The organism is Treponema sp. R8-4-B8, from assembly GCF_054786175.1.
On record NZ_BDHE01000487.1, the window covers coordinates 111171 to 168841 of the forward strand.

A 57671-nucleotide genomic window follows, 5' to 3' on the forward strand; every position below is an offset into this window, starting at 1 on the left:
ACAAGCCAGTACGCCAAATCGTAACCTGGCGTCGAAGTTGCCGTAATTGTAACCGGACCTGAAGCAACAAGGCCATCTGGATCAGGCGCTGGTGACGCGCTAATGCTTCCTTTGGCGCTGTTATCTACCGATAGTTCAAGATAATACCCAGTATCGCTTGCACTGCCCTGTACCGCTCCGGCGGCGGCAGGTACGTTGATAGAATTGCCGTAAAAATCCGTTGTTGGATAATCTGCTGGCAAAGCGGTGGTAATAACGTTTTCCGTCCCACCGCCGGGAATAAACCTAAATGTTTTTCCTGATACGGGGAAGGTGGTAATATATTTGTTTCCATCAAAAGTTGAAAAGCCGATCTCACTAAGGGGAACGTTAACCACGTTGTAACTGGTTGATGTTATAGTTATATCAGGATTCAACACCGGATATGAAGAGGCAGTGTTCAGGTAGAACAAGTTCCCTGTAAGGGCCAAAGTGCCGTTGCCATAAATCGCCCCGCCGCAAATAACAGCACTGTTACCGTAGAAGGTGCAGCCTTTAACATTCATGCTTCCGTAACGGTTGTATATAGCGCCACCATTATTACTCTGGTTCCCACTGAATATGCAGGATTCCAGCGTTACATTTCCGTTGTCATTACTGACAGCCGCTCCATTAGCTGTTGTCCTGCCATCCTTGAACCAGACGTGGCTGATGGTTACTGTACTACCTCTGATAGACAGAAATCTATCATCATTCGAAGTCCATGAGTTCCCCCGCGTTATGGTTACGCCATTCCCTTCTATGGTAATACTCTTGCTTACGCTAAGACCTCTTGTTAGCACGAGGCTTGTCATTTCTACCAATGTTTTTGACATGATAATTTTATCCCCGTCAATCGCGTTGGTCAGCGCGTGGCGCAATGTTCCGGAATCTGACTCACTGTCAGAATTGTCTGAAAATTTAATTACGTTGAAATCTTTTCCAAATACCGCCTGTACTCTGGCATGATCTGACAGTGTCAACTGCGATAATGTGACTTCACTCTTTTTCCCATTTACCAGCCAGTAAACAAAATAGTACCCGCTTGCCGGATTTGCCGTAATCGCAACCGTAGTTGAATTAACAAGACCATCGGTTGTACTAGGTGTAGGTGATGCGCTAATGCTTCCCCTACCGCTTTCGTTCACCGACAGTTCGATGTAAATTCCGCTGTCGCTTATAATGCCCTGTACCGCTCCAGCGGCGGCAGGTAGTTCGATAAGATTGCCGTAAAAATCCGTTGTTGGATAATCTGTTAGCAGAGAGGTTATAACACCTGCCGCCTCACTGCTTGGAAGGAGCTTAAATGTTTTTCCGGATATGGGGAAGGTGGTAATATATATGTCTCCAGTTCCCGCTGTCCAACCGCTATTCGTTGAATCATTTCCCAGAGGAACGTCAACCAAGTTGTAACCTGCTGATGTTATGATATAATACCCAACCGCCGGATATGAATAGGCAGTGTTCCCGTAGAACAGGTTTCCTGTAAGAGTCAAAGTGCCGTTACTTGTATAAATTGCCCCACCGTTATTTTCAGCTCTGTTACCGTAGAAGGTGCAGCCCTTGACTTTCATGGTTCCGTAATTGTATATAGCGCCGCCATTATCAGAACTCTGGTTCCCGCTGAATATGCAGGATTCCAGTGTTACGTTTCCGTAGTAATTATAGACAGCCGCTCCGTGACCTGTTGTCCTGCCGTCCTTGAACCAAACACGGCTGATGGTTACCGTACTATCGCTGATATTCAGGAACCTGTCATTCTGCCATGAGCTTGCCCGCGTTATAATTACGCCGTTACCCTCTATATTAATACTTTTGCTTAAACTAAGACCTCTTGTCAGCGTGATGGTTGTCTGCCCTGCTGTTTCATTTATGATTACTTTGTCCCCATTAATTACGTTGGTCAGCGCGTGGCGCAATGTTCCCGACGTTGTCTCGCTATTCGAGGGATCGTCAAAATTAGTAACTAAAAAATTCTTTGAAAATACTGCCTGTACTCTGGTATGACTTGTCAGTGTTAATTCCAATGATTCGTCTTCTGTCTTCACCCCGTTTACCAACCAATATGCTAAATAGCAGTCAGTATTTACCGGATTTGCCGTAACAATAACAATATAAGGATATTGAACAAACCCTTCTGTATCCGGCGGGGGAGTTACATTGATCGTCCCTCTGCTGTCGTCATTCACCGACAATTCAAGGTAATACCCGCTGTTGTTCACCCTGTCCTGCACCGCTCCAGCGGCGGCAGGCAGGTTTATAGGATTGCCATAAAAATCCGTTGTTGGATACCAGTAGGGTAATTCTTCTATTATAATGTCTGCCGCCTGACTGTTGGGAAGGAGCTTAAAACTAGTCGGCGATACCATCGGAATATTGACGGTTATATCGCCGTTAGGAAACCACCCGCTCTGGTTTGGACTTTCTCCAAGCGCGATGTCAACCACATTATAGCCGGTTGAGCTAATGCTATTCCAAAATTGCAACACCGGATATGAAGAGGCGGTATTCTTATAGAACAAATTCCCTGTAAGGGTCAAAGAGTTGCCGCTATAAATTGCCCCGCCTTCATTATCAGCTCTGTTACCGTAGAAGGTACAGCCCTTGACGCTCATAATTCCATTATTCCTGATAGCTCCGCCGTTATTACTCCGGTTCCCGCTGAATATGCATGATTCCAATGTTACGTTTCCGCCGTAGGAATTATCGAAAGCTCCTCCTTCACCTGTTGTCCTGCCGTCCTTAAACCAGACGCGGCTAATGGTAACCTCAACTATTGAACTATAATAACTATTAACAGACAGAAACCTGTCATAGTTCGAAGTCCACGAGCTTGCCCACTTTATGGTTACGCCATTCCCTTCTATTGAAATGTTCTTGTCTATGCTAAGACCGTTTCCCAGCGCGATGGTTTTCACTTCTGGATCAATGATAATCGTGCTGTTAGCCGGAGCGGCACTAATGGCATTTCTAAGTGTTCCCGCGCCTGAGTCGGACCCGCTTGTTACAATAAGATATGTAAAGTGGTCATCGGTAAAAGTGTAAGTAAAAGAGCTGTCCATGTTTTTATATATGTGGAGAATTTCTCGCCGTTCAACACTGCGCATATTATTATTATTAAAAAGATAAAGAGTAACGCGGTAATAACCTGAGTTCAGAGTCAGAGAGCCATTTTTGTTGCCGACGGGCGTTCCGCCGATAAAGAACAAAGTTTGTTCTGGCGTTCCACTTCCATTTTCAAAGGGCGTAACAGTCATTCTGGCAATAGTAACGCCTGAAGGGTAGTTAATGTTCCACTTAAAGTCGCCCTGCCCTTCGCTAATAATCGCCGTAAGAGTAACGCTGCCGCTAAAGCTAGCGTTTAAAGTGATACTTATTCCAGCCAATTCCCCGCACGCCGCGGGTTTGGTTTTTTCCGCGTCCATGTAAGCGGTAACAGACAGCTTGTAGGTTCCCGGGTCAAGAAAAACAGGATCGCCTAAATTGCTGTTGGTCCGAGTCTCACTAACGATGAGATTACCTTCGGTGTCATAAAAATCCAGAGTGTATGCATTAAAATCACTCTGCGCGGTTGCCGGTAAAATTGTCCGCCCGGCTTGTAGCCCGTTAATGGAAAGTTGAAAACTGCCTTTTCCCGAGGCAGGTTTTTTAGTCAATTCGGGATTAAAGAGATTCGGGCAGGCGGAAAAAACAAACAAAGAGAAGATAAAAAGAAAGAGTGAAAGAGAGAAGTTTAAGGTTTTTATCGTTAATCGTTCGTTTTTCATTTTTATTCCTCTTTTCCTATTTTTTATTGTACCACCCTAAAAATAATGGTCTGATTGTACGATATGCCGTCCTTCATTACTTCAAGTGTTAAGTAGTGCTGCCCGCCGCTGTTATAAGCGGTATTTTTTGAGCTTAATGTAAAAGTCGGTCCGCTTCCGCTGATAACGCCTAAGTTATTGGGTAAGTATATGTACCAGTTTATAATATCGTACTGATCGGGATCTTCAACTGTCAGTATTGCCTCAACATTCCCATATTGCTCCGAACGGTGAATGGTTGGCCCTTCTGTAATAGGCGCTTCATCGGTAATTTGGGTAAAGGTAATTTCAAAGATTCCATATTCTTTTACCGTCAATGTCGCGACATTGCTTGTAATAGATGTTGTTTTTGTACCGTTCACCCTATCATTCGTATTAGTTAAAATTACGTAATAATAATAGACCCCTACTATATCTATTGTAAGGTTATAGGCTGAATTTACTTCACCGGATATGGGCGTACCTCCGCTGTTGGAATTACTTGTGTTCTCGTACCACTGATGCGAAAGCGTTCCGCCGTCTGTAACATTTGCCGTTACGGATAAAGTGTGTAATAAACTAAAACCGATAGTTTTGCTATTAGGTTGTACTGTTATGTTCGGCGTTTGCGCGTTTACCGTCAGCGTAATGGCATCGCTTGCCACGGTCGCAAATTTAATTCCTGTTACTTCATTATTCGTGTTTGTTATAACCACGTAGTAATGCCAAATTTCAGAATCTACCGTGAAATTGTAAATTGCCGATGTAGCTCCGGGGATGAGCGTGCCTTCGCTGTTGGATTCTGTCGTGTTACTGTACCATTGATACGAAAGAATTCCGCCGTCAATCGATACCGCCGTTACGCTCAAACTGTGCTGCGTACCAGCGCTTACTTCAGCGTTCTGTGGTTGTACGTTTATAACAGGCTCTTTCGCGTTCACAAGCACGTTTACCGTTAATGTGTATGTATTTGTAATACCGCTGTCTGCTGTAACGATTATCAGTATTGTATTTCTGCCGGGTTGTAGACCCTCTAAGGTGTATGTGTTTGTAAGGTCAGAATCGTCGTTATTGTTGTCCTCATAAGAATTATATTTTATCAAATCTGAAGAAAATACGCCGGAAACCCGACTGTATGTTATGGTTACGCTATACGTATCTTCGGGAAAATTAACCGTATAATCTGTATTATCAGGAACAAAAGACGGACTTAGCGTGAAGCCGTCAGAGATAAACTCTGAATTGAGCGTATAGCCATCTACAGAGAGCGTATGCAGATAATTGTTAAGGTAACGACATTCCATTTTTGGCAGTTTGTATGGCTCCATAGGCCTGCCATTAACTTCCATAGTTACAGTCAGATCGAAAACTTCAAAGCGTGACGGATTATCAACCGTAACAACGGCTGTCTGTCTGTTTTGTCCCAATACTACCGAGGCTTTTTCGGATGGGTTATCGCCAATTAACGCAAGTTTTAAATTAAAATTACGCGGGTTGTACAGGGTAATGGTTATTTTTGAAACCTCATCCGGCGGTATAAATACTTCTGTGACTGACTTGGCATGGAAAGGGGTATCGATAGAATAGTCCGTACACATCGCTATTTCGGAGGAGTCTGCAATAAACTCTTTCATAGGGATATTGAAATACTCGCATTTAAAAAGGAATAAACTTGAAATAATGGTAATAATTACGGTAAACCATTTTTTTTTCATCTTAATACCATTTAAATCTCATAATAGATTAATTATTGTTGCTTTTCTCTATCTTGCGATTTCTTAAAAATAATAACTCATCTATTGTTATCATTACAAAATTAAGAATATACAAGTATAAATTTATACTGATAGTCTCGTTCGGGTTTGTTTTCAAATTATCCCAGTATTCTGTAAATTTAAACAAACAACCTGCCACATAACCTATTTGCAATACTAATAAAAACAATAGGCTTTTACCCGCTGTTTTTTTGGATACAAATGATTTGTATATGGAGAGCGGCCATGCAAAACCAAAACAAACCAGCATTATTGATTCAAAAATATTCATATATTTACTCCTTATATACAGTAGCTAAGTTACATTTTTCCATGCCAATTTCTTAAAATACATAATTATTCATTATTATTTCAAAAAAAATCTTTTGTCAATATATTTCGCATGGTTTCAGAACCGCTTTCTGCCAATTTTTACATATTATATTTACTAGCCATTTTATTTCTCAAGTAAATATAAATACTCTTTTACATGAATGTCACGATTAGCTAAATTGCGACAACCGCGAAATGTATTATATGGAGTTTCTAATATTTCAATTTTACCAATATTTTTTAACATATTTTTCATTTCATCAAGAGTAATAAAACCTTCCGAATTGAAAGATATAAGCACATATTTTGCCTTTATTTTTGAGACAAGCTCAGTGAGAGAATTTAAAGCAAGTTGTTTTTTATTATATGAAGAACGATTCCAATTCTCCGGAATGCCTGATACCTTACTTATTTTTTCAGGATATTTATTTTCTAAAATTAAATTAAGCATAAAATAATTTGAACCGTAAGGATGTTGATTATAAGGCGGGTCTAAATAAGCTAAATCAACTTCTTGCGCTTCTTTTATAATTTCATTTGAATCGCCATTGTAAACAATACTGTCACAAGAAAAATCACTGAAAAGTGGAAACGGTAAAACAATTTCCCCCTTAATCCTAAAAAGCGCGTCACTGTTACTGCCGCCGAATTGTCCTATTCCTGTTTCTTTATTTTTATAAAACCCTTTAAAAACACCTGAAGTATTAGAATGAACTGACGCTTCAGAAAGCAGTGGAGCTAAAAAATATTTTTTATAATCATTATTAATACCTTCAATAAGATTTCTCATAGTGTCAATATACATAGCATTTCTACGAGTAAAAAAAACACGTTCGCCGATTTTTATATTATTATCATCTTCAGGCGAATATAATTTTGTTATAATCCCGCCAGTTAATGAAATATTTGTAATATTATTTATTAAATCATAATAGATTTTCTTTAAGTGAGAAATATTAATTTCATCTTTATTTGATAAATAACATTCATTTGTTATTTTTGAATATTTTTCCAAATCATTAACTAATAACAATTTAGAATATTGCTTAAAAAGGCGGGCGACAATTCCCGATCCGCTAAAAACATCAAAAGTAATTAATTTATTTTTATTTAAACGTTTTTGGACAATTTCTATTCCCTTGGTAATAAATTGTAAAAGAGAGCGTTTATTTCCAATATAAGTGATAATTTGCTCTGTAAGATACTTTTCATCAAAAATCACCAAACAAAAGACTCCAAAGGCTCCGTTAAAATCTCAGTCTTCCCGTTAAAAATCGCTATCGTGTGCTCCCAATGCGCTGAAATTTTTGAGTCTGCAGTGACAACAGTCCACTCGTCTTCAAGCACTTCTACGTCGCTTGTTCCCATGTTGATCATCGGTTCAATCGCGATAACCATGCCATTGCTAATCTTTGGATTCGCTCCGTGAGGAGTGTTCGGCACCGCAGGGTCTTCGTGAAGTGAAAGCCCCACTCCATGACCGCAGAATTCTTTAACTATTCCGTACCCAAAAGGTTTCACATAACTTTCTACGGCGCGGGAAATCTGCAATAGTCTTTCATTTGCTTTTGCCGCCGTTATGCCGCGATAAAGGGCTTCGTTTGTCGTCTTGTTGAGTTTTTTTACGGTGTCGCTTGTCTTTCCCGCTTCTATGCTGACAGCCTGATCGCTGATAAAGCCGCCAAGGTCAATGCCGCAATCAAGAGAAACCAAATCGCCCTCGCAAATGCGTCTTTTTGACGGAATGCCGTGGATTACTTCATCGTTAATTGAAATGCAAATTGCGGCGGGGTAGGGTTTTTTCTTTATGGTGTAACCTAAAAAGACAGCTTTGCCTCCTGATTTTTTTATCCAGTTCTGCACCCATTGATCAATTTCGATTGTTTGAACGCCGGGTTTTACAAGAGGGATCAATTCGCGGTACATGGCGGAAAGAAGTTTGCAGGATTTTCTTATGCCGTCAATCTGTTTTTCGTTTTTTAAGCGGATCAAGAGGGGAACCTCCTTTTAATTAGTTTCAACCGATTAGAAATTATCTTATAAAAATAAATTTTATTCAAGAGCATTTTATTAAAGATTATTTTATTTAAAATCATCTTTTTAAAACTCATTTTATTTAAGATTATTATATTAGTAATCATTCCATTTAGAAATAATATTTTAGTAATCATTTATAGTTCCGCCTTGATTTCGTTTTGCGCTTTATCGATATATTCATTAAATACGTTTTCTTCGTCATCGGAAAACCCAACGCCTATTAGCGACTTCATGCAGGTAATCCATGTTTCATTGTCTACCTGCTGTTTCAGTCTTTTATTAACGATGGCTTTAACATAATTTTTTATATCCTCAGTAAAATGATTAAAGTAAGGGCGGCGGTGTTCTTCGGCAAGAATGGCGGCAAGCAGTTTAAAGGCTTCAAAACTAAAGTGCCTCCTGTCCAGTTCTTCGGCAAGTATGTATTGGCAATCCATCCAATCTTCCCTTTCCATGTGCTTATCCAGTTGAAAATCAAGTCCGCCGTATTTTCTCCAAATCTCGATTGCTTTGTCTTCCTGAAGGTGTAAAAGCTCATAAAAAATCAATTTGGCTTTATATACGGGTTTTTCCTGCTCATTCAGCCATGTGCGATAATCAAATCCGGTCTTTTTGGCGTAGAAGGAATATGCCCTGTCGTAATTAAAACGCCTGTTTAAATCAGATAACGCCTCATAAGCCGCGATTAATTTCCGTATCGCCCCGGAATGGGACGCGCCCGCAATATCAGGATGAAGCTTTTTCGCCTTCTTACGGAAGGCTTTTTTAATTTCTGCCGCGCTCGCTCCCGGCTTTACGCCGAGCAGCTTGTAATAATCATCCAATTTTGTTATGCGCCAATTCTTTTGCCCATCGCTTCGGCGTGGGGAGCGTTAAGCAAAATATCGCTCCAATTAACCCTCATTCCCTCTTTTTCCATCGCCTTCATTAAATTGATAAGGGCGCGGTTGCTGAAAAGCCCCGTCTTTTTAATAAACGCCGCGCTTTTTTTCCCCATAAGAGAACTGCCCGCCGCAAGCGTCTTAGAAATAACATCCGGCAGCTTGCCGGAAAAAAACGAAACCGGCTCAGCCGCCACCGCTATATATTCGTACCCGGGAAGCCTCATGCCGTCGTCTTTCCACGCGTTGACTATATCCACGCGATGCCCCATAGACTCCATCCCTTTTGCAAGAGAGGCCACATAATCCGGCGTGTCTTTCTTTCTCGCCGCGCTGACAATCGCTATTCTCATAAATCACCCACCTTATTGTATATTAGCATGAAATAGGAATAAATTAAATAATATATAAAGCGTTTTTTCGTATTTTACCGCTATGTTTGCAATATTGCTAAAGGCTTTTTCTCTCTCCGCTACATGATGTATGCCCGGCTATTACCTAGCGTGGAATTTTTTTCAATATTTTGGGTTTGGGCATACATCTTCTAGCGGCGTATATGCGGAATTTCAGTATCATAGTTACCGGTACGTGTAATTTTCTAATTTATTATTATTCTTTTTGTGTGGTACGGAAATTTCTTAAATAACGACCTAGTAAAAACATGGAAACGCCGATAATAACCAATGCAATAGAAACAATTAATTGAAAAATCATATCACCCTCCTAATATCCAATTTCTTATTATATCAATAATACTCAGTATTCCAAGAATACCAACACCTGCGCCTCCGTATTCCAATATTCTATCAAGCATGGTTTTGGGGGCTTTTATGGTATTGCTTATTTCTTCAAGGATTTTGTTTGTTTTATTCCATTGTTCAAGTACTTTTTCGTCAATAATTCTCCCTACTTTGACTTATCTATAGTATACTACTTTTCAGGAATTTGGGAAAGTACGCTATTTTCTTTACCCTCTCCACTACATGATGTATGCCCGGCTATTACCTAGTGAGGATTTTTTCAATATTTTTGGTTTGGGCATACATATTCTAGCGGTAATAAGCACATCACAGTCTGGAGTTTTGCCAAACACAAAAAACATAAAAAAGCATAGAGCCTTATCAAAGGCAAAAAATCACAGTAAATACTGTAGTTCTCTCTTTGGCAAAACTCCCAAGCCTATACGCTACATATGGGGCTGGTCGGGAGTCAAGGTACACCATGAAAAAGTGGTGTCGGTTACCACTGCGCTTGCTTGGTCTCTACGATGCTCCGATTACTTTTGTAATTGCTTCTTGGGTATGGGCAATAATTTCTGATTCTACAGAACCTACAAGATTTATAAACCGCTCAACAGAAACGCTTCGTATCTGAAAACAGTCTATAGCGGATATTTTTGCAAGACAATTTTGTTTGGTTGGAGTAACTTTTACCATCCACGGATAATTATCATAATGGTCTTTCCAATCAGTAATTGGGGCTATAATTTTGAGGGGCAATTTTCCAAGACTGTCAGTGTTAATGATTAAGGCAGGACGTGATTTTTTCATCTCTGCGCCAACAGTCGGATCAAGATTTATTGACCAGATTTCACCTTGTTTCATAAAAATCTTCACCGTCTAGGGCGCAAAATGCCGTTAATTCTTTGTTAGTACGGTATTCTTCGGCTGCCATTTCAGCGGCTTTCTCCAATGAATTATTTTCTTTCGCCTTTTTTTCTTTTATATACCCGACAAAATCAACTATCTCGTTATAATAACGAGGGGAAAGGGAGTCTATCTCTTTTATTAAAACGGCTCGCTCAAGCATGGTTATATATATACTAACTTTAGAAAAATAACGATGTCAATAGGTTTTTCCAAGAATTCCCATTGACAAACTATTCCCTCTCCACACACGATGTATGCTCGGCTATTATCTAGTTAGGAATTTTTTCAGTATTTTGCGTTTACCTGTAATCAAGCCTCAACTTCACCGCAAAAAGGTACTCATTTTTACGCTTGTTAATTACGGGCAAAAGTGCCATTCTCCCTATTTAGCCCCCAAAAAAGACAATCTCAATTTTTTATGATTTTAATCTCGGTTATCTTTTTTTTAATGGATATACTAACCTCGTCTAAATCCGCTTGTACCTTGTCTTGGACGATTTTAATGGCTTCATCGGTAAAAACTTGGGTAGAAAACAGTTCAGGACTGTCCATTTCAAGGGCTTGCGCTATCCTTTGCAACATTTCTGATGAAGGGAATTTTTTACATTGTTCAATCTGTCCGATGTAATCGGTGGAAGTTTCTACCCTTTCAGCCAAAACAGCCTGTGAAATACCCAATGATTTACGTCTTTTTTTGATATTAATGGCAAGCAAGTCTCTCAAATCGGTCATAGCATAGTACAGATTTAACCTTATAAACCCTCTTGACAACCGCCTTTCGGCTCGGCAAAATAAAGAAAACAAGAGATATAAACCGTCTTAAAGTATGGTATATCAAAACACGAGAGGTAATTACCTCTTTTTTATCATTCTTGGGGTTTATTTTTGATTAAAAAGGAAAAACGCCTTTTAAGGCTTTTTCATATATCAGCATAAGGAGTTTTCTATGAAAAACGTATTAAAACTGTTCGTAGCTATGCGAAGCATAGCAATTATCGCACTTGTAGCGGTAATCGGGTTTTCAATGGCGGCTTGCAGTGACGGGAGCGACAGCACCCCCACTACCTACCCCGTAACCGTCTACGGCGGAAGCGGAAGCGGCAGTTATGCGGCAGGAGCAACCGTAAGCATTAGCGCAACAGCGCCATCGGGACAGACGTTTACAAACTGGACAGTCAATTCAGGCGGCGCAACATTGGCAAACGCAAACAGCGCAAGCACCACATTCACTATGCCGACAAACGCTGTAACCGTTACGGCAAACTTTACAGGCGGCGGCAGTCCCAACTACTCGATTGAAGGAGATTGGGAGCATAGTGTTAGTAATGGCGGTGATGGTGAACAAATAACTGTTAGCGGGAGTACAGGCGTTTGGAGGAAAATAGGCGCATATACTTCTCCTCTTGCATTAGATGGGATAAGCAAAGGATATTATTCAATTGGCGGAGAGTGGTGGCGTAATATAACAAGCACCGGTAATTTAACATGGTCTGGACAAACCAAGTCGCTTACTTATAATACGTCTAACCCTAATGTTACTACGGGTTGGACTTGGTACAATTGCACATTCACCATGAGTTCAGACGGACAAACCTTAAATATTACTTTGGGCACTTTTACTCACATTTATACAAGGATAACCGCTGATGACAGTGGTATAAACCCCGACGTAGGAACTGGAATAGGCACTGGAAATCTAGCAGACAGAAGGTATCGGGTGGAAGTGTATAATACCAGTTCTACAGATAACTGGGCAGGTAGTATTAATGATGCCATAAGAACCGATGTGATTTCCAGGGGGCATACTGCAGCTAACACCTATACTAATCAGACATTTTCAGATGTGCTTTTAAAATGGAACAGTGCGGCATCGGCTTTAACTAGCGGACAAATTACAGAGGGGACTACCCGCTTGACGGAATTACAGACAAATAACCGAAGCGGTCGTATTCTATGGTTTTTCTATGGCTCAAACTATCGGTTCTTTTATGTAAATCGGACTGGAACAAATCCGAATTATTATACGGTAGAAGTGTATAATACCAACTCTGATACTAATACCTACTTGACAAATACTTACAGCGGTAAAACTAATAATGAGCTCATAAGAGCCTATTTGATTTCCAGAGGTTATACTGCTAACACCTATACTAATCAGACATTTTCAGATGTACTTTCAAAATGGAGCAGTACGGCTTTTACTAGCGGGCAAATTACACAGGGGAATGGCTACTTGACGAGTGCATTACAGACAAATAACGAAAGCAATTATCTTCTATCGTATTTTCAAGGCTCAAACTATCGAGTTTTTTACGTAAAGCAAGAGTAACAGTGGGCGCACGAGTAACTGACACCCAAATTTCATAGTAGTCAGTAACATCTAAAACTTTACAAAACATTATTCTCAAATTTTCTCTCGCAAAGACGCAGAGGACGCAAAGGACGCGAAGTTCCTGTTCGATGCCTCATTATTGATCAATATATATAATTTTAACAACAAATCTTAAAGGAAAAACGACGATCCTACGAACAACAACCTTTGCGCCTCTGCGCCTCTGCGAGAGGTCTTTTTGTAAACATTTAGTTGTTACAGACTAATAGTGTCGTCAAAAAATTGGCGACACTAGATATGGTGTATAAAAACACTGTCCTGCGATCCCAGTAACAGCAGTAATTAGCGGCGGCCTGGTGTGGGCAGTGGTCAAATAATAGAACATTCCCCCAAATTTTCACACCAAGATCACAAAGGTACAAAGATCACGAAGAAATAAAATGCCCATTAGCCCTAGAAGATGTATACCCAAAACAAAAAATACTGAAAAAAATACCACTATATGTAAAAGCCGGGCATACGCAAAGCTCTGCCGGTGATCTTGGCGTGGATCGCCTACCAAGCCACGCCAAAGCGTGCACAGCCCACAAAAAGCACCGCGTAAGCGGTGTAAATTAATTAATGCCGCACGCTGAGAGCACCAAAAAATGCCGCAGTCCCCAATAAAAGCAAGGCCGCCTTTAGGTGGCCGCCAGTGCGATAAACGCCACGCCACTAATCACCGGAAGGGCTTTGCGTATGTCCGGCTTTTGTATAGAGTGATAATATTTTTCGCTATTAAATTCTTTGGGCATACATTGTGTAGTACTTCGTGATAAATTCTTCTTCTATAAAACCCCTTCAGTAATATTTACAAATTGCCGAAATTTATGATATAATATTAGTGATTTGGGAGATCAAAAATGTTTGGAAAGGCAATAATCTTATTGCTGCTCATTATTATTCTTTCTGCGGGCGGCATTATATGGTTCGATTATTTAAATCTAATTGACGCAAAAACCGTACTAGCGCCCTATTACAAATATATCCCGTTCTTGCCCGGAGAGGGCAGAAAACAGCCAAAAAAGACAGAAGAGGAATTTCTCAATCTTGACGCGGAACGGCTGGCGATTCGGCTTGAACAGATTGACTTGCTCCGCTTGGAAATAGACACCAAAAATAAGGATTTGGACAACCGCTACGGGGAAATCACGCAAATGGCGCAGGAATTGGAAGAACGACAAAATGCGCTTGACGAACGTGAAAAATCTCTCAGAGCGCAACAATTAGATGCCGAAAATAAGGATAGGAATGTCGAGCAGAATGCCCGGTATCTGACAGGCATGCCACCGCAAAACGCGGTGGGCATCATTGCCAAGCTGGATGACCAGGACGCTATCGACGTTCTCCGGAAGACTGAGGAAATAGCCAAAGCCGAGGGAACATCATCAATTGTTTCCTATTGGTTCTCCTTGATGGACCCGGTTCGGGCCGCCGAGCTGCAAAGAAAAATGGCAGGCAGACCCAACTTGTAATTCCATCACCTTCCGGTAAATATTTTAGGAGGCCGGTTGGTGATAGCCATTACCACCTACACAGAACCTGTTCCTGTAGACCCCGTTGTAAACGATTCGCTTAAAACCAATGAAAACGAAGAAACCGAAGAACGCCAAAATTTTTCAGAAATCCTTGCCGGGTTACTGCAAAAAACTCAGCCTGTAGAAGTGCTTGCATCCGATTCCGGATTTGACGCGTTGTCAGCCGGACAAATTAACGAGGGCGGCGAGATTGAATTGTCCGCGAATACGGAAGAAGTTGATCTTGAGGCTGACGATCTTGACGTTTCACAAGACTTTGAAAAAATGCTTTTAAGAGCCGATCAGTTTTTTACAAGCTCTCTGGAAACTGAAATTACAGGTGAAAACGAATTATCGTTACAAATCGATGGCGCGGAACAATTACTTCCCGCTGAGGAAATTCCCCTGCAACTGACGCCAATCATTGCGGAAACAGAGCAGGGCGATTCTGCCGCGCAGTTAGCCGCAGCGTTTGACGCCGCAAAACAAAATGTCGGCGAAACGACGGAATTATCTGATAATAGGAGAAAAACAAACGCGTCGTCAAAAACTGAAAACGATGAACTGGTGTCCGCCAAAAACAAGGCAGGTGAAGGCAAAGAAACTGTAATTGCCAAGCCCGATGAAAACCGCGAACAGCCTGGCCGTCTTGAAGAATTCCGCAATCGTTCCCGCAAAGATAAAGTAACCGTTGAAGTCCGTGATTACAGAACAAATACGGCTCCCGACGGAACGCAGACGAGGACAGTTTCAATTGTAGAAACAGCGGCAGGTCGCTCTCACGGACAAACTACGGTACATGAAGTGACTCTCGATCTGCGTCTGCCGGATCAGGGGAAGCAGTCTCAAAACACATGGGAAGTGAAATCCGCCAATATGCTTGAGAATATGTTTGCCAGAGAACTTCATCAGAACTTTAACGGCGATATTGTCCGCCACGCATCAATGGCGCTTAGGGACGGCGGGGAGGGAACAATCAAACTTGCCCTTCATCCTGAAACTCTGGGAAATGTAAAGATACACCTTGAAATGACCGAAAACAAGATAACGGGGCGAATCGTTGTTGAAAGCGAAGAAGCCCTGAACGCTTTCCGTAAAGAGCTTACCTCTCTGGAGCAGGCTTTTAAAGATTCAGGTTACGATAACGCCGACTTGAATTTGTCTTTGACGGCGGATGAGTCAGGGACGCAGGAGCGGGAATTTGACGAAAATTCTTTCGCTTCGCGAAGAGCCGCGTCATTTTATGAAGACGGTTTTGATCAAGAATCAGCGCCCGTAATAAACGTCGTTTTAAGACGCGGATCGGGATTAATAAATATGTTTGCATAGGAGAATGTATGGAATTAGGAATGAGACCGATGTTCAGTTCGGATGAAAAACTCCAGATTGAAAAATATGTTCATGACTACAACGTCGGTTTAAACCCGACGCGCCAGCCTCAGCAGAATTTGGGTAAAGACGATTTCTTAAAAATCCTTATCACCCAACTTTCGTATCAGGACCCGACAGCGCCGATGGAAGATAAAGAATTCATCGCGCAGATGGCGCAATTTTCAACATTGGAACAAATGACAGGTATGGCGAAAGATTTTTCCAAACTTACTTCCATGCTCATGGGGAACGAGGCTGCAAGCGCGTTGGGGAAGAGCGTTGAAATAATCGAGGGAGAGCGCAGCGTATACGGCGTTGTTCAGGCGGTTACCAGGGGGGAAACACCTGAGGTGTTGGTGAACGGTAATTTTTATGATTGGAATCATGTAATCAAAGTTTTTGCGGATGAAAAGGAGAGAGTAGACTTATGATGCGATCATTGTTTTCCGGCGTTTCCGGACTTCAGAACCACCAGACCAGAATGGACGTTATTGGCAATAACATCGCCAATATCAATACGACGGGCTTTAAACGCAATAGGGTCGGTTTTCAGGACATTCTGTATCAGCAGCTTCAGGGCGCTGCGCGTCCCACAGAAGACCTCGGCGGCGTAAACCCCAAAGAAGTCGGCCTTGGAATGTCCATTGCGTCAATTGACACGCTTCACCTTCAGGGCAGTTTGCAGGCGACAAACAATCCGACTGACCTTGCCATTACCGGAAACGGTTTTTTCATTCTTGATGACGGGGGTACGCAATTGTTCACAAGAGCCGGAGCGTTCTCAGTTGATATGAATGGCACTATGGTAAATCCCGCAAACGGAATGAAGGTGCAAGGCTGGATGGCGAGAGATGTTGACGGCACAAGCGTATTGGACGTTTCAAGCCCCATTAGTGATCTTATAATACCGGTCGGCGGCAAAGACCCGGCAAAGGCGACAACTATGATTCAGTTTGCCTGTAACCTTGACAAGCGCATTCCCGAACTGCCGGAAAATCCCACTGGGGCGCAGATACGAGACGCGACATGGTCAACGACTATCGATATTTTTGATTCATTCGGCGACAAGCATGTTTTGCAGGTTCAATTTACAAGAGTACCGGGGACAGCCAACAGTTGGAACGCGGCGGTTACAGTCGATCCGCAGAATGAAACTCCTACAAATACGACAATCGGTTTTGGAGCGGAAGCTCCGGCAGCGGGTGGGCCTACAACTTTTGTCGTCAACTTTTCAAATAACGGCACGTTGCTTTCCGCCGAAGACGGAGCGGGCAATGTTTCAGGCGGGACGGGGCGTGTTCAGATGAACGCGGCGTTCGACGTGCAGACGGCAGCTCCCAACGCGGACGGCACTCCCGTCAGGCAGGAATTTGTCCTTAACCTTGGCACTGTCGGCGGCTTCGTCAATTCGCTTACCCAGTACGCAGAATCAAGTTCTTCCAAAGCGGTAGAGCAGGATGGCCGCACAATGGGCTATCTTGATAATTTTAAAATAGATCAATCGGGAGTTATAACCGGTATTTATACCAACGGCACTACAAGAACCATTGGACAAGTGGCAATGGCAAGCTTCCCCAACCAGGGCGGTCTTGAAAAAGCCGGTGATAACACGTTCCGGGTTTCCAATAACTCGGGGTTAGCGAATATCGGTCCATCGGGAATTGCCGGAAAGGGCAAGATTTCCGCCGGAACATTGGAAATGTCCAACGTTGACATGGCGGATCAGTTTGTAGACATGATTGTCACCCAGCGCGGATTTCAGGCTAACTCCAAAACAATTCAAACGGCAGATCAGCTTCTGCAGGAGTTGCTGACGCTAAAGAGGTAGTAAAGGAGAGAATCGGATAGGGAACGGTTAGGGATAGAGATGCCCCTAACCGCCTCTAGCCGTTAATCTCAAAAGGAAATATGATAAAAGTAACAAAGCTTGACGGGACGGAGTATTACATTAATCCTCATCAGATTGAATGTATAGAAATCCGCCCCGATACTGCTTTGGTAATGTTGTCAGGCAGAAATCATATTGTAAAAGAAGAGGTAGATACGGTTTTGGAAAGAATTGATGAGTATCGGCGGCGCTTAAGTCCGTACATTGTTCAGGAGTAAAAGATGAGTAAAGGCATGAATATGGGAAGCCTAATCGGGGCTTTTGGCGCATTGTTTATGATTGTTGGCTCCATCGTATTGAGCGGTAACAGCATAATGGCCTTCATAGATATTCCCTCATTACTCCTCGTTCTTGTCGGTTCATATTTTGCCCTTATGATAGCGTTCTCATTGTCAGACAGCTTGGGTATTTTTGCCGCTATCGGTCTTGCTTTTAAACAGCCTGTATTTGATACGTCAAGCATCATCCAAAAGATGATTGCGTTTTCCGAAAAAGCCCGCCGCGAAGGCTTGCTTGCTTTGGAAGACGAACTTGAAGACCTTGAAGATGAATTTATGAAAAAGGGTTTGCGTCTTGTAGTAGACGGAACCGACCAGGCAATTATCCGTGATCTTATGGAATTGGAATTAAGCCAGATGCAAGGTCGCCATTCATTTAAAATTAAACTTATTAACATGTGGGCGACTCTTGTACCCGGGTTGGGAATGTTAGGTACGGTTATGGGATTGGTAGGTATGTTACGCAACCTTGATGACAAAGCGTCTATCGGCCCTAACATGGCTCTTGCTCTTATTACAACATTCTACGGTTCTATGTTTTCTAACGTATTCTTTATTCCCTTTGCAAGTAAACTTGGCATATTTGATAATGATGAAGCCAGTCTGAAGGAAATGATCATCGAAGGCGTTCTTTCGATTCAAGCCGGTGATAATACGCGTATTTTGGCAATGAAACTTCTTGCATACCTTAATCCTGTCGCGCGTGTGGCGATGGAAAAAGAAGTATTAAAGGACGGTTAACGCATGGCGCGTAAGAAGAAAGCAGATGAACCTACCCCAAGTACGTGGTTAAATACCTATTCGGACATGATTACTCTCTGTCTTTGTTTCTTCGTCGTTCTTTTTAATCCCGATGATGTTACACAGGCGCAAATGGACGCGCTTTCCGATTCAGTTCGTCAGGGCGGTATCGGCTCATTGGCGGGCGGGTTTACCATTTCTGCGGGCAAAAACGCCGATTTAGGCAATACCATTATGTCCCTGCCTTCAATGGAGCGCGGCAGAGTTATGGGCACTGCCATGCGAAAAGCCATCTCCGTTTTTTCACCGGAGATACGCACAAATAAAATAAAGGTAACCCACGATGAGCGCGGCCTTGTTATTACTCTTGCAGGCGACGCGTTTTTTTATCCCGGCAGCGCTCAAATAAATATTGAGGCAACCAGAGATATACTGTTGCGCCTTGGAACGTATCTTGTTTCCTATGAATTACGCGACAGAAAATTTAGGATAGAAGGTCACACCGATGATACTGCCGTTGACACAAACGGCCCCTGGGAAGATAACTGGCAGTTGTCCGCAGAACGTTCAAGGGCGGTTCTTCGTTATCTAGCCGATCTTGGCATAAATGAAAACAAATTCCAAATCGCCGGTTTTGCCGCCACAGCGCCTGTTTCCTCGAATGATACCGAAGAAGGACGCGCTAATAACCGGAGAGTGGATGTTGTCATTCTTGATGAAGGGCATTTGTAATTTATTCGCCAAGATTTCTTACAAAGAGACAAAGATCACAAAGGAAGAGGGAAGAAGAATGTCACATTTTTCTGGTAAAAACGCTTGACTATTCATTTAAAATACGATATATTCAAGATGTGCGAGGCTGGGATAGCAATATCCCCCCTCGTCAGCCTGCCGGACGCGTCGCGCCCGGTTTTTTTATATCTTCAAGTCATCAACTTTCATAAAAATTAAATGATTTACACCCCTTATTTTCAGAATAATCCTGCCGCCCTTGTGCTTGTTATATTTTTTATAATCTCCTCCGTTTCTTACTCCGCGAAGGATTCCAATTATTTGTCGTTTTTGCAGTTTTGATTTTTCAAGGTTTATGAAAACATTTTCAGCTTGTTCTCTGGATTCGAGAAAACGCTTTCTTAATGTTCTTGGAGAGTTACCGTGTATATTTTTGAATTCATACGCAAGCCCATTAACAAAGGCATCGAATTTTTTATCTGTGTTACTTCTTAATTCCGGCGTTAAAATAACATAATTTCCTAACGCTTGTAAAACTAGTGCATCTCTAATTTCGTTCTTATAACCGACTGTCTCCCTATCTCTGCTTGATGCAACTGGCACACCGTGATCTTGTTCTATTTTTTCATTTGGGAATTCATTTTTGAAGGCTGCTATTGTTTTACGTTCGTTATCTTGTCTGCGCTGCATTTCCTTTGCCTCAGTTTGTTGTTGCAAGGTTTCGTCTTTCGTCATAAATTGTATCTGGTATATTATCTTCATTTTCAAAAAGAAGGTCAATTTATTAGCCAAGAATTTCACACAAAGATCACAAAGAGACAAAGATCACAAAGGAAGAGGGTCCAGGGTTTTTGTCCTAAGTCTATGCGCGGGCTTCACGATAGGATTACGAACAAGAACCCCTTTCCCTCTTCTTTGTGTTCTTCTCTTCCTTTGTGTTCTTTGTGAGAAATCTTGGGGAATAATTCTTAAACAGACAAATTAAACAACGCCCCCGTAACAGGCGCTGCGGGAGCGTAGACTCCCAGGGATTGAGTGGCTTTTATTTGCTTTTGGTATTGGTCTATTAAAGCGTTGATTCGGGTTTCGTCGGTTCCTTCTAAGTTGCCAAAATTCGCGTGGGGCTGGTTTTTCATTTTTGATAACTGTTCAATCATGGTGTCAAGGATTTTTAACTTGGAGATATTTACGCCCTGAGTGCCTTCAGGGGCGGGAGTCCCGGATACATGTTTAAAATGAGAGTAAATCATCATTCCAGGAGAGACGGGTAGGGACATCCTTCCGTCTGTCGCCCTGCTTATCGCAAAGCCCATGCTGGGGAACGCGTGACTTGGTATCGCTGTGACATTCATAATAAACTCCTATTATGAATATCGGAATAAATACTTGTGACTTTTAATAAAAAATGTCGCTAACGGTTCAGTCTCATCCAGTCGGCGAGGCGGCGTTCAAGGGGGTAGACATCGTTAGGGCGTTCCTTTCTGGCGCGGTCACGAAGATAGGGCATTACCACGCGTTCTTTGATAATTAGCCAGTTTGCGGGCAGTACATTTGGGAGCGTAAAATACTCCGACGGGGGCATTCGTCCTAAAAGTTCGGGGTAGAAAAGAGGGTAGATTTGTTCTGTAACAAGGTTTAGCGCCGAAAAGCCACCGCAGATACCAAAGATATTTTCGCTTATTCTGTTGACTCTTGAATACTCCAAAATGCGGCGTTGGTTTTCAATCTTGAAAAACCAAATAATAAACTCTTCAGCCGCTTTTTGGGATTTAATCCTCTTTGGAATACCCAAATAAACCGTATCATCCGTAACAGGAATACTGTCTTGTTCTTTTACCCAGCGAAAATCAAGAAGGCTTTTGCTTTCTTCGCTTAGTAAAAAAAGTTCGCTGCTTTCCATATAAGAGAAAAGTATGCGTCCATTCTGAATCAGTCTTTCCGGCGGTTCGAAAAAGTATTTAAAAGTAAAGTCATCTTCAGCCTGAGTACTGGTATTTATCTCATTTGTCCAGTTGTTGATAAAAGTCATTGACTTTTCCAAAGCCGTAGAATCCCAGGACAAAGGATTTGCTTCTTGGAATGAAGCGCCGGAAAGAATTGCCGTTGTAATAAGAAAGTTGTCATTCCACAGGGGAGAAAAACCCATCCGCGTATATACCCCACGGCTTATGGCGTTAAAATCCTTGCTTAATTTTTTTATTTCGTCAAAATCGATGGTAAATTGATTTGATAAAAACTGCTCCCTACTTCTGGAAAAAATCAACGCCGGAATGTTAAATGATACCGGTAATAGATATTGGCTTTTATTTATCCTGCCAATAGCCAAAAGGCGGGGATAGAATATGTTTCTTGAAAGTTTTTTCGCTCCGAATAAATTATCCAGAGTTTTAAAATTTACTCCCGTAGAAGCGTTTTTAAGCCAGCTTGCGATTATTATATCCGGCTTGTTTTGTTTGTTGAGTTCCATAGCCGGAAATTCAACGTATTTTACGGCAACCTTGTATTGATCTTGCGCCGTATTAAAAAATTCGCTATAAAGGGCGATTTCAGGCCGATCTGTCCAAATTTGCGCCGTCTTATTATCACCGCAGGAAACTAAAACAACAGCCAATAAAAAAATGCAGATTTTAAATGAACGCATAAATAAGTGTATTTTGCCCGCTATGTGCTTGTCAATCAGTCTTATGAATAGTATCATTAAAAAAATGGAGGCTTTTTTTGGATCGGATAAAAGATCCTCACATAATCAGGCTGCTTGAGCAGATTGGTGAGCATTATCGCGCAAATATTGCAAACAGATTTTTACGCCCTGTTTTACTGCAAATTCAGGTCGATAAAAACACATGGGATTTAATAGAAGTTCTAACCGAAAAAATGGATTTGTACCGTTATCAAGGATTTAATCTTGACGAATTGTACCGCCAAATTGCCGCCTGCGCCCGTTTTATCGAAGTAGCCCGTAATAAATCCACCATTAAAAGCAAAATAAGCCTGCTGCCTCCCGGCCATGATAAAACTCTGCGGGAAATGGCAGTCAGTAATTTTTCTTCCAACTTAAAAGTTTTTTCAGAGTTGTTAAATGAGCTATACACAAGTTTGGTAGAAATGGATAAAGAAGACCCCGGAAATAAAGGAAAGCCCCTTTATACCCAAATGCCGGAACTTTACAATATTGACAGTTTATTGGCTGGGGTTTGATTTATTCCAAAGATTTCTCACAAAGGACACAAAGGAAGAGAAGATCACAAAGGGGAATTAGGGAGAAAACTAACAAGACTATTGACGTTTATAAAAAGTCATATACTGTATATTCCCATAATTTAATTTACCCATGACATTCAATATTGGCTTCCTTCAGTTTGCTTTCGATAATAGCCCGCTCGTGTTCCAGTTCCTGTTTCAGTTCTTCTTCCGTGGGAAGATAATCCATATATTTTGAGGCAAAGAGATTATCTTTATCGGAAAGAACAGAGTATTTTGCCATAGTTTCATTTTTATCGGCGCACAGAATAATGCCCAATGTTGGGTTGTCTTCTGGAAGCTTGATTTTATCATCAAAATAGCGGACATAGAAATCAATCTGCCCAATATCCTGATATGACAGCTTCCCGGTTTTCAAATCAATTATAATAAAACATTTTAAGAGATAATTGTAAAAAACCAAATCGACATAATAATGATCACCCTCAATGGTTATACGTTTCTGCCGCGCGACAAATGAAAACCCTTTGCCTAACTCCAAAAGGAATTCCTGTAGTTTGTCTATAAGAGCTTGCTCAAGCTCGCTTTCGTGGTAATCTTTGTTTTCTTTTAGGTCGAGGAACTCCAGAATATAGGGGTCTTTTAGTATAAAGTCAGGGTCTGTTTTTGGTTCGGTTTTTTGAATCTCATTTTTAACCGATTCCTTGCCCTCTTTTCGGGTGGCAAGGAGCCGTTTGTAATAAAAAGTTGTAATTTGCCGTTCAAGCTGACGGGAACTCCAGTTACATTCGATACACTCTTTGAGATAAAATTCACGTTCAACCTCATTTCCAACCTTCATTAAAAGCCGGTAATGCGTCCAGCTTAATTCGAGACGCAGTGCGTCTCGAATTGGAAAGGTTTGATAAAACTGCCGCATTTTGCGTAAATTTGTCTCTTCAAAGCCTTTTCCAAATTCAACAGTCAAACGGTCGGACAAATATTTTAATAATTGAGAACCATATTCAGCCCGTGGATTATTGCCTTGGGCTTCCATGATTTGCCGCCCTATATCCCAATAGGCTTCGACCATAGCTGTATTAACGGCGGTATACGCTTTTTGCCGAGCGGCGGCAAGAACAGTGCGGATATTTTGATAAACTGTATCTTCGGCGGGACTTATATCAGCCATTTGTCTCAACCTTCGTTTTTTCCTTCCATTTCCGCTTACTGCTAGAATATCTTATATTTTTCATATTTTCAATAATAATTTTAGTAAGGAAGATTTATTCGCAAAGATTTCACACGAAGATCACGAAGAAACAAAGATCACAAAGAGGAATAAGGGGTTTATGTCCGCAATCTTATCGTAAAGCCCACGCAAAGCCCCCAGACAACAACATTGCTCATTTCTCATTGCTAATCGGTTTTCCCTCTTCTTTGTGTTCTTCTCTTCCTTTGTGCTCTTTGTGAGAAATTTTTCAGATAATTCCCCCTTGACTATTTTTCCCATTTAGGCTAAAAAATAGTATTACTTGACGTTTGGAGAAAGAAATGTACGCTTTAGTAGAATTTAAAGGAAAGCAGTATAGAGCCGAAACGGGCGATCTGCTCAAGGTTGATTTGATTGACGCTGAGCCGGGGACAGCTGTTGATATCGAGACTGTGCTGTTAGTTTCTGGTGACTCGGTAAAGGTTGGCGACCCCTATGTGAAGGGCGCGAAAGTGTCCGCGACGGTGGAATCCCACGGGAAAGACGATAAAATCGTTGTTTCAAAGTACAAGCCCAAGAAGGATTACAGGCGGAAGCGGGGACACAGGCAGCAGTACTCAATTATTAAAATTGGGGATATATCAGCCTGATCGATATAGAAGCGGTTTTGGACAATGACGGCGTTTTAAGGGCCTGTAAGGCTAATGGACACGCCGGAGCCGGTAAAGCCGGAAGCGACATTGTCTGCGCCGCCGTATCGGTTTTGTTTAGGACGGCGATAAGCGTCCTGTCTCACAAGGACGGGATAACAATTAGGTTCGGCGCTCCAGAAAAGGGCCAATTGTGGCTGGAAGCCGATTATAAGGCGGAGGGAAAAGATTTTCTTTCTGCCACAGGGGTCTTTCTGATAGAAGGATTAAAATCCGTCGCTCAGGAATACCCAAAAAATTGCGAGATTAGTATTAAGAACATTTAAAAGCTTCAGTTTTTAGATGTTCTCATAACCTGAGGAGGAATTGATATGGCACGGAAACGCGGCGGAAGCGGCGCTAAAAACGGAAGAGATTCACAACCTAAATATCTGGGTGTTAAAGCATCGGCGGGCACATTGGTAAAAGCGGGGACAATTATCGCGCGTCAGCGGGGAACAAGAATTCACCCGGGAGACAATGTCGGTTGCGGCGGCGATTATACGCTTTTTGCACTTGCGGACGGGAAAGTTAATTTTTCACAGCGCCGCGGACGCAAACTTGCTTCGATAGTTCAGGACGCACAATAACCCTCTTGCGTGGAAAAATTCGCGGATGAAGCAACAATAGAAGTTTCCTCTGGAAATGGCGGCAACGGTTGCGCGGCTTTCCGCAGGGAAAAATATATCCCAAAGGGCGGACCGGCTGGCGGGGACGGAGGCAGGGGAGGGGACATTGTTTTCACTGTCCGAAGAAACCTGCGCACTCTTGCCCACTTGCGCTACAAACACACTTTTAAAGCAGAGAATGGCCATGACGGCGAGAACTGGGGACGCTACGGGGCAAACGGTTCGGACATGGTAATCCCATTGCCGCCCGGTTCGCTAATCCGCCAAGAAGAGACAGGCGAACTTATCAGGGATTTTTCCAAAAATCAAGAAGACTTTGTTTTTTTAAAAGGCGGCAATGGCGGATGGGGTAATATTCACTTTAAGTCTTCCGTGAATCAGGCGCCAAGAAAAGCATTGCCGGGAAAGCCGGGACAAACCGTCAAATTAAAAGTCGAGTTACAAATAATGGCGGACATTGGTCTTGTGGGTTTTCCCAATGCCGGCAAATCCAGTCTTCTTGACCGTTTTACAAATGCAAGGCCAAAAATAGCGGCATATCCCTTTACGACAAAAATCCCCAACCTCGGCGTTTTAACTGTGGGAGAGAAAGATATAATCATCGCCGACATTCCCGGCCTTATCGAAGGAGCGTCCGAAGGGGCGGGGCTTGGCATTCAGTTTTTAAAACATATTTCGCGCACTGCCGCATTGGCTTTTCTTATCGACCTATCTGACGAAAACTACCTTGCCGCTTTTGATATTCTGCTGAAAGAACTCGGCTCTTTTTCTTCCGCTCTTATTCAAAAAAATCGGCTGTTAGTTGGAACAAAAACCGACTTGCCTGAAACTGAAGGCAGACTTGCGGAGCTTGCGGCAAAGTACCCGTCAGAAGAAGTTATCGGCATTTCGGTTTTTTCAGGCGACGGAATAAAAGAGCTGGCCAATGCTTTTTTGCGTCTTACTTCCGCCCCGCAAAATGAAACAACAGACGAAAATATTGATGAGGGCGAAGTGGAAGTTGAAGATGTCTTTGAAGGAGAGGAAAATTGAAACTTGGCATTTTAGGCGGCAGTTTTGCCCCTGTTCATAACGGGCATATTTTTCTGGCTGAAAAAGCTCTAGCCGCGTTAAAACTTGACAGGGTAGTTTTTATCCCCGCCTACCGTTCCCCGTTTAAGTTAGACGCACAGGGAATGGAAATAAGCGCGAAAGACAGAATAGACATGCTTGCCGCTTCAATAGTCGGCGACCACAGGTTTGCAATTGACATTTGCGAAATAAGGCGGGAAGGAATCTCGTACACAATAAACACTCTGGAAGATATAATAGAAAGGTATTTGCCTACAGGCAAGCCAGCGCTGATTATTGGCGATGATATTGCCGAGGATTTTCCAAAATGGCGCGAGAGCGATAAAATTTTAAAATTAGCGGATATTGTCATCGCGCATAGGGTCAATTCCACCGCGGTTAATTACCCCTTTGCTAATATCACTATCGAAAACGAAATACTCGACGTTTCGTCGCATGAAATAAGACAAATGATTAGCGAAAGCGGCGATTGGCAAAGGCTTGTTCCCCCAGGGGCAGCCGCTATTATCACAGACAGAAAATTATACGGTTACAACAGTAATTCGCGCTCCAAAACCGCTCCTAAGACTGGTATTCAACACGTTAAACATGCTCCTGAGACTGTTTTTCAACGCCCAGAAACCGCTCTTGACAGCGTTATTCAGCGCGTTGAGACGGCGGCAAGGGAAACCCTCAGTACTGAGCGTTTTCTTCATTCAAGAAACACTGCCCTCCATGCCTTTGATTTATGCCGCCGTTTCGGCCTTGATCCGATGGAAGGTTATTTAGCGGGAATTGGCCACGATTTGGCAAAACAAATAGATAACAAACAGATGTTAAAAATTGTCAAAACCGCCAGAATGGACATTTCCGCTCTTGAAGCGGACAAACCAAATCTTTTGCACGGAAAAGCTGCGGCGGTCTTGCTAAGAGAGCAATTCTCCATTCATAATGAAGATGTGCTTGAGGCTGTGGCAATCCATACGTCGGGCGACGAAAATATGGGGCCGTTGGCTAAGATAATATTTATTGCCGATAAAACCGAAGCTTCAAGAAATATTGAACCTGCTCTAAGAAGAATGTGCAGGGAAGATACGTTGGATAACATTCTTTTTGCCGTGCTTGAAAAATCCATCGCAAAAGTACAGGCAAAAGGAATGGAGGTATCCGAGGATACGCTAAGGCTGTTAAAAAAATTGAAGGAAAGGAAAAATTGAAATTAATAAAAGGCGACGCTTCTTTTTTATTGCTTGGGATGATAATTCTTTTACTCGCGTCTGGAATTGTCATTTCTATAATTGTATTCCGCAGTAATCCTGTTGAAGACGCTTTTTCCACTAACCGCGTTATCAATGTGCTGTTTGTAATTGAAAACGATAAAATGCCCGTCAGCACTTATGTGCTGATGTATTATCCGGTTACAAAACGCGCCGCCATTTTTGACATACCGGAAGATCTTGGGCTTTTAATAGCGAAAATTAACCGCGTTGACAGGATTGACAGGGTGTATGATCCGCAGAGGCTGGGGAGCTACCAAAGTGAAATTGAAAAACTTTTAGGGATAGAGATAACTTTCTCGTTTGTCATCACAAAGGAAAATCTTGTTTCTATTGTAGACCTTCTGGAAGGAGTGGAGATTTTTATTCCTACGCCTGTGTCATACATGGATGATAATGGCATTATTCTGTTTCCTTCCGGCATGACTGTTCTTGACGGCGACAAGGCAAGTCTTTATGCGACGTACAGTCTTCCGCATGAAGACAGTGAAATGTCGGTTTTTAGAAGGCAGCGTTTCTTCTTGGGATATTTGCACCGTCAGATACAGATGAATGACAGGCTTAACAATCCGCAGGCCGCGAAGATGTACCATTCATTTTTTAGGACAAGCATGAACCAGAGGGCGATGACGCTGCTCTTTGACGAGTTTGTCAATATAGATACGGACAGAACCAATATTCAATCTGTCGGAGGAAATCTGAGGCAAGTATCAGGACAGATGCTTATTATTCCGCATTGGGACGGTAATCTTGTAAAAGAAGTCGTGCGTCAAACATTAGGAACATTAACAAGAGAGATTGAAGAGCATTTTATCGAGCGTAATCTTACGGTGGAAGTTTTAAATGGAACCGCCGTGAACGGTCTTGCCGGAAGAACTGCGGAAATGCTGCGTAGTTTTGGTTTTGATATAATTTCCATAGGAAACGCCGACCGCAGTAATTACGAAAATACATTAATAATTCAACGCACGCCGGATGATACGCTGGTTAAATCTTTTGCAGACGTTATCCAATGCAATAATATCCGCCGTGAAATAATGCCCGAAACAAAGGAAAATGAAACGGTTATTCAGGATATCGAATATAAAGCTGATGTTACCCTATTGATTGGAAGGAACTTTAATGGAAGATATGTCACAGGAAATTGACGAACAGGCTGCTTGTTTCAGCGAGCTTTTACGCGAGCATAAGGGGCAGGATGTTTCAGTACTGGATCTGCGCGGAATAAATAACTGGACTGACTTTTTTATAATTGCGACCGCGTCAAGCAAAACCCATATTGACGGGCTTGAAAGGCACATCAAGGAATTTTGCCGTGAAAAGAAAATAGAAATACTTGGCAGTTCACGTAAAGATACGGACGATGAATGGCGACTGATAGATATTGGACTAATAATCATTCATTTGATGACACAAGAGGTACGGGAATTTTACGAACTGGAAAAACTTTGGGCGCCGATGCCAGCGTCTAAAAATGAAATGTCGGTTATTAAGTAACCTTCTAAAAATTCAAGTTTTTAGAAGGTTTCATTAATTACTCGTCGTCTTCATCCCATTCGTCATCTTCGTCTTCTTCGTAATCGTCATCTTCGTCTTCATCGTCGTCGTAGTCGTCATCTTCGTCTTCGTCATCATCATCGTCATCGTCGTCCAAGTCGTCATCTTCATCTTCGAAATCGTCATCTTCGTCTTCGAAATCGTCATCTTCAAAATCTTCGTCATCACTGATGTCATCATCATCACTGAAAATGAAAGCCGGCGGCGGATTCTTTGTTTTGTAAACGGTATCAAAACCGTTTACCGGTATCAGCGTTAAATCTTCCTGATCCATAGCTCCGTTCAGAACCATAACGTTCTCCCTTAGAAATTAATATTTCTTGAATCTAAACTGAGTATTGAAGGTAAAAAAACCTCACACTAGAAACATAAAAGAGTATATATTAATTTGTCAACAGGTTTACAAGAAAAATTGAAAAACTTTTAAAATATGCTATTCTATAGCTTATGCCGATATTTCCAGAAAAATTGCCCGTTTTTGCCCCCGCCAAGGTCAACCTTCATTTGGCGGTAAAAAACAGGCGTCCCGACGGTTTTCACGACATTGACAGCGTATTTTTAGCCGTAAATTTCGGCGATACCCTGTATTTTGAGGCTATCGAAGGCAAAAACACCGTAGAAATCGACATGAAAGGCTTAAATTCCCCCCTGCCGCCTGAAAAAAACATCATTTTTAAGGCTATTTCCCTGTTTAGGGAAAAAACAGGCTTCAGTCAGGGGGTAAAAATAACGGTTGAAAAGCGTATCCCTATGGGCGGCGGTCTTGGCGGTGGCTCTTCAGACGCGTCTGCCACGCTATTAGCACTAAATAAGCTAGCCGGTTTACCCTGCCGCCGCGAAGATTTACTTGAAATTGCCGCCTGTCTTGGCAGCGATGTCCCCTTTTTTGTCTACGAAACCCCCGCCGCCAGAGTGACAGGCCGCGGAGAGCGTATTCTGCCGATAAACGCGCCAATGTTGTTTTTGGTTCTTGTCAATCCCGGCTTTTCCAGCGAGACATCCGCCGCCTATAAATTACTGGATGAAAACCGAATTTATAAGCCGTCATCAAATGATGATATTAGCGAATTCTTAAAAGAGGGAATATTTGAGAAAAAAGCCTTTTCTCATTTTACCAATGATTTTCTAAGTGTTTTTCCGGAACCAGAAAAATCCGTTTATAATGAGATTATCGTTGTATTAAAGAAATTAGGCGCACATTACGCGAATCTTTCCGGTTCCGGGGCTACATGTTTTGGAGTTTTCGCGGATAGGGAACTGGCGCGAAAAGCGGCTGACGCGCTAAGAGGGAAGTGGGCTTTTGTGAGGGATTGCTGTACATATATAAAAGAAAAATGAAAAAATAAGAAAGAAAAAAGCAAGAAGGTTATGCTCCGCTTAAAATGTCGCGCTTACTTGACAAACATTGTGTGTTTAAGGAGAGGGAGCGGTCAAAAGAAAATACTTGAGAATGGGTGATAAATTAAAACATTTTACTTTACTGAGTACAGGATAAGAGCTTTAGAGTAACAAGTAATTAGGTAAAACGCGCAATTTTCCCCTTGCCGTAACCTTATAAAAGCTAGTAAAATGAGAATAAGGAGATATTTATGCCGCAAGCGTAAACCATGACTTTAGGTGAAAAACTTGACATATTAAATAAATCTGTAGCCCTGAAAAAATCAGGTGATCTTGAAGGTTCCAATCGTCTAATAAAATCAGTCCCTTTGCCCCCTTATCTGGCAAAAATAGCCAAAGAGAAAATAGGTTTGGATTTTCTTATAAACGGCGGGTGGAATTTATCCGAAGTAGAGGCCGAATTTGGACATTCATTCCTTAGCAACTAATATTTATATTGCAGTTACTCATATTGAATTCTGCATAGTGCCTTTTAAAGAAGATTAAACTATGAACCAGAAAGAAAAATACAACAAATAATACTTTAAAAGATATTTTTTTAAAACTGGAAACACATTTGATGGATTCTATATATTTGAAATAATTTAAAAAAAAGAATTTGAAAAAGAAATTTAATGTGAAAGAGGTATCACTTGCCTTATTGTATCATATTGGCGACGAATTATTGGAAATGTTTTGTAAAGATAAAGGAATAAGGCTGATACAATAATGAATTCTTAGTAAATCGAATGTTTGTAAATTAATGTCATTATTGACTTTATACTTATCAGCAGCTATATTTTTCCTTGTAGCCGTCAAAGATTCATGTGGAAACAGGACTATGCCGAAAGGTGTAGACTGCAGTGTGTCCCAATCCAGCCGGATGGCCACTATTTATGGTTATGAATTAAAGGCTAAAATACCAAAATATTTTGACAATAAACTAGTTTCATTACGTTAAACAGGTTATTATTAAAATGGCTTTAATTGAATATCATTTGACAAAAATAGGTTATTATGTATAATAAAAACTATTATATGCGTATTAAATAAAACCAATACGGTTAAAGTAAGGTGGTTTTTATGTCAGTAATTGAAAAAATAGTGCTGCCCCTATTTGGCATATTTGGAACATTGATAACAATATTAACTTTCATTTTTCCTCAATACGCCAATGTACAAATAAATTTATCGGTTTATGTTTCTACAATATTAATATTATTATTAATATGTTCCATATTTTTGAAATTGTTATTAGATACAAAAAAGCATATTAATGATAATGTGTATTTCAACAATTTCTCTTTAAGTCCTATACAATTTGTATCTAAAGAGAATATACTAATATTAAATCGTATTATAAATATACCCCTAAATACAACGGTTTCAGTGTATATTAAAGAAGGTTTATATGAGAAATTATTATCAATAGGTTATGTTTCACATGTTCAGGAAAAAATTATACAAATTAAAATGTTATTTTTAAACAGTAATTTGATTACGCTATTGAGCGATAATAATAATTTAAATCAAGTGATTGTTCGACCTGCATCAAATATAAATAATCTAATGAAAATGATTAATAAAGGAGAAAAGTAATGCAAATTGTGAAAATTTTGGATAATTACACGTACGTTATTAATGAAGGTACAATGGGAAGAGTAAAGAAAGGGCAAAAGTGTTATATTTATTTATTGGGAGAAGAAATTTTTGATCCGAGTTCTGGGACAGTATTAGGGAATTTGGAGATACCGAAAGCTTATTGTACTGTAACTCATGCTCAAGATAATTTATCAATAATACAATCTGATGATGCACCTTCTCCATTTTATGGCTTTAAACTTAAATTGCAATATGATTATTTTGAAAATAAATTGACTGATGAAATGAAAGAAATAAAAATTGGTGATTATGTTAAAATAGTGAACGATTAATTATAAGGGTAAAACAAATTTTGAATTGACAACAGAAAACGGTTTAATTAAGGACTATGGCAAATTCGAAAAGTTATTACATGAAATTAAAAAAGAAGATGATTGTTGATACTATATCGATTATTTCAAGGACATTGACTGGTCTAAAAACGCCCAATAGATGAATTTTTGCCGGAACCGTAATAAAAAAAATATGGTGCTTTCTACTGCCCGTATACACCAATTATTCAAAATAGGCTATAATATCTCATTATGCCCCTATCATGGAATGAAATCAGATTAAGAGCCTCTAACTTCGTAAACGAATGGAAAGACAAAGCTCCAAAAGCAAGAGAAGAAGCGGACGCGCAGGATTTTCAAACCGACTTTCTAAACATTTTCGGTGTTTCAAGAAGACAAGTCGCCAACTTTGAACATAGGGTAAAAATTGGCGGTCAAGAGGATTTATTAGGCAATACAACAGGCGGCCGCAGGGGTTATATCGACCTTTTCTGGAAAGGCCGTTTTATGATAGAAATGAAGACTCCAGGAAAGGATAGGGTAAAAGCATATCAACAGGCAAAAGAGTATGCAGTTAATCTTCCTCCTAACGAACTTCCCGAAGGAATACTTATCTCTGACTTTTGTAATTTTGATTATTATAACCTTGAAAAAGACAATGAAGTTGAGCATTTTACATTAAATGAATTACCGGAAAAAGTGGAATTATTTGGTTATCTTGCAGGTTATAAAGACATAAAATTTCAAGCTGTAAGTCCAGTTGATATTGAAGCCGCTGAACACATGGGCGAACTACACGACGCTCTTAAAGAAAGCGATTATACAGGGCATCAACTAGAAATGTACCTTGTCCGCCTTCTTTTCTGTTTGTTTGCCGATGACTCAGGCATTTTTGAAGAAAAAAAATTATTTTATAGGTATATCAAAGAAAGAACAAATGAAGACGGAAGCGATTTAGCCATTCATTTAGGACAGATATTTGATATTCTAAATAAACATGAAGAAAAACGCTTAAAAAACATTGATGAAACATTAAATAAATTTCCCTATGTAAATGGCAGTCTTTTTGAAGAAAGACTGGAAACCGCAGCCTTTAATTCGTCAATGCGAAAGACATTACTAAAATGTTGCACTCTGGACTGGTCACAGATAAAGCCTGAAATTTTCGGGGCAATGTTCCAGAGCGTAAAGGATAAAGAAAGCCGCCGTGCGTTAGGTGAGCATTATACCAGCGAAGAAAACATATTAAAAGTAATAAAACCTCTATTTCTTGATAAGTTATGGGAAGAATTCGAGAAAATAAGAAAATTAAAATCTGACATTCGTACACAAAGGCTTTTGGAATTTCATACCAGACTTCGTCAGTTAAAATTCCTTGACCCTGCCTGCGGCTGCGGCAATTTCTTAGTCGTAAGTTATCGTGAACTCCGCTTGCTTGAGATAGAAGTCTTATCTGAATATTTACAGACACAACAGGTTCTTGACATTGAACTTATGGTGAGGGTAAATGTAGATCAATTTTGCGGAATTGAAATAGTAGAATTTCCTGCCCGTATCGCCCAAACCGCTTTATGGCTTATGGATCACCTGATGAATAGGAAAGCATCGGAGAAATTTGGTAAATACATTGCCCGTATTCCCTTGACCGCTTCGCCATATATTGTGAATGATAACGCATTTAGAATTGATTGGGAATCAATTATTCCCAAAGATGAATTATCATATATATTAGGCAATCCTCCGTTTGTAGGATATAAAATGCAAAGTGAAGAACAAAAAATTGATATGCGTCAAGTATTCGATGATGTAAAAAATTTGGATTATGTTTGTGCATGGTATAAAAAATCCTGTAACTTTATGCAGAAAAATAAAAATATTACAACCGCTTTTGTTTCAACAAATTCAATAACACAAGGCGAACAAGTGGCTGAACTCTGGAAGCCTTTATTTGGGCAGGGAATAAGTATAAATTTTGGTGTTCCTACATTCAAATGGAGCAATCAAGCAAAAGGAAAAGCCGCTGTCCATTGTGTAATTGTCGGTTTCAGCATGAATAAAACCAATGAAGATTTAAACCCATATTTGCTTAAATCACCAACTATCTTTATTGAACGGCGTAATTCCCCTATTTGTAAAGTACCAAAAATGCAAAAGGGGAATGAAATGTATGATGATTGTAACTTAATTATTGAAGCGAATGAATATGAGGAATTTATTAAGAAAGAACCATTAGCGAAAAAATATATTAAACGCTATATGGGTTCAGAAGAATTCATAAATAATAAAATACGTTATTGTATATGGCTGTTAAACGCTGATCCCGCTGAATTGCGAAAAATGCCTTCTGTTATGAAAAGAGTAGAAGCGGTAAAACAATTCAGACTTCGTTCAAAACGGGAAGCAACAAGAAAAACGGCGGTAACACCGACTATTTTTTCTGTTATCCATCAACCAACAACAGATTATATTTTATTTCCTGTAATATCATCAGAGAAAAGAGATTATATTCCCATCGGTTTTGTATCACCTGAAATTATCGTAAGTTATGCTGTATTTACTATTCCTAATGCGTCACTTTATCATTTTGGAATATTAACATCGACAATGCACATGGCATGGACAAGATATGTTTGCGGAAGGCTTGAAATGCGTTATCGTTATTCTAATGATATAGTCTATAATAATTTCCCCTTTCCTGAACCAACAGAAAAACAGAAAGTGGAAATAGAAAAATTAGCTCAAGCAGTTTTGGACGCACGTTTGCAATTCCCAAATGCAAGCCTAGCCGACTTGTATGACCCTTTAACTATGCCAAAAGAATTACTAAAAGCACACCAAAAATTAGATAAAGCAGTCGAAGCCGCCTATGGTCGTACTTTCGATGATGACAGCCAACGTGTTGCGTATTTGTTTGAACTGTACCAGAAGTTGAGTGGTGAGCTGTTTGTTGAGGGAAAAAAACGGAGCAAAGGGAGGCGTATTTAAATGGTTAATCCAAGAAATAAAAATAAAAAACTTTATTATGAGGACAGGCTTATAATTTATATTGATATATTAGGCTTTTCTAATTTTATTGACCTAACATCTCAATCAAAAATAAATTATTCAGAGAAATTATTAGCAATAAACAATCTTTTAAATATTCTTAAGAATTATTTTAAAGTAGAATATAAAAATTTAAAAGTTTCAAAGACTAGACAATTTACGTCATTTTCTGATTTGCTTGTGGTAAGTATTAACTTGAAAGAAATTAGTAATATAGCTTTTGAGATATATGAAATATATAATTTATTAAATGAAACAATTTATAAAGGTTTCTTATTACGGGGAGCTATAGTTTATGGAAAAATTATTCATACAAAAGATGATTTAGATACAATAAAATTTATTTTAGAAGAAAAAATTTCTGAATACATAAATATATCCAAAATTACATAAATATCCAACCAAGTACCACATCAGTAATTGCTTCTCAATTTTCTATTATTCGTAATATGTAGCAACAACCGCATTTTTCTATAGGCAGCACAGGGGTGTCAAACACAAAATTCCATCAATCAAAATTAAACCAGTAAAGCCGACTGTAATAAAGGCCAAAAACCCCTTATCCCTCTTTGTGATCTTTGTCTCTTAGTGATCTTTGTGAGAAATATTTCAAAAAATTTTCATTTTCAGTCAGTGCTCATCCATAATTATTTTCTTACCCTTAAAGTACGGAAACCACGATTCCGGTTCTCCGGTGTAAATATCAAATTCGCTTTCTGTCGCGCCTTGTATCGTTTGTACGTTTTCCATTATTAAATCATTTAGCGGCGGAAAATCAGGAGTATCTGGAAAATATTCAACAAGCAGATAAATGGCGTCATAGTTTTCCGTTTCAGGCAGCGGAATAGTCTCGATATTCCCGCCGGAATCAAAAAATTCCTTAAAATATTCATACCAGTCTATAAAATAGTACGCCTGTTCATTACGCAGATACGGAATTAAATTGGCGTATTTCCACAACGACCATGCGGCGTTAATAACATACACAGGCGTGTCTTTGTCTTTCGTAAATACATATTCATCCGGCTTGTCGCGGAAAATATTTTCAATTTTACTTTCCTTCGCCGCATTAAACGTAAAACACCCGCATAACAGCAGCATCGCGAGAGCCGCTATTTTCCAAGACCGCTCACCTATAGAGTCAATCAACATTGCCGGCAGAATAACAAAAAATGGAAAGACCGGCATACCGTAACGTAAAACTTTATACGGGGCGATTATCAAAACAACAAACAGATATATTACCGACGCGATAAAAATATACCATGCCATTTTTTGAGTGGCAGTCATGTTAAACAACATTTTGGTCTTCAATTTTTGTTCGCGGATTAACAGAACCGCCAAATACGCAAGACATAAAACGACAACGGCAATAACAGGGTAGCTAAAAAAATGTTTATGTAAAAGCGTTAAGGCTGTCATTATTGATGTCTTTATGTTTCCCCATATATTACCCGATATGGTTCTTATGGTCTCCGTTCCCCGGTACGAAAGAAAGCCGGATAAGTATTTAGGATAGAAAGCTTCAGCGAACAGTATTCCCAAGCCTAACACTACAAAGTAAAAAGGTATTTCAGAAAATGTTTTATTTTTGCATTGTAAATAAATGGCATAAAGCCCAAACAGTCCGACAAAAAATACCGCATAGTATCCTGACATAAGCGTAAGGGCGGTAATCAACGACATAATGAGTATTGGCTTTACTGCGCCGACAAACAATTTTTTTTCATGAATGATATATTTTTTCCATCCAAGGCTTACAGCAAAATAATAACAAAAAACAATAAACAATGTTTCTTGTATTTGATACGGGCGTAAAAAAAGCGTGTTGGAAATGGCGGCAGTCGATAAAAACGCGCAGAGTGTCATCGCGCACTGTAATAGATGAGAGGCGGGAAATAAAAGCCGCATTAACAGAAAAAAGAATACAAACGATACTGTAAAAAACAGAAGATTAAGAACGCCCCCCCTGAAAACAATAGGCGCTATATCGCCGGTTTTTAGCCCGATCAGTGAAAGCCGTAAAAATGTATAGTACAAATTGGTATGAGGGGGATCGCGGTTATCTTTCCATAAACTGCGTATGTCGGTCAATGCGTCTTTTAATCCTGCGGAACTGACGAGACTTGTTTCCTTCAATTCTTTTCCGGTATATTTTTTACCATATTCATAATTTTCAGTTACTATAAAATTATTATAGCAGGCAAGGGCTATGGTTAACCCTTCGTCCACATGCAAGCCGTCTTTTTGCGAAAGCCAATACGCGCGAACGCCAAGAGCAAGCGCATATACCGCGATTAAAATAAGCGCCTGATGTAGTTTTTTCATTTTCACCCCTTAAACTTCATTGCGCCTCACGGATGATATAGTGCGGACGCTGTTTGGTTTCCGTGTATGTCTTCGCGATATACTGGCCCAAAATACCTGTTGTAAACAGTTGAATCCCCGAACAAAACAGAATAATACAGATCGTCGACGCCCAACCGGCAACCGGATCGCCATATACCAATTTACGGATAATAATAAAGATAATAACGGCAAGCGCGATCAAGAACAACACAATCCCCAACACTGAGACAATGGCGACAGGTTTTGATGAAAAGGCGGTTATTCCGTCGAGTGAATACATTAAAAGTTTCCAGAATGACCATTTGGTTCTGCCCGACTTTCTTGCAATATTTTCATACTCAAACCACTTGGTGTTAAAACCTATCCAGGGGAATATGCCTTTGGAAAACCGATTCCGTTCCGGCAGCGATAAAAGCGCATCCATGTATTTTCTGTTCATCAACCGAAAATCCCTTGCGCCGTCAACAACGGCCACATCGGTAATTTTGCCCATAATGCGGTAGAAACGTCTCGCAAAAAACGAGCGGACAGGCGGTTCTCCTTTGCGGTTTGTCCGCCGTGTTCCCGCGCAATCATATTCTCCAGACGCGACCGCTTCCAACATCTGCGGAATTAGAGCCGGCGGATCCTGTCCGTCAGCGTCCAACACGACGGTATACATCCCTTGCGCCGCCTGTAACCCCGCAAGCATCGCCGCTTCCTTGCCAAAATTGCGCGAAAAGGAAATGTAATGAATACGGGTGTCGTCATGCGTTATCTGCCTAAGAATTTTCAGCGTAGCGTCTTTTGAACCGTCATCAATAAAAATAATCTCAAACGGTTTGTTAATCGATTCACATATCTTTACTGTCTGTGCATAAAACTGCGGAAGGACCGTTTCTTCGTTGTAACAGGGTACCACAAGCGACAAATATACTGTCTGCGGCAATACGGGACGATCAATCAAAACGCGTATCTCCTTTTCTTGTTTTTAAAAGTATTGGGAATATTCTATATTTTATCAATATAATAATCGCTAAAATACATATATTTGATACTAAGATGCCTTATTTTCCCTATACTCAATAAATTATTTGGGCATACATCGTTTAAATATTGGTTTTTATGCTAAATTTATATTATATTTAATATATACTGAAATAAACCTCTTTAAACAAGGAGTTTTATTATGAAAAAGAAAGGTATTATAGCGGTTATATCAATTTTTTCTCTCACAATCAGCCTATTTGCCGTTGACGGCGATTTTGACAGCCGTAATTACACAGCCCCAGCCAATTTTTCTTATACTATTGTCGGGAAAAAAGGTGAAATCCAGACTATCACTATAACCGCTTATAAAGGAAAAAATCTTGAAGTTAAAATACCGCCGCAAATAGGCAAGCTTCCTGTAACCGTTATTGGAAGCACCGCGTTCAGAAGAAAAAACCTGACCAGCGTAATAATACCGGACGGTATTACGACAATCGAGGCAAACGCGTTTTTTACAAATAATCTTACCTCCGTTACAATACCGTCTAGCGTTACCAGTATCGGGGAGAACGCTTTTGCAAGCAATAAATTGACAGATGTGTTCCTTTCTGACGGGTTGGAAACAATCGGAAAAACGGCGTTTAAGGACAATTTAATTACCAATATAAACATTCCCTTTGGCGTAGATGAGATTGGGGATGAAGCGTTCATGAATAATCAACTTGTTTATTTAATGATTCCTAAGAGTGTTTATATAATTGGAAATGGCGTTTTTGCAAATAACAGGCTGGTCAATATAATTATTCCGGACAGTATTACAAGCATTGGCGATAACGCATTTGCGTATAACCAGCTTTTTACATTAACCATTCCGTCAAACGTGACGAATATAGGGCGTTCAGCGTTCAGAAACAACCAGCTTTCAGGCTTAACTATTAGGGAAGGCGTTATGAGTATCGGGCGTTTTGCGTTTTATAAAAACAAATTGGTAAACCTGATAATTCCAGAAGGCGTTATAATTATCGGAGACAGTGCTTTTGCGGAGAACGGAATGACAAGCGTAAAAATATCGTCAACCGTAACAAGCATAGGGAACGCCGCGTTTGCCGATAATATTTTAAACAGCGTTGTTATTCCGGGGAACGTTACGACAATAGGGGATAATGCTTTTTTTAACAATAAACAATTAACCAGTCTGACCTTGGGGGAGGGAATTACAAGCATCGGAGAAAGCGCCTTTGAGGATAATAAATTGACCAGCGTGCTTATTCCGTCAAGCGTCATAAATATCGGGCGTTCAGCGTTTAACAATAACAGCTTGAACAGCATAGTTATACCGTCAAGCGTTACGGTGATAAGACATTCAGCATTTAGAAATAATAACCTGACAAGCGCGGTCATTCAGGACGGAGTTATAAGCATTGAAGAAGGAGCGTTTTGTAACAACAGACTGACTAATATTACAATTCCCACAAGCGTAATTCATATTGGGGAAAATGCGTTTGCCGACAACAGGCTTGCCGCATTAACCATTCCACAGAGCGTTACTAATATTGAGCGTTTTGCGTTTAGAAATAATAACCTTGCAAGCGTAGTTATTTTGTCAAACATTAAAACTATGGAAGAAAATGTTTTTTCCAATAATAGCAATCTAACCAGTATTCAAATTCCAATTAACTTTTTTTTCAGGTTCCTTGGCAATGAAGGCTTTCCGGAAACTTTCTACAATGTGTTGAATGCCTATGAATACCTTGGCGGGACTTATGAGTATAAAAATGACTCTTGGTATTGCGATGGAAAAATTATGCCAAAGCCTGTTCAACTTGTCTGCGGCATGGGTATGACTATTACCAGAATAGAAGGTTTATATTCAAGTTTGGACGGAAAAACAATGAAAAACAGAAATTTTGTTCCGACGGACGATAAAAGCGACGTATTTCTTGCGCCCGGCTTTTACAGAATTGAAGTTGTTTATACCGAAAATATCCCTCAAACTGGAAGGGGAAAATCACAAGCGGTGCCTATAAGCGACACTTATGAATACGCACAGGATATGGAAAGCGGCGTTTATGAGCTTACCGGCGCGATTCAGGGAAATAAAGTGCTTTTCCGTATCACTGAGCCGATTAAATGATTGGGTAAAACGCTCTCATTGTGAGAAATTGGCTAAATAATTAAAAATTTATTAAAAACATTTGCCCGATAGCAAAATTTATACTTGCTTTCATGACAAAACAGTGTTACAATGTAAATTAGGGTGAGGTTAGTAAAAAATATTCCGTCTCGGAGATTTTGTTAATCTCTTACACAGCATAGGACTTAAAAAGGAGAAAAACTATGGAAATTACTGATATCAGGGTCCGCAAGGTGACAGGCGGCGGTAAGCCGAAAGCCTACGTAACGGTAACATTTGACGATTGTTTTGTCGTTCACAATATAAAGATTATAGAGGGTAAGACCGGAGTTTTTATCGCCATGCCCAGCAGAAAAACTAGGGCAGGAGATTACAAAGATGTCGCTCATCCAATTCACCCCGAATTCAGGGCTGAATTACAAAAGCGTATTCTGGAAAAATACGAATCTGGCGATGTCGATATAGCTCCAGACAGCTCGGACGACATATAATTTATACAGAAGGGCGGTTTTTTAGCTCGTATTCCTTCTTTTCTATTTGCTCTTTGATGTTGGCTAACTCGTCCAAAATGGTTCTGTACTCTACGGCTTCGCGATCGATTGTTGTTTGATTTTTGTCCGTAAACGCGATGTAGGCTTCATTTCCCAAACGGCTCAACAGTTTTTGAGCCTGGTTTTCAAGCTGTTTTATATCCCACATCAATAAACCTCTTTCGCCTAAATCCTGCGCCTTTGCGCCGGCTTTAATGGCAAATTCCTTTGATGCGCTCCAGCCCTGGTCCAGCAGGTCTTTCATTCTTTCGCTAAATGTCATTTTTGTCTCCTCGTTTTCGTTTAATTCCCAGAATCGTCAGGTCATCGTACTGCTCGTCTTCCCTAATATGAGTATAATACATATACGCGGGATTTTCAGGGTATTCCCGCGTACTTGCACAATAACGTCTATATTGAAGAAAATGGTTTTTTAGGAATTCATCCACTTTCTTGTCTACCAATACGCGGGAGTCTTCCCCCGCGTCCGCCGGTTTATAGCACCTAAACATTTTTTCTACCGAAACCATAGCCATTATAACATCTTCTACCCGTCCTTCACAATCTGTAAAATCAAATTGTAAGTCGTATGGATCTTCGGGGTTGTGGTATTTGTGCAGAGTATAAATTTGCCGCGCCATTACCGCGTTGATAATCGCCTCTACGCGCTCGGGGGACAATTCTTCATCAGCTTGACCGCAAAGATGATTCTCGTGCGGCGTATTGACAGGACCTTCCGCGCATACTATTTCCTTGAATTCTCTGTTTCGGAATTTCCTTTTTGCCTCTTCAATACCGTCGGTGTAGAGCAACAGTATGTCGCCTTTTTCTATTTGAAGAGTTTGAACTTTGTAGCCTCCTGAAGATTCAATCATAATGTTGGGCAGTACGCCTGTGGCGGGGGACTGAGGAAGAGTTATGATTTTCATTTTACCTTCTTTCGCGCTGTAAAGGTGAATGAGGTTGTCGCCCGCGTTGCAAAAACGGACTGTTCCGGTTACTGAATCAAACAGGCAGAGGGAAAAAGCGGCAAAGCGCCCTTTAAAGGCAAGCGCTTCTATAAAATCATTGATCTGGTATACCACTTCTTCAATATGCATTCCCTTTTCATTTGGTTTCCACTGCTTAAAATAATTAAGGAACATTGTCGCCACTTGAATCATGATAAGCGCCGCCGGGATTCCCTTTCCGGCTACGTCGCACTTGATGATGGCGTAGTAGCGCCCGTCAAGGTCATGGTAATCAAAGTAGTCACCCGATACGCCTTTTGCGCCTTCATAGTAACCGAAGAAATTTAAATTTTGCGTATTCTTAAACCCGCTGCTTTGCTTGTTTCCCTGACTGTCCATTTCCAGCGGAATAAATTTTTTCTGTATTTCCTTGCCGATTGAAAGATCGGACGCTGCAAGCGCGGCCTTTACAAGACCGTGGGTCATGTCGTTGATTGTATTGCCAAGGATTGCGATTTCGTCTTCACTGGAAATATTTATGTCCTTACCTGCCAGTTTTGCTTTATCTTCGGTGTCGCGGATTATTTCAATGTGTTTTACCAGGTTGATGATCGGCTTAATAATCAAGCCTGAAAAAATCAATGCGCCGCTGATGCCGGTTAACAAAACTATAAACGCGACAATTCCTATTGTAAAAAAGAGGGTCCTCTGTCCGCGGTTAATTTCATTGATAATTGAATCTAAAGAGACTTCCAGTCTGATCAGCCCCCGAAAGAAATTGTTATCCGCCATCTGGCGGTACATTATCGGTTTGTAGAAAATATATTTTCTGTCTCCTGATTTGCTGATGCTGTTTAGTGAAAATTCAGGATATGAGCCTATTTTCCCCGTAACATCCGTAAGTATGTCATTTAGTTTTATATTTAACGCGTTAATTGTCACCTGAATGTCGTCGCGCATTCTCTCTCCTTCGGCGTCGGTACGAAGCGCAAGGGAAAGGAATTGATCGGTTATTGTCGTAATGCTCTGCGAAAGATCTCCTGCCGCTTCCTGTGCGCGGCGGTTAAGTTCTTCGCTCATATCGGCATAGAATGGGCTAAGCGCGTCGTCGGTTAAGCGCGTAACGCCGGGATGTAATTCCGCCGTGTCAGTCTTTGAAGCAATGTCAGGATCATTTGTAGCCCAGACATGATCCGTGTATATCGAGTTAATTCCGTAACCTGTGATGGTAACGTATTTCGCTTCGGAAATTGCGCCGGAGTTTGAGGGAAGGTACATTAATTCCAACGCGCCGCGCTCGCCGCGGGATTGAATCGCCATTGGCAGGTACGATCTTGCGCTTGAAGCAAGCCCTTCAAGCAGAACGCTGGAACGGTCCCATAAACTTTTAAGCAGGGTTTCCCGCTGGGTTTTGGTCATAATAATGTACATTGGCGTAGAAATCATTATGATAACAAGGAGGATAAGCCCCGTTGTAAAAGACGCGAGTTTAAACCGCAGTCCTTTTCCTCTTCTTTGCAGTTGTGTTGTTTTTTGTTTCTTTTCTATTGGCATAAGATCTCCTGTAATGATCGCGAGCGCTTCCTGCTTGACCGCCGCGCCCTCTGAAATAACTCCGGCTATGCCCCGGATTGTCGCAATTAATCCAAGAGCGCAGAGAATGGCGAGTAATACGGCAAGCGCCATGATTGGGTTAAATGTTATCCATCCTCTACGCTGTATTTTCCATGAAGGTTTCCATTCTTTTGAATAATCGCCGAACTTAACCGTACCTGTTCGGGCGACAGGAATAAATGAATCCGCCGTGTACCATCCCCTTGAGGAGTGGTATAGTTTTAATCTGTAGCGTCCTTCATCCATGTTTTCAAAAGTCAATCCGGCTATTTCCCTGTCCGATAAAATGTTAAAACTGTCCGCAGGCAAATCTGGGCTGTTTTCCCGCTGTAAAACCACCGACGTTATGCGCCCGTCAGAGGAAAAACCCCTGCCTATAATTCTAATTGAAAGTATTCCCTGTTCATTTTGTTGGGCGTCAATAAAACTGACGCTTGTGTAGGGGATAAATTTATTGGTTTTAAAAATTATATTGGACGGCAGACCTATGTTGCCAGCCTTATCAATAGCCGACACTGAAAATGCCCATATCCCGTTATCTTGATTTGAATAACTTACCGATGTGTTTGTTCCCATGATTCCAGAAGGCGGCTGATTAACAGAAGCTTCCGCGTTTGCGCCTAAAAATTGAAGTACCCACGTATAGCCCGCAATATACGGGTCTGACGACGGCTGCCATGACATACTAAAATTATTGGATAAAAGATAGCCATCGTCGTCTAACGGCGGGTCAATGATTTTTACTTCAGTAGGCGGCGTGCTTTTTTTGTTGTAAGTTATTTTTGCGGGGTCTGACCAGTTGCCGGCATAATCATTGGAACGGACGCTGAAATACCATTCTCCGTCGTTCACGGCGTTATTTTCCATATTTAAGTTTGACGTATTGCCGATATTATAAATCATTACCCTATCGGGCGGCATGTCGTTTGGATCCTGACTCCAACTCCATGAAAATCCCAAAATGCCGGATGTGTCTTGCGGGATATTCCATGCTACACGGGCTTTTTCGGAGCGGCTTACATTTGACGGCGTAAAGTTTACCGCAGTTATCCGTGGGCTTGCAACCGAGCGATCAGGCGCAAGAATGTAGATGCGCCCCGTATCCTGCGCCGTAATCTGCCAAAAAATATATGCGCCGTCTTTGCCTACAACAGGTCTTGCAAAAGACGCTTCCGCTGAAACGCCCGACAGAGGATAATTCTGCCATCCGAAATCACCACGTTGGGCCAGAATAATTCTGTTGTTTCCGTTGCGGTTGTCAAACCAAACTACGGTAGGGGCGTTATTGTAAATAAAACCGATTGGATTATTGCAGTACGCTTCCGAGCTGTTTATTCGTTCAACGCGGCCTGTGATATTTACATTTGAATTAATTACCGCGCCGTATATTTGAGGCGTTCTGCCAGACAGCCGCCGTTCCCAAACCAAGAGTAAATTATCCCCGTATTTTGAAAGATGAGGACGCTGGTTGTCAAAATTATCAGCGCTTGTTTGATTCTGTATTACAGGATCGTTAAATGTGGTAAAACGCCTTGCTTCCGTCCACGTTTTTCCCGCGTCTTCGCTTGTTTTATAATAAAGCTGGTATGTCGATACTGATTCCGTCCCTATGGCAAGCGATTGAAAGAACACTATGTCTTTACGGGCTGCGCTTGCGTGCGCCGGAAGGAAATTAAGCGAAGGCGCGTTTTCCTGAGTAAAAAATTCAAAAGGCGGCCAGTTAATTCCATTGTCTGAGCGGGAATAGCAAATGGAAAGGGATTGACCGCTCCCTCTTGTAATAAAAAGAAGATACCCCCCGTCGGCGCGGACGTACAGGCGCGGGGCGACGGAATTTTCAGCGCCCAGATTCACGATATGCCTTGAAAAATTCAAGCCCCTGTCCTGTGAAATAAGTATCTCCGCCTGAGCGTTTCCCGAAGCTGCGGCGATAAGGATTCTTCCCCTGTTGTCAATTACCATGCTTATAATCGACGGTTCCGTGCCTAAATAGACATAGGGGCCGCCGACTGCCCCCCTTTGTACCCAATCTTTTCCCGATTCTTTAACAGCCAAGAAAATGTTTATAAAGCCTCCCGAAGTAACGCTCGCGTCCCTGTTAGGCGTCACTTCCTGCCACGCTATTACGGAAAAATCGTTTGAATTGGCGCTGACGGGAAACTTTCCAGGCCGGGGCGAAAAGGGTTCCTCTTCTTCCCAGAAAAATTCTTGCGCCAAAAGAGTTGGTACTGCTTGCGTTATTAAAAGTATAAGTAACAGTGATTTGCAAAACCGCGTCATAATACCGATTGTATCCTTCGTTGTAATTCTACAAGTTTAGTTATATTGCGGTTTTTGGGATTTTGCATAAGGCGTTCCACAAGCGAAAGCGCCACAAGGCTGTTGCCTAAATTTAATTCACGTAACGCACGCTGATAATCGGCTTCGTCCTCGCTTGAAAGAACAATGCCCCCCGGAACGCTCATCCGGCTTAGCAGCCTGTCTCTTACCTGCGTCGCTTCAGTATTCTGCGGATTTAAAGTTATGGCTTCGTTCAACTGCGTAAGTGCGACTTCGTACTGCGCCGTCGCGTTGCTTTCAAAAATACGTCTTGCGGAAGCCGTCAGTTCCCTTGAACGCGCGATATTCGCGGGGTTTGGCGGCGGCGGACGGTATCCCATGTCTATTTCAGCCTGAGTTAGGATAGCCTTTAAATTCGGATACCGTGGATTAATTTCCGCCAGGTTTTGAAGGTCGGCAAACGCTTCGATGGAACGCCGCTTTGTTCCGGCGACGGCGTTTCTTAAGCGCTGTTCAAAAGACGCGTTAAATGCAGCCGGGTCCAAGAATTGCTCTATCCTAAGATCAAGAATACCCGCTTCCTGATTAACGGGGAATATCAGCCTGACCTGCCTTGTCAACTGACGCGCTTCGTCAAATTTAGCGACCCCCAAAGTGCGCTGGCCTGCGTTTATATAACGGACTCCTTCGTCAAAATTTCTTTGCGCCTGGCTTAAAAGCTGGCTCATTTCCGCATAAAGCGGCGCGGTCGGCGGAATTACGCGATCTGAGCTTGCCGACATGGCGGTGCGGATAATGCCCAGCCAGTAATTAATTTCTTCGTTGTCATCCGAGTTCGTTATACGCCAGCGGTTTCTTGCCCTTGTTAAAATATCTTCCGCCTGCTGGAAATTTCCGTTAAAGTAAACAGTTCGCGCGCTGTTTAACAAATTACGCACTTCAGCGATTATTGCCTCATTTTCAGAAATGGCTATTTGCTGGCCAAGGTTGACTAATTGCGCGTCACGCATTTGCCGCAAAGACGCCGATTCCTGTATTTCAAGGGAATCGCTGAACCTGTCGGAAGCCCTTTGAATCCTTTCGCGGGCAAGGTCGTAATTCTGTCTTTGATAGGCGGTCTGCGCTTCCCTGAAGAGCCGTTCCCCCTCCTGTCTGAACGCCTCGGCCTGAGTTGATCTGCTGCGGGCAGTTCCCGCCAACGCAAGGCCTTGCGCGCGGAGCCCTTCCAATTCATCTATCGCAGCCTGATACTTTTGGCGCATACTTGTTATTTCCGTATCGCTTGAAACATTTGGCGGTTCGTTTTTAAATTGCCCTAAAATAACATTCCCATTTTGCAAATCTACAGCTAACGCTGAAAGCATCGCGTTAAGTTCATTTAGCGCTTCGGCAGGGTAGCGTAAAACAGTAACAACGCCGTTGGAGCCTGTGTGGCTTTCACCATTAAGAAAATTATCGCTTTTTTCCAATTCTTTTTTTCTTGCAGCCAGACTATCTTGAAGGCTGTTATACGCTATACTGTAGTACCTTTGCGCCGACTGGCGCTCTTCCGCAAGTAATTGGGAATAAAAGGCGTTTACGGCAGTCAGCGCGTTTGTAATATACTGAACATTGCTATACGCGTTTATTTCCGTATTTATTTGATTGGCTCTTGTTCTGATACCGTTAACTGAGGTTAACATTCCCGTGATTGAGTTTCTTGTCTGTTGTTCGACATTTAACGCAGCAGTCACATTAATTGTTCCTTCACGAAAGCGGGTCAGGGAAGAACGGTCAATATTAAGGCGCAACCCGGTATTTGCCGCCTGCAGGAGAATACTATTTGCTTCACCTAACGCTCTTATTTCAAGATACGAAGGAATGTCTTCGCGCAGGATATTGTTTTCATAAAGCGTGATTGTCTGCGGTCTTGCGCCGCCAAAAAGCCGCCTGTGCCTGTCAAAAAACAGCGGAGTAATATTTGCATAATCAGCCGTTCTGTCCAGCGAAGAAATGGCGGCTGCGTAATTTCCGCCATTAAACGCCGTAAGCGCCGAAGAATTGGCTTTTTGAAGAAATTGCGTAATTGCCGCATAGACAGGTTCGATTGAATTTTTCCAGTAAGCGTCAAAAGCGCCTAACATCCCTTCCTGTTTGTTTTCTTCCGCCCGCCCGTTAATGCTTATTCTGATAAATGAAATATGGTTGCGGTCAACAATTTCCGGTTCTCTTGCCCTTATTACGTTTAGAATCCCGGCAAAGACGGCGTCGGCAGCGTACAGTTCCTGTTTTAGCGCGATAAAATTGTCCGCCGCGGAGGCAAGCATGACCGCTGTTTCACTGATTCCTGAACTGCTGCCTGAGTTTATGACGCGGATCATTTCGGCGGAAGCAGCCCCCATCTGCGAGCTTATCTGCTGAAAAGAAGCAAGTATCGAATTAATTCTTTCTGTTTGAGTTATGGCTTCATTTTCAATATTTGCCCCGTAACCTGCCGCGAAAAATTCATCGCGCATAAAATCCATGCCTTCCGCGTAAACCTGAATGGCAGCCGCCTGGTCGCCCTTGTCCAGTAATTCGCGGCCTCTTTTCATGATACTTGCCAACCTGTTTCTGTTTACGTTAAACTGCGCTATTTCCTGAGTTCTGGACACAAAGTTTTCAAGAATAGGATTTTTTTTGTCTTCCAGCGAATAAAGCCTGTTTGTCAACTCAAGGATTTTTTCCGCGTTCTGAGGCTCGTATAAAATGGTATTAATTAATTCATCCGCAGCTTGGTTAAACTCATCTTGTAATTGGTAAATTTTTCGCATACGTTTCTGCGCTAAATCTAACTTGTCCGGATTTCGTTTCGCATAAGCGCTCAATATTGATATGGCTTCATCGTATTTTTTATCTTTTATAAGGGCGTCGGCTTTAGACAAATCGGCATCTTGTCTGCCGCCGCCAAAAACCGGAGTTATGGCGGTAAACAGCAAAAAAATCGTGAAAATCTTGATAATATCCGTTAAGCGGACAGGTTTAGCCATTGTCAATTATATTCTATATTATATTATCGTATTTTTCTTTGTAATTCTTCGTGGAACCTCTATAAGCCTAACCGATGTTTTTGAGGTTCCCATATGCTGTTTTTTTTGTTTTTTTCCGATTATTATATAGGGATGTCTAAAAATTTTAGTTTTTTGTTATCTTTAATTCTTTGTCAGACGGCGCGGAAATAAGGATGACTAAATTAAAAATGACGGCTGTTTTTGCCGTTTTTCTGCTTTTTTTCCCTCACCTGTCCGCATGGTCTGCCGATGCTCAGGATACTTATGGCAATATAACGGATTATTTAAACGGCATTTACGGAATTGATGATAACGCGGGGTTAACCGCTTTTCCGGTATTGAATATTCCGATGGGCGGGCGTTCCGAAGGCATGGCCGGAGCGTTTTCCGCAATTTCAGACGACGTTTCTTTTCTTGAATTTAATCCAGCAGGCTCGTCGATGCTGGAAAAATCTGAATTGGCGTTTTTTCACAATAACTGGATAGCCGATGTAAAAATTGAAGGCATTGCTTATGCTTCGCGTTTAAAAAACTTTGGTTTTGCCGCAGGGGCAAAGTGGCTGTACACGCCATTTACCGAGTACAATTTTTACGGCGACAGGGTTTCCAACGGTTATTATTCTGAAGGAGCGGCCGTTTTAAACGCTTCTTATAATTTTCTCTCAGGATATTATTTTTCAGGGTTGTCTTTAGGAGTGAATATAAAGGGCGCTTTCCGTATAATGCCCGACTACGCCGATGATAGCGACAGTATAATTAAAGGTTCGGGTTTATCTCAGTCCGCAGTGATGGTTATGGCGGATATCGGCGTACTTACAAGATTCAATTTTTTAAAGGGATACGTTTCAAGGGATAAAAACGCGTCCGTCGCCGTTGTTATCCGCAATCTTGGCCCTCCCGCTCTTGATGAACCTCTGCCAACGGTACTTAACGCGGCAATTTCGTATAAGCCAATCCGTCCGCTTGCCTTTGCCTTTGAATTTTCACTGCCGCTTAATTTGACTGACATTTCTCTTTCTGAATCTCCTTACGGCGCGTTAGGTGTTTCTGTCAATATTACAAACTTTTTATCAATGCGCGCTGGCGTTATGGTAAAATCGGGAAGCAGCCGTATTACCGTAGGTAGCGCGATTAACATGAATAAAATTTCTCTTGACATAAACTATACTCTTGATTTGCTTACCCAATTACAGCCGCTTAACAGGATCAGCCTTGCGGTACGTTTTGATTTAGGCGACGGAGGCAGAAGGCAGTTATCTGACAAAGTAGATGAATTGTATCTTTTGGGTCTGGACGCGTATTCGCAGGGAAATCTTGACGACGCGAAATTGTGCTGGGAAGAAGCTCTCAAACTCAATCCCAAATACGAACCCGCGCGAGAAAGCCTTGAAATGCTTGAAACCCGCGAAGATTTAAGGCAGAGGATTGAGGATTTGTATAAACTGGATTTTTAAAATAAGTGGTAGAAATTCTTCTCTTCCCTTTCCCCTCTCTTTTCATGTCTTTTCTTTTCACAAGAAAACTGGTACTATGATTAGGGCTGGAGGAATTATGGGAGCGTTACCGAAAGAAAATCAACATTTTACTTATGCGGATTACAAGGAATGGGATCTTGCCGAGGGTGAGCGTTTTGAGGTTATCTATGGCGAAGCTTACGCTATGGCCGCGCCGAATATACGGCATCAGGAAATTCTTATGGAGTTGTCAAGCCAGTTCCATGTTTATTTAAGGGGAAAACCATGCAGGGTGTATCCCGCTCCCTTTGACGTGCGACTTTTCTATAAGGAAAATGAAAGTGATGATACCGTAGTGCAGCCGGACATAACCGTCATCTGCGATGAAAAGAAACGCGGATACGAGGGGTGCCGGGGCGCTCCCGATCTTGTCATTGAAATTTTATCCCCCACAAATACGGCAATCGAAATGGAACGAAAACTCAAACTATACCAGGACGCAGGTGTTCGGGAATACTGGATTGTAGACCCCGAAAACAACGGAGTTACTGTGTATAGGTTTCAGGAAGGCGCAATCCTGACCTATCTCTACAAAAGCGCCGATAAGGTTCCAGTAGCAATTTTTCCCGATCTGAATATAGCGTTGGAACAGGTGTTCGCCGAGCCGTAGGTGTAGGTTCCAACATCATAAACTTAAGAATTTTTACCACTGAGGACACGGAGTTTCACGGAGTTTTTGTACGAAAATCTTCTCTTTACATCCTTCTAAATTAATTCTTCTGGTTTTTCTTCAATGTAATGGATACTAATGGTCTCAAGCGAATTGTCTATGGAGGCTGCGATCGATTTATGCAGAGAAACCGCTAAGTCTTTTTTAAATTGGGAAAGGGTATTCTGTAAGTTTTCGGATTTTGGCGGTGAATTTTCCTGAAAGAGAGTGTAAACCTCAACATCAAGAGCTTTGGCAATTTTTACCAACGTGTCAGGATATGGCCATTTGTTGCTTCGTTCGATGCGGTTGATAACGGAATTAATATGTTGCAGTCGGCAACTTTGCCCAACGATTTGACAAATGTTGCGTTGGTTACCTTTACTGATGGTCTCGACAATGTTTCAATCGATTTAAATACAAACTACAATTCACGGGATGCATACCGTGATGCCCTGAGTAAACGGATAAGTACTACAAAAATTAAAAAATTGAATATAAATGCCTACTCCATAGGCATTAGGGGTGGCGATGTACAGGATACTGCCGCATTCAGCGCTGGCCTTGCCGCGCTTGCAAGCAGTCCAAGCAATGCAAACGAAGTAACAAGCATGGCTGAAGTTAATAATACATTTAGGGCTATTGCCAATTCCTTATACAACGAAAGCCAAGCCCAGTCTGTCAAGTTAAGAATTACAAGCGGGTATGATGACGGGACTAAAATACGGTTTACATTTGATAATGTAACTAACGCCGGAAATTCAACTTTCTATATTGAAGGAACTTATAAACGTAAAGGCACTAACCGTTCGCTTGAAAATGTTGTTTATCAGGGTTTAAGCAGCAGCAGCGGGACAACAGTAAGCGGCAGCCTTAGCGGTGTTTACGTAACTTTTACTTTTCGAAATGTATCAACTGTTTCGGGCGGTAACGTGAACACGCAAAATACTCAGCAATGGGAATATGTAACTTCTCAGGATCGGTGGCAGAAAAATTCCGAATTCGGTCAGACAGGTGATATGGAAACCATAGTTGACAGAAAAAGCGCCGTCATTATGCTGGTTTTAGACTGTACTACTTCATTAGATGCCGGCGGCGCTAATGGTTTTAGAGCAATGAAGGTTGCGGCAAATAATTTTATTGATGTGTTAGTGAGCGGCGGCGGGCGTTAAACCAGTTCGCCATTGAGTTCGGAAAAGAACGGGTTCCGTTCTGATGATATTTTCCATTTACACAAAAAATCTGATAGGCTCGGAGTTTCTGCCCGCAACCTTAAGACAAAAACCCCTCTTCCCTTGTGATCTTCTCTTTCTTCGTGTTCTTCGTGAGAAATTTATCTAATATAATTTACAGTTTATCAGCCTCGTTTTTAAAACCGTCAATTAAGGCATGATCGGGTTTAGCTTTATTTTTTTCAATGTCGGCAAAACCAAGGAGGCAATTCTTCATGCTCTTTTTGGCATTGTCATCGGCCTTGTTTTTTTCAACATCTATAATGGTCAGTTTCATATCCGGCATAATTTTATCCGGATTTACAACTACGCCGCGGGAGGCAAGCATAATAATGGGATAATAAAAACCATTGCCCATTTCTTTTCTTGCAATGTCATTCAACGTATCGCCGTGTTTTACGATGTACTCTTTGGCTCCATCTAAAATAAGTCCGGTGTTTTTGTCATAAAGGTTAACATAATCTTTATCAGTAGGCGCGGATTTGCAGCCCATGACTAGCATAATGCTTAGCATAATGCTGAGGACCAGCGCCATTACCAATAGAATCTTTTTCATAACTAACTCCTTTAAAAAGTATTATGAATACATTTATTGTATTCATTTTATATTTAATTTATATAAAAATATAAATATTGCCAAGTCATATTTTGTATATGTCGTCTTTTATTTTGACTCCTGATTTTAAGACCTTACAAGCATTAGGTTGTCAAATTTAACCAATCTGTTTATGTAAAAATGACAAAAAACCTTGAGGAAAAAAACAGTAAAAACACCAAAAACCCCTTGACAAACTAGGAATTATAAAGTACTCTATACCTAGTAATCCTATATGGTTACTAAACTTTAAATTGTAAGGAGAATATTATGGCAAGAGTAGAGAAAATTACCGATCTTATCGGGAATACGCCGCTTGTAAAAATCAACAAGCTGAATGATAGCGGGGCGACAGTTTACGTCAAACTGGAGAGTTTTAACCCCCTGCACAGCGTAAAAGACCGTATCGCGCTTTCAATGATTGAAGCCGCTGAAAAAGAAGGCAAAATTAAGAAAGGGACGGTAATTATCGAGCCGACAAGCGGCAATACCGGTATTGGTCTGGCTTTTGTCGCGGCGGTCAAGGGTTACAGGATAATCCTGACCATGCCGGAAACTATGAGTATTGAGCGGCGCAAACTTCTTAAAGCGCTTGGAGCCGAGCTTGAGCTTACCGAGGGGGCAAAAGGCATGAAGGGAGCAATCGCCAAGGCAGAAGAACTTGCCGCGGCAACTCCCAATTCTTACATTCCGCAGCAGTTCAATAACCCCGCCAATCCGGCTATCCACGAAAGAACCACCGGGCCGGAAATCTGGAACGATACCGACGGTAAAGTTGACATTCTGGTTGACGGAGTTGGAACAGGCGGAACTCTGGCAGGCGCGGGAAAGTTTTTAAAATCAAAAAAATCAAGCGTCAAGGTAGTAGCCGTGGAGCCTGCCGCTTCTCCTGTGCTTTCCGGCGGTTCGCCAAGCCCGCATAAGATTCAAGGTATTGGAGCGGGCTTTGTGCCTCAGGTTTATGATCCTGCCGTCATCGACGAGATTTATCAGACTGATGAAGTAAAAGCCGGAAACGCCGCCCGTCGGCTTGCGAAGGAAGAGGGCATTCTTGTCGGTATTTCGTCCGGCTCCGTTCTTGAAGCGGCTCTGACAATCGCCAAGCGGCCTGAAAATAACGGCAAAACCATAGTAGCCGTATTGCCGGACACGGGCGAGCGTTATTTGTCAACATGGCTCTGGGAGGAGTAATCCGACCACTAAAAATATTGAATATATTCAGTATACAAAGGGTTAAATAATTTGTATTATATTACAACCTGACCACTAAAAATATTAAGAATATATTTAGTATACAAAGGGTTAAATAACTTGTATTATATTACAGCCTGACCACGAAATGTAATTATATTTTTAGTGGTCAGGAAGGAGATTTTATGGCAACATCAGAACTAAACGCGCTGAATAAAGCGCAAGCGTACCAACTGGCGGACATTACCAAAACCCCGCCGCAATTCGGCGCGATTACACCGCGCTGGCTGACACGTTTTTTGGAATTTAAAGGGCTTGACGCCGGTATTTACCGCGTAAACAAAGTAGTCGAGGGAGAAACTCCGCTTGACGTTCTCTGCTCATCAGAAAAAAAGAGCGCCGAGATTCCCGAAGGCTATGTACAATATCAGCCAAAACCACGGGAATATATTCTCAACTCAATTTCTACCATTATTAATGTAGATACCGCCGTGGAGGACGTGTATTCTTCGCCCTATGACCAGACAAAAGAACAGCTTCATCTGGCGATTGAAAGCTTGCGCGAGAGGCAGGAAAGCCAAATCATCAATAACGATGATTACGGCCTTTTGAAAAATGTTCCCGCCAGCCAACACATAAAGCCGGGAAACAAAGCAGGCTCGCCCATGCCCGATGATCTGGACGAATTAATCTCAAAAGTGTGGAAAGAACCGTCGTTCTTTTTGGCGCATCCGCGGGCAGTCGCCGCTTTTCAGCGGGAATGTACTCGCAGGGGCGTTCCCCCTTCTACAACGTCGCTTTTTGGCGGCACATTCATTCTGTGGCGCGGCATTCCGATTATCCCAACTGATAAACTGTTTGTGGACGGCTTAAAAAATCCAAAAAGCAAAACCGGAAAAACCAACATTTTGTTGGTGCGTACCGGAGAGGCAAAACGCGGGATTGTCGGCTTGTATCAGACAGGTTTGCAGAACGAACAAGGCAGAGGGCTTTCAGTGCGTTTCAGGGGAGTGGACAACAAGGGACTCGCATCCTACCTCCTGTCACTGTACTGCTCAGCCGCAATTCTCGCCGATGACGCGATAGCCGTGCTTGAAGAAGTGGAAGTGGGTAACTACTATGATTACAGCTAACGGTTACGGCTTGCCGGATCCGGAAGAACTTGAAAAGTGGGCGTTGACTTATTTTCCCGAACTTCAGGAAAAAAAGAGCGAAAAGACCGAAGACGCTAAAACTGAATATTCTCCCGTTGTCGTGCCGTATACCGGCACGCCTACAGGAGCGCCTTCCGAGGAAGCGCTTTTTAAAAGCTCTCCTTTGGGAGCAGGCGGCTTTGACGTAAACCGTATCCGCGGCGATTTTCCCATCCTGAGTGAAAAAGTCGCGGGCGGCAAACAGCTTGTCTGGCTTGACAACGGCGCGACAACGCAAAAGCCAAACGCGGTGATAGACCGTATTTCGTATTTTTACAGACACGAAAATTCAAACGTCCACCGTGGCGCGCATGATCTTGCCGCCCGTTCCACCGACGCTTACGAAGCGGCGCGGGAAACAATCGCGAAATTTTTAGGCGCTCCGTCAAAGGACAATATTGTTTTTGTGCGCGGAACAACAGAGGGAATTAACCTTGCGGCGCAAGCTTATGTGAAACCTTTACTTTCCGCAGGCGATGAAATAATACTGACTATTCTTGAACACCACGCCAACATTGTTCCCTGGCAGATAATAGCGCAGGAAACAGGCGCGTTGATTAAAGTCGCTCCTGTTGACGATACGGGACAGATCATTTTGTCCGAGTACGCGCGTCTTTTCAGCCGCCGCACAAAGTTTGTTTCCGTAACGCACGTTTCAAACGCGCTGGGAACAATTACCCCTGTCCATGAGATGATTCAAATCGCGCATGGTAACGGAGTGCGAATCCTTATCGACGGGGCGCAATCGGTAGCCCACACGCCATTGAATGTCAGCGAATTGGACGCGGATTTCTTTGTGTTCTCAGGGCATAAAATTTTCGGGCCTACGGGCATTGGCGCGTTGTATGGAAAAGCGGACGCTCTTGAAGAGGCCAACCCGTATCAAGGTGGCGGCAATATGATAAAAGACGTAACCTTTGAACGCACAGTGTACAATCCCGCTCCCTCAAAGTTTGAAGCCGGAACCGGCAATATTGCCGACGCGGTAGGACTAGGCGCGGCGCTTGATTATGTGAGTGCCATAGGAATAGCAAACATAAGCGCCTATGAACACGAACTGCTTGATTACGCGACAAGGGAACTCAAGCGCATCAACGGACTGCACCTTATCGGCACAGCCGCAGAAAAAGCGAGCGTTCTGTCCTTTGTCCTTGACAACGCAAGCGTAGAACAAGTCGGCAAACATCTGGCAAGCAAAGGAATCGCCGTCCGCGCCGGTCACCACTGCGCTCAACCAATCCTACGCCGTTTCGGCCTAGAATCGACAGTCCGCCCGACAATAGCGTTTTACAACACAGCAGAAGAAATAGACAAACTGGTAAGCGCTATTAAGGAACTGGCGTTATAAGGTGCAAATATACTCTCGCAAAGGCGCGGAGGAATAAAGAAGAACCTCTCGCAGAGGCGCAAAGGCGCGGAGTTTCTGTTCGTTAGATTTTCGTTATACAAGATATATTATTTGTATAACAAAGATCATGAAAGTATAACGATAATATTTCGAATAACAACTTTGCGCCTCTGCGCCTCTGCGAGAGGTCTTTGGGAATAATTTTTAGGAGTATTGTGTGGAAATAGACCATGAAATAGAACAAATCGCGGCAGAGTTACTGAGCGATTTTCAGAAGAAGCGTGATGTCGCTAAGCAGCCGGTGAAATCGGTAATAGTCGAAATTATTGGTAAATTGCAACATTTGCTGTTTCCGGGAATTTTTGAGAGCGTTCTAAGCGGAGGCTCCGCGAAAAATAAACTCAACTTAATGCTGGAAGAAGTTTCTAATGATTTAGCCGCGCAGACAAGATTGGCGCTGCGTTATGACCTGCGGTACAAAGACACGGAGCAAAGCGAGATTGATAAAATCGCATGGGATATAACGCGGCAATTTATATTGAAGATTCCAACCATCAAAGATTTTTTGGAAAAAGATATTGAAGCGGCGTATAACGGCGACCCTGCCGCGTACAGCAAGGCGGAAATCGTCATATCGTATCCGGGCATTTACGCCACAATGATTTACAGGATAGCGCACGAACTGTATTTACTTTCTGTGCCGCTGATACCAAGAATTATGAGCGAATACGCGCACAGCGCGACAGGCATTGACATTCATCCGGGCGCGGCAATTGGCAAATATTTTT

53 protein-coding genes (2 of these 53 cut by a window edge) are annotated in these 57671 nt (G+C 41.8%); 31 read left to right on the plus strand and 22 right to left on the minus strand.

Annotated features, from left to right (window positions below):
- From ACYVRA_RS13695 to ACYVRA_RS13740, 10 genes are all read right to left on the minus strand, one after another.
- Window positions 1–3785: the 5' portion of an InlB B-repeat-containing protein gene (locus ACYVRA_RS13695; protein WP_461253280.1), read on the minus strand. Its footprint begins 1924 nt before the window's first position; only the first 3785 of its 5709 coding nucleotides appear in the window; it begins with the start codon at window positions 3783–3785; its stop codon lies beyond the left edge, outside the window.
- A gap of 23 nt (window positions 3786–3808) precedes the next feature.
- Window positions 3809–5518 (minus strand): cadherin-like beta sandwich domain-containing protein, encoded by a 1710-nt coding sequence (locus tag ACYVRA_RS13700; protein WP_461253281.1) that lies wholly within the window; start codon window positions 5516–5518, stop codon window positions 3809–3811.
- Between the two features lie 28 nt (window positions 5519–5546).
- Window positions 5547–5849 carry a hypothetical protein gene (locus ACYVRA_RS13705; protein ID WP_461253282.1) on the minus strand — a complete coding sequence of 101 codons (303 nt, stop codon included), beginning with the start codon at window positions 5847–5849 and terminating at the stop codon, window positions 5547–5549.
- Window positions 5850–6014: 165 nt separating this feature from the next.
- Window positions 6015–7112 (minus strand): DNA adenine methylase, encoded by a 1098-nt coding sequence (locus ACYVRA_RS13710; RefSeq protein WP_461253283.1) that lies wholly within the window; start codon window positions 7110–7112, stop codon window positions 6015–6017.
- Window positions 7109–7882 carry a type I methionyl aminopeptidase gene (gene map / locus ACYVRA_RS13715; RefSeq protein ID WP_461253284.1) on the minus strand — a complete coding sequence of 258 codons (774 nt, stop codon included), beginning with the start codon at window positions 7880–7882 and terminating at the stop codon, window positions 7109–7111. Before map ends, ACYVRA_RS13710 begins: the two co-directional genes overlap by 4 nt.
- 179 nt (window positions 7883–8061) lie before the next feature.
- The gene (locus ACYVRA_RS13720; RefSeq protein ID WP_461253285.1) at window positions 8062–8751 is read right to left on the minus strand and encodes a J domain-containing protein; all 690 of its coding nucleotides are present in this window, start codon (window positions 8749–8751) and stop codon (window positions 8062–8064) included.
- 5 nt (window positions 8752–8756) lie between these two features.
- Window positions 8757–9161 (minus strand): hypothetical protein, encoded by a 405-nt coding sequence (locus ACYVRA_RS13725; protein ID WP_461253286.1) that lies wholly within the window; start codon window positions 9159–9161, stop codon window positions 8757–8759.
- 909 nt (window positions 9162–10070) lie between these two features.
- Window positions 10071–10412, minus strand: coding sequence for a type II toxin-antitoxin system PemK/MazF family toxin (locus ACYVRA_RS13730; protein ID WP_461253287.1), 342 nt, complete (start codon window positions 10410–10412; stop codon window positions 10071–10073).
- Window positions 10399–10617 carry a hypothetical protein gene (locus tag ACYVRA_RS13735; RefSeq protein ID WP_461253288.1) on the minus strand — a complete coding sequence of 73 codons (219 nt, stop codon included), beginning with the start codon at window positions 10615–10617 and terminating at the stop codon, window positions 10399–10401. The genes ACYVRA_RS13730 and ACYVRA_RS13735 overlap by 14 nt, the downstream gene beginning before the upstream one ends.
- Window positions 10618–10865: 248 nt before the next feature.
- Entirely contained in the window at window positions 10866–11189 is a 324-nt protein-coding gene (locus ACYVRA_RS13740) for a helix-turn-helix domain-containing protein (RefSeq protein WP_461253289.1), read from the minus strand.
- Window positions 11190–11403: 214 nt separating this feature from the next.
- Between ACYVRA_RS13740 and ACYVRA_RS13745 the strand changes: the two genes are divergently transcribed.
- The 8 genes from ACYVRA_RS13745 to ACYVRA_RS13780 all read left to right on the plus strand — a co-directional run bounded on the left by ACYVRA_RS13745 (window position 11404) and on the right by ACYVRA_RS13780 (window position 19355).
- The gene (locus ACYVRA_RS13745; protein WP_461253290.1) at window positions 11404–12786 is read left to right on the plus strand and encodes an InlB B-repeat-containing protein; all 1383 of its coding nucleotides are present in this window, start codon (window positions 11404–11406) and stop codon (window positions 12784–12786) included.
- Window positions 12787–13691: 905 nt separating this feature from the next.
- A complete protein-coding gene (locus ACYVRA_RS13750; RefSeq protein ID WP_461253291.1) occupies window positions 13692–14303 on the plus strand; it encodes a periplasmic-type flagellar collar protein FlbB in 612 nt (203 codons plus the stop codon).
- Between the two features lie 39 nt (window positions 14304–14342).
- On the plus strand, window positions 14343–15674 hold the full coding sequence (locus ACYVRA_RS13755; protein WP_461253463.1) for a flagellar hook-length control protein FliK: 1332 nt from the start codon (window positions 14343–14345) through the stop codon (window positions 15672–15674).
- An 8-nt stretch (window positions 15675–15682) separates the two neighbouring features.
- Window positions 15683–16147 (plus strand): flagellar hook assembly protein FlgD, encoded by a 465-nt coding sequence (gene flgD / locus ACYVRA_RS13760; RefSeq protein WP_461253292.1) that lies wholly within the window; start codon window positions 15683–15685, stop codon window positions 16145–16147.
- A complete protein-coding gene (flgE, locus tag ACYVRA_RS13765; RefSeq protein ID WP_461253293.1) occupies window positions 16144–17544 on the plus strand; it encodes a flagellar hook protein FlgE in 1401 nt (466 codons plus the stop codon). Before flgD ends, flgE begins: the two co-directional genes overlap by 4 nt.
- A gap of 80 nt (window positions 17545–17624) precedes the next feature.
- Window positions 17625–17822 carry a flagellar FlbD family protein gene (locus tag ACYVRA_RS13770; protein ID WP_461253294.1) on the plus strand — a complete coding sequence of 66 codons (198 nt, stop codon included), beginning with the start codon at window positions 17625–17627 and terminating at the stop codon, window positions 17820–17822.
- A gap of 3 nt (window positions 17823–17825) precedes the next feature.
- Complete coding sequence (locus ACYVRA_RS13775) at window positions 17826–18623, plus strand: motility protein A (protein WP_461253295.1); 798 nt, start codon at window positions 17826–17828, stop codon at window positions 18621–18623.
- Between the two features lie 3 nt (window positions 18624–18626).
- Window positions 18627–19355, plus strand: coding sequence for an OmpA family protein (locus ACYVRA_RS13780; RefSeq protein ID WP_461253296.1), 729 nt, complete (start codon window positions 18627–18629; stop codon window positions 19353–19355).
- A 183-nt stretch (window positions 19356–19538) separates the two neighbouring features.
- Here ACYVRA_RS13780 and ACYVRA_RS13785 read toward each other — a convergent pair whose 3' ends face one another.
- The 3 genes from ACYVRA_RS13785 to ACYVRA_RS13795 form a co-directional block, all read right to left on the minus strand.
- Window positions 19539–20090, minus strand: a complete 552-nt coding sequence (locus tag ACYVRA_RS13785) for a CdiA C-terminal domain-containing protein (protein ID WP_461253297.1) — start codon at window positions 20088–20090, stop codon at window positions 19539–19541.
- Between the two features lie 233 nt (window positions 20091–20323).
- Window positions 20324–20707: a hypothetical protein gene (locus ACYVRA_RS13790; protein WP_461253298.1), complete on the minus strand. Its 384-nt coding sequence runs from the start codon at window positions 20705–20707 to the stop codon at window positions 20324–20326.
- Between the two features lie 59 nt (window positions 20708–20766).
- Window positions 20767–21996, minus strand: a complete 1230-nt coding sequence (locus tag ACYVRA_RS13795; RefSeq protein ID WP_461253299.1) for a hypothetical protein — start codon at window positions 21994–21996, stop codon at window positions 20767–20769.
- Between the two features lie 77 nt (window positions 21997–22073).
- Here ACYVRA_RS13795 and ACYVRA_RS13800 point away from each other — a divergent pair, with 77 nt between their 5' ends.
- A complete protein-coding gene (locus tag ACYVRA_RS13800; RefSeq protein WP_461253300.1) occupies window positions 22074–22553 on the plus strand; it encodes a hypothetical protein in 480 nt (159 codons plus the stop codon).
- A 127-nt stretch (window positions 22554–22680) separates the two neighbouring features.
- Here the strand turns inward: ACYVRA_RS13800 and ACYVRA_RS13805 are convergent, their stop codons facing one another.
- Entirely contained in the window at window positions 22681–23727 is a 1047-nt protein-coding gene (locus tag ACYVRA_RS13805; RefSeq protein ID WP_461253301.1) for a PDDEXK nuclease domain-containing protein, read from the minus strand.
- Between the two features lie 362 nt (window positions 23728–24089).
- Here ACYVRA_RS13805 and rplU point away from each other — a divergent pair, with 362 nt between their 5' ends.
- The 7 genes from rplU to rsfS are packed head-to-tail and all read left to right on the plus strand — an operon-like array spanning window position 24090 to window position 28890.
- Window positions 24090–24398 carry a 50S ribosomal protein L21 gene (rplU, locus tag ACYVRA_RS13810; RefSeq protein ID WP_461253302.1) on the plus strand — a complete coding sequence of 103 codons (309 nt, stop codon included), beginning with the start codon at window positions 24090–24092 and terminating at the stop codon, window positions 24396–24398.
- A gap of 17 nt (window positions 24399–24415) precedes the next feature.
- Window positions 24416–24724: a ribosomal-processing cysteine protease Prp gene (locus ACYVRA_RS13815; RefSeq protein WP_461253303.1), complete on the plus strand. Its 309-nt coding sequence runs from the start codon at window positions 24416–24418 to the stop codon at window positions 24722–24724.
- 45 nt (window positions 24725–24769) lie between these two features.
- Entirely contained in the window at window positions 24770–25027 is a 258-nt protein-coding gene (rpmA, locus tag ACYVRA_RS13820) for a 50S ribosomal protein L27 (protein ID WP_461253304.1), read from the plus strand.
- A 9-nt stretch (window positions 25028–25036) separates the two neighbouring features.
- A complete protein-coding gene (obgE, locus tag ACYVRA_RS13825) occupies window positions 25037–26098 on the plus strand; it encodes a GTPase ObgE (protein WP_461253305.1) in 1062 nt (353 codons plus the stop codon).
- Window positions 26095–27333, plus strand: a complete 1239-nt coding sequence (gene nadD / locus ACYVRA_RS13830) for a nicotinate (nicotinamide) nucleotide adenylyltransferase (RefSeq protein WP_461253306.1) — start codon at window positions 26095–26097, stop codon at window positions 27331–27333. Before obgE ends, nadD begins: the two co-directional genes overlap by 4 nt.
- Window positions 27330–28541 (plus strand): LCP family protein, encoded by a 1212-nt coding sequence (locus ACYVRA_RS13835; protein WP_461253307.1) that lies wholly within the window; start codon window positions 27330–27332, stop codon window positions 28539–28541. The genes nadD and ACYVRA_RS13835 overlap by 4 nt, the downstream gene beginning before the upstream one ends.
- A complete protein-coding gene (gene rsfS, locus ACYVRA_RS13840; RefSeq protein WP_461253308.1) occupies window positions 28516–28890 on the plus strand; it encodes a ribosome silencing factor in 375 nt (124 codons plus the stop codon). The genes ACYVRA_RS13835 and rsfS overlap by 26 nt, the downstream gene beginning before the upstream one ends.
- Window positions 28891–28927: 37 nt before the next feature.
- On the opposite strand, the gene ACYVRA_RS13845 is transcribed toward rsfS, so the two are convergent.
- Window positions 28928–29242, minus strand: coding sequence for a hypothetical protein (locus tag ACYVRA_RS13845; protein ID WP_461253309.1), 315 nt, complete (start codon window positions 29240–29242; stop codon window positions 28928–28930).
- Window positions 29243–29397: 155 nt separating this feature from the next.
- Between ACYVRA_RS13845 and ispE the strand changes: the two genes are divergently transcribed.
- From ispE to ACYVRA_RS13875, 6 genes are all read left to right on the plus strand, one after another.
- Window positions 29398–30288, plus strand: a complete 891-nt coding sequence (ispE, locus tag ACYVRA_RS13850; RefSeq protein ID WP_461253310.1) for a 4-(cytidine 5'-diphospho)-2-C-methyl-D-erythritol kinase — start codon at window positions 29398–29400, stop codon at window positions 30286–30288.
- 269 nt (window positions 30289–30557) lie between these two features.
- Complete coding sequence (locus ACYVRA_RS13855) at window positions 30558–30776, plus strand: hypothetical protein (protein WP_461253311.1); 219 nt, start codon at window positions 30558–30560, stop codon at window positions 30774–30776.
- 634 nt (window positions 30777–31410) lie between these two features.
- The gene (locus ACYVRA_RS13860) at window positions 31411–31926 is read left to right on the plus strand and encodes a hypothetical protein (RefSeq protein WP_461253312.1); all 516 of its coding nucleotides are present in this window, start codon (window positions 31411–31413) and stop codon (window positions 31924–31926) included.
- Window positions 31926–32261 (plus strand): hypothetical protein, encoded by a 336-nt coding sequence (locus ACYVRA_RS13865; protein WP_461253313.1) that lies wholly within the window; start codon window positions 31926–31928, stop codon window positions 32259–32261. Before ACYVRA_RS13860 ends, ACYVRA_RS13865 begins: the two co-directional genes overlap by 1 nt.
- Before the next feature lie 252 nt (window positions 32262–32513).
- Complete coding sequence (locus ACYVRA_RS13870) at window positions 32514–35246, plus strand: class I SAM-dependent DNA methyltransferase (protein ID WP_461253314.1); 2733 nt, start codon at window positions 32514–32516, stop codon at window positions 35244–35246.
- Entirely contained in the window at window positions 35247–35699 is a 453-nt protein-coding gene (locus ACYVRA_RS13875; protein ID WP_461253315.1) for a hypothetical protein, read from the plus strand.
- Window positions 35700–35936: 237 nt separating this feature from the next.
- Here the strand turns inward: ACYVRA_RS13875 and ACYVRA_RS13880 are convergent, their stop codons facing one another.
- Both ACYVRA_RS13880 and ACYVRA_RS13885 read right to left on the minus strand, forming a co-directional pair.
- Window positions 35937–37634, minus strand: a complete 1698-nt coding sequence (locus tag ACYVRA_RS13880) for a hypothetical protein (protein ID WP_461253316.1) — start codon at window positions 37632–37634, stop codon at window positions 35937–35939.
- A 16-nt stretch (window positions 37635–37650) separates the two neighbouring features.
- Window positions 37651–38601 carry a glycosyltransferase family 2 protein gene (locus tag ACYVRA_RS13885; protein WP_461253317.1) on the minus strand — a complete coding sequence of 317 codons (951 nt, stop codon included), beginning with the start codon at window positions 38599–38601 and terminating at the stop codon, window positions 37651–37653.
- Between the two features lie 222 nt (window positions 38602–38823).
- Between ACYVRA_RS13885 and ACYVRA_RS13890 the strand changes: the two genes are divergently transcribed.
- Both ACYVRA_RS13890 and spoVG read left to right on the plus strand, forming a co-directional pair.
- A complete protein-coding gene (locus ACYVRA_RS13890; protein WP_461253318.1) occupies window positions 38824–40758 on the plus strand; it encodes a leucine-rich repeat domain-containing protein in 1935 nt (644 codons plus the stop codon).
- 203 nt (window positions 40759–40961) lie between these two features.
- Window positions 40962–41249, plus strand: a complete 288-nt coding sequence (gene spoVG / locus ACYVRA_RS13895; protein WP_461253319.1) for a septation regulator SpoVG — start codon at window positions 40962–40964, stop codon at window positions 41247–41249.
- A 1-nt stretch (window position 41250) separates the two neighbouring features.
- Here spoVG and ACYVRA_RS13900 read toward each other — a convergent pair whose 3' ends face one another.
- From ACYVRA_RS13900 to ACYVRA_RS13910, 3 genes are read right to left on the minus strand one after another with little or no spacing between them, the layout of a single operon-like run.
- Window positions 41251–41571, minus strand: coding sequence for a hypothetical protein (locus ACYVRA_RS13900; RefSeq protein ID WP_461253320.1), 321 nt, complete (start codon window positions 41569–41571; stop codon window positions 41251–41253).
- Window positions 41561–46069: a SpoIIE family protein phosphatase gene (locus ACYVRA_RS13905; protein WP_461253321.1), complete on the minus strand. Its 4509-nt coding sequence runs from the start codon at window positions 46067–46069 to the stop codon at window positions 41561–41563. The genes ACYVRA_RS13900 and ACYVRA_RS13905 overlap by 11 nt, the downstream gene beginning before the upstream one ends.
- 59 nt (window positions 46070–46128) lie before the next feature.
- On the minus strand, window positions 46129–49146 hold the full coding sequence (locus tag ACYVRA_RS13910; RefSeq protein WP_461253322.1) for a tetratricopeptide repeat protein: 3018 nt from the start codon (window positions 49144–49146) through the stop codon (window positions 46129–46131).
- Between the two features lie 188 nt (window positions 49147–49334).
- Here ACYVRA_RS13910 and ACYVRA_RS13915 point away from each other — a divergent pair, with 188 nt between their 5' ends.
- Both ACYVRA_RS13915 and ACYVRA_RS13920 read left to right on the plus strand, forming a co-directional pair.
- A complete protein-coding gene (locus ACYVRA_RS13915) occupies window positions 49335–50615 on the plus strand; it encodes a UPF0164 family protein (protein ID WP_461253323.1) in 1281 nt (426 codons plus the stop codon).
- A gap of 97 nt (window positions 50616–50712) precedes the next feature.
- Window positions 50713–51285 (plus strand): Uma2 family endonuclease, encoded by a 573-nt coding sequence (locus ACYVRA_RS13920; RefSeq protein WP_461253324.1) that lies wholly within the window; start codon window positions 50713–50715, stop codon window positions 51283–51285.
- A gap of 95 nt (window positions 51286–51380) precedes the next feature.
- Here ACYVRA_RS13920 and ACYVRA_RS13925 read toward each other — a convergent pair whose 3' ends face one another.
- On the minus strand, window positions 51381–51593 hold the full coding sequence (locus tag ACYVRA_RS13925) for a hypothetical protein (RefSeq protein WP_461253325.1): 213 nt from the start codon (window positions 51591–51593) through the stop codon (window positions 51381–51383).
- A 57-nt stretch (window positions 51594–51650) separates the two neighbouring features.
- Between ACYVRA_RS13925 and ACYVRA_RS13930 the strand changes: the two genes are divergently transcribed.
- Window positions 51651–52496, plus strand: coding sequence for a hypothetical protein (locus ACYVRA_RS13930; protein ID WP_461253326.1), 846 nt, complete (start codon window positions 51651–51653; stop codon window positions 52494–52496).
- 175 nt (window positions 52497–52671) lie between these two features.
- Here the strand turns inward: ACYVRA_RS13930 and ACYVRA_RS13935 are convergent, their stop codons facing one another.
- Window positions 52672–53112, minus strand: a complete 441-nt coding sequence (locus tag ACYVRA_RS13935; RefSeq protein ID WP_461253327.1) for a LysM peptidoglycan-binding domain-containing protein — start codon at window positions 53110–53112, stop codon at window positions 52672–52674.
- A gap of 309 nt (window positions 53113–53421) precedes the next feature.
- On the opposite strand from ACYVRA_RS13935, the gene cysK reads away from it, so the two are divergent.
- The 4 genes from cysK to epsC all read left to right on the plus strand — a co-directional run.
- Window positions 53422–54342, plus strand: a complete 921-nt coding sequence (gene cysK / locus ACYVRA_RS13940; protein WP_461253328.1) for a cysteine synthase A — start codon at window positions 53422–53424, stop codon at window positions 54340–54342.
- A 185-nt stretch (window positions 54343–54527) separates the two neighbouring features.
- On the plus strand, window positions 54528–55475 hold the full coding sequence (locus tag ACYVRA_RS13945) for a family 2A encapsulin nanocompartment shell protein (protein WP_461253329.1): 948 nt from the start codon (window positions 54528–54530) through the stop codon (window positions 55473–55475).
- Complete coding sequence (locus tag ACYVRA_RS13950; RefSeq protein ID WP_461253330.1) at window positions 55462–56883, plus strand: SufS family cysteine desulfurase; 1422 nt, start codon at window positions 55462–55464, stop codon at window positions 56881–56883. The genes ACYVRA_RS13945 and ACYVRA_RS13950 overlap by 14 nt, the downstream gene beginning before the upstream one ends.
- Before the next feature lie 217 nt (window positions 56884–57100).
- Window positions 57101–57671: the 5' portion of a serine O-acetyltransferase EpsC gene (gene epsC, locus ACYVRA_RS13955; RefSeq protein ID WP_461253331.1), read on the plus strand. It continues 362 nt past the right edge of the window; 571 of the gene's 933 nt are visible here — the first part of the coding sequence; its start codon is at window positions 57101–57103; the stop codon falls past the right edge of the window.

What these genes read in the sequence shown, in the direction of transcription:
- ACYVRA_RS13700 (WP_461253281.1), bottom strand. Translation starts at nt 5,518, where the DNA reads ATGAAAAAAAAATGGTTTACCGTAATTATTACCATTATTTCAAGTTTA.
- ACYVRA_RS13705 (WP_461253282.1), bottom strand. Translation starts at nt 5,849, where the DNA reads ATGAATATTTTTGAATCAATAATGCTGGTTTGTTTTGGTTTTGCATGG.
- ACYVRA_RS13725 (WP_461253286.1), bottom strand. Translation starts at nt 9,161, where the DNA reads ATGAGAATAGCGATTGTCAGCGCGGCGAGAAAGAAAGACACGCCGGAT.
- ACYVRA_RS13730 (WP_461253287.1), bottom strand. Translation starts at nt 10,412, where the DNA reads ATGAAACAAGGTGAAATCTGGTCAATAAATCTTGATCCGACTGTTGGC.
- ACYVRA_RS13735 (WP_461253288.1), bottom strand. Translation starts at nt 10,617, where the DNA reads ATGCTTGAGCGAGCCGTTTTAATAAAAGAGATAGACTCCCTTTCCCCT.
- ACYVRA_RS13740 (WP_461253289.1), bottom strand. Translation starts at nt 11,189, where the DNA reads ATGACCGATTTGAGAGACTTGCTTGCCATTAATATCAAAAAAAGACGT.
- ACYVRA_RS13745 (WP_461253290.1), top strand. Translation starts at nt 11,404, where the DNA reads ATGAAAAACGTATTAAAACTGTTCGTAGCTATGCGAAGCATAGCAATT.
- ACYVRA_RS13750 (WP_461253291.1), top strand. Translation starts at nt 13,692, where the DNA reads ATGTTTGGAAAGGCAATAATCTTATTGCTGCTCATTATTATTCTTTCT.
- flgD (WP_461253292.1), top strand. Translation starts at nt 15,683, where the DNA reads ATGGAATTAGGAATGAGACCGATGTTCAGTTCGGATGAAAAACTCCAG.
- flgE (WP_461253293.1), top strand. Translation starts at nt 16,144, where the DNA reads ATGATGCGATCATTGTTTTCCGGCGTTTCCGGACTTCAGAACCACCAG.
- ACYVRA_RS13770 (WP_461253294.1), top strand. Translation starts at nt 17,625, where the DNA reads ATGATAAAAGTAACAAAGCTTGACGGGACGGAGTATTACATTAATCCT.
- ACYVRA_RS13775 (WP_461253295.1), top strand. Translation starts at nt 17,826, where the DNA reads ATGAGTAAAGGCATGAATATGGGAAGCCTAATCGGGGCTTTTGGCGCA.
- ACYVRA_RS13780 (WP_461253296.1), top strand. Translation starts at nt 18,627, where the DNA reads ATGGCGCGTAAGAAGAAAGCAGATGAACCTACCCCAAGTACGTGGTTA.
- ACYVRA_RS13785 (WP_461253297.1), bottom strand. Translation starts at nt 20,090, where the DNA reads ATGACGAAAGACGAAACCTTGCAACAACAAACTGAGGCAAAGGAAATG.
- ACYVRA_RS13790 (WP_461253298.1), bottom strand. Translation starts at nt 20,707, where the DNA reads ATGAATGTCACAGCGATACCAAGTCACGCGTTCCCCAGCATGGGCTTT.
- ACYVRA_RS13795 (WP_461253299.1), bottom strand. Translation starts at nt 21,996, where the DNA reads ATGCGTTCATTTAAAATCTGCATTTTTTTATTGGCTGTTGTTTTAGTT.
- ACYVRA_RS13805 (WP_461253301.1), bottom strand. Translation starts at nt 23,727, where the DNA reads ATGGCTGATATAAGTCCCGCCGAAGATACAGTTTATCAAAATATCCGC.
- rplU (WP_461253302.1), top strand. Translation starts at nt 24,090, where the DNA reads ATGTACGCTTTAGTAGAATTTAAAGGAAAGCAGTATAGAGCCGAAACG.
- rpmA (WP_461253304.1), top strand. Translation starts at nt 24,770, where the DNA reads ATGGCACGGAAACGCGGCGGAAGCGGCGCTAAAAACGGAAGAGATTCA.
- rsfS (WP_461253308.1), top strand. Translation starts at nt 28,516, where the DNA reads ATGGAAGATATGTCACAGGAAATTGACGAACAGGCTGCTTGTTTCAGC.
- ACYVRA_RS13845 (WP_461253309.1), bottom strand. Translation starts at nt 29,242, where the DNA reads ATGGTTCTGAACGGAGCTATGGATCAGGAAGATTTAACGCTGATACCG.
- ispE (WP_461253310.1), top strand. Translation starts at nt 29,398, where the DNA reads ATGCCGATATTTCCAGAAAAATTGCCCGTTTTTGCCCCCGCCAAGGTC.
- ACYVRA_RS13855 (WP_461253311.1), top strand. Translation starts at nt 30,558, where the DNA reads ATGACTTTAGGTGAAAAACTTGACATATTAAATAAATCTGTAGCCCTG.
- ACYVRA_RS13860 (WP_461253312.1), top strand. Translation starts at nt 31,411, where the DNA reads ATGTCAGTAATTGAAAAAATAGTGCTGCCCCTATTTGGCATATTTGGA.
- ACYVRA_RS13865 (WP_461253313.1), top strand. Translation starts at nt 31,926, where the DNA reads ATGCAAATTGTGAAAATTTTGGATAATTACACGTACGTTATTAATGAA.
- ACYVRA_RS13870 (WP_461253314.1), top strand. Translation starts at nt 32,514, where the DNA reads ATGCCCCTATCATGGAATGAAATCAGATTAAGAGCCTCTAACTTCGTA.
- ACYVRA_RS13875 (WP_461253315.1), top strand. Translation starts at nt 35,247, where the DNA reads ATGGTTAATCCAAGAAATAAAAATAAAAAACTTTATTATGAGGACAGG.
- ACYVRA_RS13880 (WP_461253316.1), bottom strand. Translation starts at nt 37,634, where the DNA reads ATGAAAAAACTACATCAGGCGCTTATTTTAATCGCGGTATATGCGCTT.
- ACYVRA_RS13890 (WP_461253318.1), top strand. Translation starts at nt 38,824, where the DNA reads ATGAAAAAGAAAGGTATTATAGCGGTTATATCAATTTTTTCTCTCACA.
- spoVG (WP_461253319.1), top strand. Translation starts at nt 40,962, where the DNA reads ATGGAAATTACTGATATCAGGGTCCGCAAGGTGACAGGCGGCGGTAAG.
- ACYVRA_RS13900 (WP_461253320.1), bottom strand. Translation starts at nt 41,571, where the DNA reads ATGACATTTAGCGAAAGAATGAAAGACCTGCTGGACCAGGGCTGGAGC.
- ACYVRA_RS13915 (WP_461253323.1), top strand. Translation starts at nt 49,335, where the DNA reads ATGACTAAATTAAAAATGACGGCTGTTTTTGCCGTTTTTCTGCTTTTT.
- ACYVRA_RS13920 (WP_461253324.1), top strand. Translation starts at nt 50,713, where the DNA reads ATGGGAGCGTTACCGAAAGAAAATCAACATTTTACTTATGCGGATTAC.
- ACYVRA_RS13930 (WP_461253326.1), top strand. Translation starts at nt 51,651, where the DNA reads ATGTTGCAGTCGGCAACTTTGCCCAACGATTTGACAAATGTTGCGTTG.
- ACYVRA_RS13935 (WP_461253327.1), bottom strand. Translation starts at nt 53,112, where the DNA reads ATGAAAAAGATTCTATTGGTAATGGCGCTGGTCCTCAGCATTATGCTA.
- cysK (WP_461253328.1), top strand. Translation starts at nt 53,422, where the DNA reads ATGGCAAGAGTAGAGAAAATTACCGATCTTATCGGGAATACGCCGCTT.
- ACYVRA_RS13945 (WP_461253329.1), top strand. Translation starts at nt 54,528, where the DNA reads ATGGCAACATCAGAACTAAACGCGCTGAATAAAGCGCAAGCGTACCAA.
- ACYVRA_RS13950 (WP_461253330.1), top strand. Translation starts at nt 55,462, where the DNA reads ATGATTACAGCTAACGGTTACGGCTTGCCGGATCCGGAAGAACTTGAA.